This is a genomic window from Paraburkholderia caballeronis, assembly GCF_900104845.1.
In the GTDB taxonomy this organism is placed as follows: domain Bacteria; phylum Pseudomonadota; class Gammaproteobacteria; order Burkholderiales; family Burkholderiaceae; genus Paraburkholderia; species Paraburkholderia caballeronis.
Genome location: NZ_FNSR01000003.1, coordinates 973956 through 1031626 on the forward strand (window position 1 = coordinate 973956; position 57671 = coordinate 1031626).

Sequence of the window (57671 nt, forward strand, 5' to 3'; positions counted from 1 at the left end):
CCGACGCGCCGCTGCTCTACTTCGGCGGACCGTCGTTCCTGATGGTGACGGGCTGCCTCAGCCTCGAATCGATGATCGGGACGAGCCTCCTGTCGCGCGGCGCGATCTTCGTCGGCAACGCGAGCTACGCGACTTACCTGAGTCATCCGTACTGCGTGCAAGCCGCGCACAAGCTGATGCCGTCGGTGATCGACGGCTTCGACGCGGCGTCGGCTTCGGGCATCGCGTCGCTCGCCATCGTGGGCACCGCGCTCGGATGCGGGCTCTACTGGTTCGCGGATAGACCGCTGCATCGGAACGCCCGTCTTCTGCTGAACGGGAAGCTGCCGCTGGTCGTGCCCCTGCCGCGCTTCGTACGCGCGCGTAGAACCGCTGACAGGAATCCTGGCTGACGCGCTTTGTGGTACATGCGTCGTGTAGCGCTCGAAGCGAAGCGGTTCGCCGCTGACGATGACGAACCGCCTTCCTTTTCTCGAATGCTGTGCCGCGCCGCCTCCTCATGCGTGACGCGATGAAGCTCGACACAGGCTGCCCCTCCCGCCTCTCCCCAGCCTGCAAGACCTGCCGACGTCCTACGTCGATAGCAGGCGATACCGACTCTCCTACGCGACAAACCTGAGTTCGTGTCAAGAATCACCACGACATCGCGACTCGACGGCGGCCGCCTCTAGGCCGTTTCGAAGTTATTCGATGTATGGGGCTACCACCGACTTCGACAATGACCATTCCCATCGGAATTGGCCGTCTGCCACCGGTTTTTGTCACATAACGTCAAATCCACGGCCGTCGAAACGTCGATCCTGATGAAGCGCAATGCGTTGGGCCTGGTCCCACGGCGTAATTCGTTTCTTTTTGAAGCGTCCATTCCGTCGCCGTGCATTGGAAATGCAATGCAAACGAACTGTGACAGATGGGCGGCTTCATTGCGATGCGCTGCTCGTCCGGTCCGCTGTCAGGGCGCAGGTTCAGTTTGCCGTCATATTTTCGCGATGCTGATCGACAGCACGCACTCGTATTCGATCTGGAGGAAAGGTGGTCACTATTCACGTCGTCGCAAAAAAGACTGGACAAACCGTTGCACAAAACGGCAACCAGGTCCGTCTGATCGATCCGTCGGTCATCACGGCAGACATTCCGCCGTCGCAGATCCAGTCGATCGCGCGCGACGGCAACAGGCTCGTCGTCAAGCTGAAGACCGGCGAAGTGGTCACCATCGAAAACTTCTTCGGACCGGACGGCGCAGCGACGAGCGACTTCGTGATTCACGACGTTGCAAGCGGATCGTTCTGGGAGGCCGAGTACGCGGCTTCGTCCGGCGAATTGACGCTCGTGCCGATCGATTCGCCCGATCAGTTGCTCGACGCGTCCGCGGGCGCTCTCCCATGGCTGCCGCTTGCCGCGATGGCGGCTGCCGGCGTCGGAATGGGGGTGGCGGCGGGCGTGTCGTCGTCGGGAGGTTCGTCGCGTGGCCCCGTTGCGCACGCCGAGACGCCCGGCACGCCGTCGGCTCCGGGCGCATTCGAACTGCTGTCGAACAACATGTACGGGCTCGTCGGCAAGGCCGATCCGGGCACGACGGTCACGCTGACGCGGCCGGACGGCTCGACGGTAACCACCGTCACGGGCGATAGCGGCATCTGGCATTTCAATCCGAATCCGCTCGCGGACGGCGAGCAGGGCACGGTGAGCGGCACGGACTCGAATGGGAGCCCGGTCGGGCCGCTCGGCACCGGCGTGACGGACGTGACGCCGCCGGCCGATCCGACGATCGAGCATAACGGCGCGGGCGAACTGAGCGGCACCGCGGAGCCGGGCAGCACCATCACGCTGACGCTGCCGGACGGCAGCACGGTCACGACGGTTGCGGACGGCAACGGTCACTGGAGCTTCGGACCCAATCCGCTCGCGGACGGCGAATCGGGCACGCTGATCGCAACCGATCCGTCAGGAAACAATTCGGCCCCCGAAACGACGGGGCCGATGAATTCGACGCCGCCCGACGAATCGCAATTGAACGTTGACCAGAACAACCAGCACGGACTGTCGGGCACTGGTACGCCGGGCGATACGATCGTCGTCGAGTTGCCGGACGGCAGCACCGTCACGACGATCGTCGACGAGAACGGCCATTGGGAATTTGTCCCCAACCCGCTGCCGGACGGCGGCACGGGCACGATTACGGAGATCGATCCGAACGGTAATTCAACCGGTGGGGTCACGACCGGTCCGAGCGACCAGACGCCGCCCGACGAATCGCAACTGACCGTTGACCAGAACAACGGCAACGGCCTCGGCGGCACGGGCACGCCGGGTGACACCATCACCGTCGAACGGCCGGACGGTACGACCGTCACGACCATCGTCGATGAGAACGGTCATTGGGAAATCTCGCCGAACCCGCTGCCCGATGGCAGCGCCGGTACGATTACTGAAACCGATCCGAACGGTAATTCGACCGGCGGCATCACGACCGGTCCGAGCGACCAGACGCCGCCCGACGAATCGCAACTGACCGTCGACCAGAACAATGGCAATGGTCTCGGCGGCACGGGCACGCCCGGCGACACCATCACCGTCGAACGGCCGGACGGTACGACCGTCACGACCATCGTCGATGAGAACGGTCATTGGGAAATCTCGCCGAACCCGCTGCCCGATGGCGGTAGCGGCACCATCACCGAAACCGATCCGAACGGTAATTCGACTGGCGGCATCACCACCGGTCCGAGCGACCAGACGCCGCCTGATGAATCGCAACTGACCGTCGATCAGAACAATGGCAACGGCCTCGGTGGCACGGGCACGCCGGGCGACACCATCACCGTCGAACGGCCAGACGGTACGACCGTCACGACCATCGTCGATGAGAACGGTCATTGGGAAATCTCGCCGAACCCGCTGCCCGATGGCGGTAGCGGCACCATCACCGAAACCGATCCGAACGGTAATTCGACCGGCGGCATCACCACCGGGCCGAGCGACCAGACGCCGCCTGACGAGTCGCAACTGACCGTTGACCAGAACAATGGCAACGGCCTCGGCGGCACGGGCACGCCCGGCGACACCATCACCGTCGAGCGGCCGGACGGTACGACCGTCACGACCATCGTCGATGAGAACGGTCATTGGGAAATCTCGCCGAACCCGCTGCCCGATGGCAGCACCGGTACGATTACTGAAACCGATCCGAACGGTAATTCGACTGGCGGCATCACCACCGGGCCGAGCGACCAGACGCCGCCTGACGAGTCGCAACTGACCGTCGATCAGAACAATGGCAATGGTCTCGGCGGCACGGGCACGCCCGGCGACACCATCACCGTCGAACGGCCGGACGGTACGACCGTCACGACCATCGTCGATGAGAACGGTCATTGGGAAATCTCGCCGAACCCGCTGCCCGATGGCAGCACCGGCACGATTACTGAAACCGATCCGAACGGTAATTCGACCGGCGGCATCACCACCGGGCCGAGCGACCAGACGCCGCCTGACGAGTCGCAACTGACCGTCGATCAGAACAATGGCAATGGTCTAGGCGGCACGGGCACGCCCGGAGACACCATCACCGTCGAACGGCCGGACGGTACGACCGTCACGACCATCGTCGATGAGAACGGTCATTGGGAAATCTCGCCGAACCCGCTGCCCGATGGCAGCACCGGTACGATTACTGAAACCGATCCGAACGGTAATTCGACTGGCGGCATCACCACCGGGCCGAGCGACCAGACGCCGCCTGACGAGTCGCAACTGACCGTCGATCAGAACAATGGCAATGGTCTCGGCGGCACGGGCACGCCCGGCGACACCATCACCGTCGAACGGCCGGACGGTACGACCGTCACGACCATCGTCGATGAGAACGGTCATTGGGAAATCTCGCCGAACCCGCTGCCCGATGGCAGCACCGGCACGATTACTGAAACCGATCCGAACGGTAATTCGACCGGCGGCATCACCACCGGGCCGAGCGACCAGACGCCGCCTGACGAGTCGCAACTGACCGTCGATCAGAACAATGGCAATGGTCTAGGCGGCACGGGCACGCCCGGCGACACCATCACCGTCGAACGGCCGGACGGTACGACCGTCACGACCATCGTCGATGAGAACGGTCATTGGGAAATCTCGCCGAACCCGCTGCCCGATGGCAGCACCGGTACGATTACTGAAACCGATCCGAACGGTAATTCGACTGGCGGCATCACCACCGGGCCGAGCGACCAGACGCCGCCTGACGAGTCGCAACTGACCGTCGATCAGAACAATGGCAATGGTCTCGGCGGCACGGGCACGCCCGGCGACACCATCACCGTCGAACGGCCGGACGGTACGACCGTCACGACCATCGTCGATGAGAACGGTCATTGGGAAATCTCGCCGAACCCGCTGCCCGATGGCAGCACCGGCACGATTACTGAAACCGATCCGAACGGTAATTCGACCGGCGGCATCACCACCGGGCCGAGCGACCAGACGCCGCCTGACGAGTCGCAACTGACCGTCGATCAGAACAATGGCAATGGTCTAGGCGGCACGGGCACGCCCGGCGACACCATCACCGTCGAACGGCCGGACGGTACGACCGTCACGACCATCGTCGATGAGAACGGTCATTGGGAAATCTCGCCGAACCCGCTGCCCGATGGCAGCACCGGTACGATTACTGAAACCGATCCGAACGGTAATTCGACTGGCGGCATCACCACCGGGCCGAGCGACCAGACGCCGCCTGACGAGTCGCAACTGACCGTCGATCAGAACAATGGCAATGGTCTCGGCGGCACGGGCACGCCCGGCGACACCATCACCGTCGAACGGCCGGACGGTACGACCGTCACGACCATCGTCGATGAGAACGGTCATTGGGAAATCTCCCCGAACCCGCTGCCCGATGGCAGCACCGGCACGATTACTGAAACCGATCCGAACGGTAATTCGACCGGCGGCATCACCACCGGGCCGAGCGACCAGACGCCGCCTGACGAGTCGCAACTGACCGTCGATCAGAACAATGGCAATGGTCTCGGCGGCACCGGCACGCCGGGTGACACCATCACCGTCGAACGGCCGGACGGTACGACCGTCACGACCATCGTCGATGAGAACGGTCATTGGGAAATCTCCCCGAACCCGCTGCCCGATGGCGGTAGCGGCACCATCACCGAAACCGATCCGAACGGTAATTCGACTGGCGGAATCACCACCGGGCCGAGCGACCAGACGCCGCCTGATGAATCGCAACTGACCGTCGATCAGAACAATGGCAATGGCCTCGGCGGCACGGGCACGCCCGGCGACACCATCACCGTCGAGCGGCCGGACGGTACGACCGTCACGACCATCGTCGATGAGAATGGTCATTGGGAAATTGCGCCGAACCCGCTGCCCGATGGCAGCACCGGCACCATCACCGAAACCGATCCGAACGGTAATTCGACCGGCGGCATCACCACCGGTCCGAGCGACCAGACCCCGCCCGACGAGTCGCAACTGACCGTTGACCAAAACAATGGCAATGGCCTCGGCGGTACCGGCACGCCCGGCGACACCATCACCGTCGAACGGCCCGACGGCAGCACCATCACGACGACCGTCGACAACAGCGGCCATTGGGAGATCAGCCCGAATCCGCTGCCCGATGGCGCGACGGGCACCGTCGTCGAAACCGATCCGGCCGGCAACGCCACCGGCGGCCTCACCACCGGGCCGAGCGACCAGACCCCGCCGGCCGCGCTCAACGAAAGCGCCATCGACCTGAACGACGACGTCGGCACGATCACCGGCACGATCGCGCATGGCGGCGTGACCGACGACGGCAAGCCGACCTTCAGCGGCCACATCGACGGCGGCGACGTCGCAACGGTCAACGTCTACGACAACGGCGCGCTCATCGGCAGCGCCGCGGTCGATACGGACGGCAACTGGAGCTTCGAACCCGCGCTGCCGATCACGCCCGGCTCGCACGACTTCCAGGCCGCGCCGGTCGACGGGGCGGGCAACGAAGGACCGAAAACCGGCGACTGGAACTTCACGCTGCTCGGCGCCGCCCCGGCCGCCCCGGCGATCACGCTGGTGACGGACGACAACGCGCAGACAGCCGTCGCGCTGCAGAAGGGCGACACCACCGCCGACGCGACGCCGACCATCGGCGGCACGGGCTCCGCTGGCACCACCGTTACGGTGTTCGTCAACGGCACCGCGGTCGGCTCGACGGTCGTCGCCGACGACGGCACCTGGAGCTTGACGACGCCGACGTTGAGCGGCGATGGCGTCAAGACGATCACCGCGCAGGCGAGCGATGCAGCCGGCCAGCTCAGTCCGATGACGGGCGGCTTCGACATCGTGCTCGACACGACCGCGCCGGCCGCGCCCGCCACGGTCGCGGCGCTGGACAGCGTCGGCCCGGTCACCGGCGCAATCGCCCAGGGCAGCGCCACCGACGACGCACGGCCGCAATTCACCGGCAGCGGCGCGGAGGCCAACGCGGTCGTGACGCTGTACGACGGCGCTACGGTGCTGGGCACCGCGACGGTAGACGCGTCAGGCAACTGGAGCTTCACGCCGCTGACGCCGCTGGCGGACGGCGCGCACGCGATCACCGCCACGCTGACCGACCAGGCGGGCAACGTCAGCGCGGCCAGCCCGGCGCTGAACTTCGCCGTGGATACCGGCACGGTGATCGTGAGCATCGCGAAGGCGATCGACGACGTCGGCACGATCCAGGGCGACGTCGCGAACAACGGCCTGACCGACGACGCAACGCCGACGCTCGCCGGCACCGCGACGCCCAATGCGGTCGTGACGGTCAAGGAAGGGACGACGGTGCTCGGCAGCGTCACCGCGGACGCCCAGGGCAACTGGAGCCTCACCCTGCCGCCGCAGAGCGAAGGCGCGCACACCTACACGGCCGTTGCGGCCAACACCGCGGGCACCGAAGGCAGCGCGAACTTCACGCTGACCATCGATCTGACGCCGCCGTCCACGCCCGTAGTCGGCACGGTGAGCGACGACGTCGGCGTCTATCAGGGCACCCTCGCGCAGAACGGCTACACCGACGACACGACGCCGACGCTGGCCGGCTCCGGCGCCACGCCAGGCAACACGATCCTCGTGTATGACAACGGTTCGCTGGCCGGCAGCGTTACGGTTGCATCGGACGGCACCTGGAACTACACGCCGACCACGCCGCTCGCCGAGGGAACGCACAACCTGACGGCCGTTGCGGTGGATGCGGCGGGCAACCAGAGCGCGCCTGGCACGCCGTTCGTGCTGAACGTCGATACCACGCCACCGCAGGCCGCTGTGGCCATCACCGGCATCACGCCGGATACCGGCACGCCCGGCGACTTCGTCACGTCGTCGACGACGCTGACCGTGTACGGCACGCTGTCGCAGGCGCTCGGCGCGAACGAGTCGGTACAGATCAGCATCGACGGCGGCGCGACGTGGATCAACGCGACGTCGGTCGCCGGCACGAGCTGGAGCTACGTCGATCCGCGCGTGCTGGCCGATGGCGAAGTCGACTACGCGGTGCGCGTAATCGACACGGCCGGCAACGTCGGCAGTTCGGCGTCGCAGGCGGTCTTCATCGACACGGGCATCAGCCTCTCGGTGCAGATCACCGACATCACGCCCGACAGCGGCGTCGCCGGCGACTTCATCACGAATGCCGGTCAGATCACCGTGACCGGCACGTTGAGCCAGGCGCTGCCCGGCGGCGCGAAGGTGCAGGTGTCGACCGACGGCGGCAACACCTGGGCCGACGCGGCGACGACCGGCACGAGCTGGATCTACGCGGACCCGACCGCCTATACGGGTAGCACGACGGTGCACTACGACGTGCGCGTGCTGAGCGCGGGCGGCGACGTGGTGGACACGGTCGGCCAGGACGTGGTGATCGACATGACCCCGCCGGCTGCGCTCGCACAGATCGTATCGATCACCGAGGATCTCGGCGCGAGCGGCTCGGACTTCATCACGAGCGACAACCGGCCGGTCATCAACGGCCAGGTCAACCAGGCGGTCGACGACGGCTCGTCGGTGCTCGTCAGCATCGACGGCGGCAATAGCTGGCAGCCGGCGACCACGTTCGACGGCACGAACTGGACGCTCGACCTGGGCGGACAAACGCTCGCGGACGGCAGCTACGTGCTGCAGGCGCGCGTGCAGGATGCGGCCGGCAACCTCGGCACGATCTCCACGCAAGTGCTGCAGATCAATACACAGCCGCTGGACGCAGGCGGCATCAGTTCGACGTTCGCGTTGAACACGGACACGTCGGTCGGCGTGGCGGGCGTGTATTCGACCGCGCAGACGGCGACGAACGGCGACCTGACCACCCGCGATCAGACGCTGACGTTCTCCGGCACGCTGACCAAGGCGTTGACCGCGAACCAGTACCTGCAACTGTCGCTCGACGATGGGCACACGTGGGTCACGGTGCTGTCGCAGAGCGGCACACTGTGGACCTACAGCGCCGACGCGCTGACCGGCAGCCAGACGCTGAACGTGAAGATGCAGGTGGTCAGCGCGTCCGGCGTGGTCGCGACCGGCACCAGCTTCGTCGATCAGACCGTCGTACTCGCGCTCGATGCGCCGCCGTCGCTCGCCCAGGCGCCGAACATCGCGAGCGTCACCGACACGAATGCGGCCTACGCGTTCTCGTCGACCCTGTACGGCAAGGTGGCCGCCGGCTCGCTGGTCGCGCTGGTGGACGACGTGAACCGCGACGGCACCTACGAGGAGGGCATCGACCGGATCACCGGTTACGCGAGCGCGGACCAGAACGGCGACTGGAGCTTCAACGCGTCGCTCGGCAAGGGGCTGCATAGCGTCGGCTTCATGGTGTGGGACGCGGCCGGCAACGCGTCGGGTTTCGGCCCGCTCGTGATGACCAGCACCGGCACGCTGACGAACACGGTCGGCAGCAGCACCAGTTCGACCGGCTGGGGCGGCACCGCCACGGGGGGCGACTGGGGGCTGGGCGCGGGCGCGGCGACGATCGACGAGAACGGCAACTGGGCGTTCTTCCAGAGTTCGATCGGCACGAAGTCGGGCGCGGCCGCCTATTCGGGCTGGGTGTTCGACGTGACGCCGAACGGCTATTCGGCGACCTATCTGCCGGAGTCGTCGGCGGTCGCGAACGCGCCGACGAACGGCGACGACTATGGCCACGTGATCCGTCAGGGCGTGTTCGTCGACGTGAACCGCGACGGCTACATGGACGTGTTAGGCAAGGTCAGCCAGGACTCCGCCGCGGTGGCGCTGTGGACGAAGAATGCGGACGGCAGCTACACCGCCAGCTCGTTCACGTTCCCGACCCCCGCGTGGTGGAACCCGCTCGACCAACAGAACACGTTCGGCGCGGCCGGCTCGGTGATCGCGTGGGACCGGTATGGCGACGGTTACTCGGACTTCGTCGTCACGTACAGCGGCGCGGGGCTCTCGTGGCAATCGGACCAGTCGTACACGTACATCAGCAACAACAACGGCGTGCTGAGCGCGGACGCGGGCCAGAATGGCTTCCGCTGGTTCCAGACTGAGGTCAGCGGCGTGGACGTGAACAACAACGGCACGGTCGATCTCGCGGGCCGTTCCGATCAGGACAGCGGCCGCGCGCTCGACATCCAGTTGTTCAACGCGGACGGCAGCATCGGCGCGGACAAGATGTACAACGGCGTGTTCCGTGGCGATGGCGCGTATTTCAACGCGAACACCGCGTACTCGATGACGTGGGCCGATTTCAACGGCGACGGTTATCTCGACCTGTATCTGAACCGGGGTTACCAGTCGCCGACGACCACCGGCAACAGCGACGAAAGCCGCATCTACCTGAACCAGGGCAACGATGCGAACGGCAACTGGCTCGGGATGAGCGCGAACCCGCTGTATTTCGACGACACGCTGGCCGGAACCGCGAGCAATCACTTCGACGGCGGCGCGTCGCTCGCGGTGGACTGGAACCACGACGGCAAGATGGACGTGATCGAGGTGCCGCGGCAGAACATCGCGAACTACCCGATCAACGCGCCCACAGCACCGATGGTGTACCTGAACAGCGGCACGAACGTGTGGACCGGCACCGGCAAGGCGCTCGGCACGACGCTGTACGACGACATCACCGGCGCGGTCGCGGTCGATTACGACTGGGACGGCGCGGTCGATCTGGTGATGTACCGCGCGGGCAGCACGACCGCCGGCGTCAACTCGAACACCGCGCCGGCCGTGCTGATCCACAACGACAACGCGGTCGCCTACGGCACGAGCCTGACGTTCAAGATCCTCGACCAGAACGGCGTGAACAGCTTCTTCGGCAACACGGTGAAGCTGTACAACTCCGCCGGCGACCTCGTGGCGACGCAGGTGATCAACGCGCAGTCGTCGGTGACGACGGACAGTTCGGGCCTGCTGCACTTCTACGGGCTCGATCCGCACGACACGTACTCGGTGCAGTTGCTGCGCAACGACAACGGCACGATCAACCACGTCAGTGGCAGCACCTACAACCAGAGCTACGTGAACGGCACGGTCAACCTGAACTGGACCGGCATTCAGCCGGGTGATGCGGATCACGCGTACGTGCTGACTGCCGAGGCAACCAATGCCGCCAACGACACGACCGCCGCGGGCGTCGTCGGCACCGGCTACAACGACACGTTCTACGGCACGCTCGGCGACGACGTGATCAACGGCGGCGGCGGCTGGAACACGCTGATGGACGGCAGCCGCACGTGGAGTAACACGGGCGGCATGGACGTGGTCGATTACAGCCGCGCCAGCGGAATGATGAACGTGAACCTGATGACCGGCGTCGCAACCGGCATGGGCAACGACACGTTGACTCACATCGAGGGCTTGATCGGCGGCAACTACGGCAACTCGTTCACCGACAACGCGGCGAACAACACGTTCCAGGGCGGCGCCGGCAACGACGTGTTCTATCTGACCAACGGCGGCAACGACACGCTCGTCTACAAGGCGCTGAACAACGCCGATGCGACCGGCGGCAACGGTCACGACTCGGTGTACGGATTCACGGTCGGCAACACGCTGACGAACGCGAATGCGGACCTGCTCGACCTGAGCGATCTGCTGTCCGGCTACAAGGGCAGCGTGAGCCTGCTCACCGACCAGGGGACGGTGAAACTCGACGCGGCATCGCAGGGGCTGCAGGACTACCTGAAGGTCGATGTGGTCGGCAACGACACGGTCATCAGCGTCGACCGGGACGGCGCCGGCAGTCAGTTGACCTCCAGCGCCGTGGTCACGCTGGTGAACGTGCAGACGGATCTGCTCACGTTGTTGCAGAACCACCAGATCCTGATCTGAGCGTAAGCAGAAAAGTCGATAACAGCAGCAGATAAATGTTTGATTCGGAGAGGTCTCGAAATGCGGTACGGCACCTGGCAATGGAGTTTCATCGTTTTATTGGCGGCCATGCCGGCTGCCGTCACCGCTGAAGAAGCGCCGGACAGTTCGAAGAAGGCCGGGCAGCAGATGGTCTGCAACCCGGACTGCAACTGGGTGACGGCGGAAGCGCCGCCGCCGCCTCCTCCGCCGCCGCCCGACCCGCCGGTTGTCGAAGCCGACGCGCGTCGTCCCCGTCCCACGGCGATCTGCAATCCGGATTGCACGTGGAACGGAGACGGCGCGCCGCCGGCTGCTCAAGCGTCGGCACCGGCGACGCCGGCCGCCGTCGCTCAAACCGGCGTTCAACCTGACGTCGGCGCCCCAACCCCATCCGCGAGTCAAGCCGAACCGGTCCGCAACAGGAGCGCGGCGCCGGTCCTCGCAACCCGTTCCAGCGAAAAGCAGCCGTATGCGCCGAACCAGGCGGCGATGCTGGAAAACGAAGCGGCAGCCGCCGGCGTCCGCCGCGTGCTCGACGTATCGCGCAAGAAGCAGTTGCAGCAGAACCTCGCGCGCGAAGGCCTCCAGACGCCGGAAGCGCGGCAGGCATCAGGCCCGCGCTACGATCTGTGGCAAGTCGTCGACATGGCCGTCGCGAACTACCCGTCGATCCGCAACGCGATGGCGGCCGTCGGCCAGCAACAGGCGTCGGTCGACGTTGCGCGCGCCGGCTACTACCCGACCGTTCAGGTCGGCATCAACACCGGCCATCAGGGCGTGTACGGCAACGGACAGGCCGCGACGGCATCCGTCTCGCAGATGCTGTACGACTTCGGCAAGGTGAAAAACGCCGTTCTCAGCGCGGAATCCAGCGTGCGCACGCGTCAGCTCCAGGTGCGCGCGGAGGTCGACAACATCGCAAGGCAGGCCGCGCTGACCGCGATCGAACTCGAACGGTTCAAGGCGCTCGAAGCGAGCGCGCGGTCCCAGTTGAACGCCGTCAGCAAGCTGCTCGACCTCGCGCGCAAGCGCGCCGAGGAAGGCGCGAGCACGCGCGCGGACCCGGTCCAGGCCGAGGCGCGCGTTTCGGCGGCCGAAGCCACGCTTCAGGCGATGATCACGCAGGTCAACCAGCAGCGGACCAAACTCGCGACGCTGATCGGCCGCAACGTGCCGGAAGGCGGCATCGATATTCCGCCGGGCGCATTGCAGCAGGCCGTGGCCGGCATCCGTCCCGACGTCGAAAACGCCGTGAACGTCCAGTTGGCCGAAGCCGAGAAAGAAACGGCGATCGCGGATCTCGCACAGGCGAAGTCCAACACGAAACCGACGTTGTCCGTGCAGGCCGGCGTCAATCAATACCTCGGCGGCGCGAGCAACTACACGCCGGGCGGCCGCGTGTACACGCTGACCCTCGGCGTATCGCACAACCTGTTCGAAGGCGGCGCGCCGTCCGCGCGGGTGCGCGGCGCATCGGAGGCGCTGCGCGGCGCGGACGAGCGCATCCGCACCGAACAGCTTCAGGCCGACGACGACCGGCGCGTGTTCGGCGAGCAGATGACGAGCCTCGCGTCCCGCATGCAGACGCTCGGAAGCCGCCAGAAAAGCATCGTCGAAACGCAGAAGCTGTACAGGGAGCAATACCTGTCGCTCGGCACGCGCTCGCTGCTGGACCTGCTCAACTCGGAAGCCGAAATCTTCCAGGCGGAGTCGGACGAAATCAACGCGCGGCACGACATGTGGGCCGCCGAAGTGTCGTACATCAATGCCACCGGCTACATGCATGACGTCTTCAAACTGGTGAACGAATCATGATGAACGACCCGCTGGCCGAAGCGCCGACCGCCGAACCCCGCGCGCAAGCCGCGAAACCGGAAAGCCACGCGCCGTGGCTCGAAGCGATGCTGTTTCTCGCGCGCCATTTCCGGCTCGACGTGTCCGAAGAGCGCGTGCAGGTCGCGCTCGCATGGCGGCAGGACCGCTCGCTCGACGAACGCCTGCGGCTGATGGCCCGCGACATGGGCATGTCGCTGCGGGCCGAAACGCTGTCGCCGGGTGTGCTCGATCCGTGGCGGCTGCCCGTCCTCGCCGAATTCTCGGGCGGCCAGGCCGGCGTGATCGAGAGCGTCGATGCGCAAGGCCGCGTCGGGATCCGGCTCAGCGGCGAGCAAGGCATCCTGCAGGCGCTGCCCGCCGACGAGGTGGTCCGGCGCGTGCAGCGGATTTTCGTCGTCCGGCCCGAGGTCGCCGTCCCCGACATGCGGGTCGACGAGTACATCAAGCCGTACCAGGAAGACTGGTTCTGGTCGATCGTGCTGCGCGACTGGCGCCGTTACGCGGACGTGATGCTCGCGTCGCTGGTCGCCAACGTCCTCGCGCTCGCCGCGATGATCTTCTCGATGCAGGTGTACGACCGCGTGATTCCGGCGCAGTCGGAGCCGACGTTGTGGGTGCTGTTCGGCGGCGTCGCGATCGCGATCTGCTTCGAGTTCTGCGTGCGGCTCGCCCGCACCCGCCTGACCGACCAGATCGGCAAGCGCGCGGACCTGCGGATCTCGGATCGCGTGTTCGGCCACGCGCTGCGGCTGCGCAGCGACGCGCAGTCGAAATCCACCGGCTCGTTCATCGCGCAGTTGCGCGAACTCGAACAGGTCCGCGAAATGATCACGTCGACGACGCTCGGCGCGATCGCCGACCTGCCGTTCTTCCTGCTGTTCCTCGTCGTGCTGTGGTACGTCGGCGGCGTGATGGCGCTGGTGCCGCTCGTCGTCGTGCCGCTGCTCATCATCCCCGGCCTGCTCGCGCAGAAACCGCTCGCGAAGCTGTCGAGAGAAGGCATGCGCGAAGCGTCGATCCGCAACGCGATTCTGGTCGAGGCCGTGCAGGGTCTGCAGGACATCAAGCTGCTGCGCGCGGAATCGCGTTTCCAGAACCAGTGGAATCACCTGAACGAAACGGCCGCGACGATCAGCATGCGCCAACGCTTCCTGACCGGCGCGCTGACGACGTGGGCGCAGGAGCTTCAATCGCTCGTCTATGCGCTCGTGATCCTGGCCGGCTGCTTCGCGGTGATCAAGGGCGACATGACGACCGGCGCGCTGATCGGGATGTCGATCCTGTCGTCGCGGATGATCGCGCCGCTCGCGCAGGTGTCCGGCATCATGGCGCGCTGGCAGCAGGCGAAGGTCGCACGATCCGGGCTCGACGAACTGATGAAGCGCCCGGTCGATCATCCCGAGCATTCGAAGGTGCTGCATCGCCCGACTATCGCCGGCAACTTCGATCTCGAAGGCGTGAGCTTCAGCTACGGCGAGGACGACAAGCGCGTGGCGCTGGACATCCGCAAGCTGCAGATCCGCAGCGGCGAGCGCGTCGCGATTCTCGGCCGCAACGGCGCGGGTAAATCGACGCTGCTGCAACTGCTGTCCGGACTGCAACTGCCGCAAAAAGGCACCGTGCTGCTCGACTCGCTGAAGATGTCGCTGATCGACCCGTATGACGTGCGCCGCGACGTGGCGTTTCTGCCGCAGAACGCGAACCTCTTCTACGGCACGCTGCGCGACAACCTGACGATGGGCAAGCCGCACGCGTCCGACGACGAGATTCTCGAAGCGCTGAAACTCAGCGGCGCGATCGGCTTCCTGCACACGCTGCCGAACGGGCTCGAACACATGGTGCTCGAAGGCGGCCGCGGACTGTCCGGCGGACAGCGTCAACTGATCCTGCTCGCGCGGACGCTGCTTCGCTCGCCGCGCGTCGTGCTGTTCGACGAACCGAGCGCCTCGCTCGACGAAGTCAGCGAACAGCATCTCGTCAACGCGCTGGAGCCGTGGCTCGAAGGCCGCACGCTGATCGTCGCGACCCATCGCCCGGCGGTGCTGCGCTGGGTCGACCGGATCATCGTGGTCGACAACGGCCACATCGTGCTCGACGACAACCGGCAGAACGTGCTCGCGAAACTGAGCCGGCCCACGGCAACCGCCGCGCCTGCTGCCGCGCCTCCGGCCGCGTAACGGCGGCGCACGCAGCACAGACGAAACGAACGACATCGGTTCAATGGCGGACGGTCCCCAACGGCCGGCCGCCGATGGAGAGGCAACAACCATGCAAGCCCGAACACCCAACCGCCTCGGGAGCGCGTTATCCGCGCTCCGCGCGACGACCGGCGACACCCGGAACGACTATTTCACCGAACACGAGCGGGCGCCGCGTTCGTCACGGCTGCTGTGGATCATCGGCGTCGGCCTGCTGGTCCTGTTCGCGTGGTCGTGGTTCTTCAAGCTCGACGAAGTGTCCACCGGCACCGGCAAGGTGATTCCGTTCTCGCGCGAGCAGGTCATCCAGTCGCTCGAAGGCGGCATTCTCGATTCGCTGTCCGTCAAGGAAGGCGACCTCGTGCAGCCGGACGAAGTGCTCGCCCAGCTCGCGCGCGCAAAAACGGAATCGGCGGTGGACGAAAGCGCGTCGCGCGCTCGCGCGGCGCTCGCCACCGCCGCGCGCCTGCGTGCCGAAGTCGACGGCGGCGAACTGGTGTTCCCGCCCGAAGTGATGCAGGACCCGCAACTGGTGCGCTCCGAAACCGCGTTGTACAAGTCGCGGCGCGACGGGCTCTCGCGCAGCCTCGGCAGCATCAACGACGCGCTCGCGCTGGTCCGCAAGGAGTTGCAGATCACACAGCGGCTCGCGACGCAGGGCGCGGCGAGCGACGTCGAAGTGCTGCGCCTGAAGCGCCAGGCGAGCGACCTCGAAATGAAGGCCAGCGACACGCGCGACCAGTATTACGTGAAGTCGCGCGAGGAACTCGCGAAGGCGAACAGCGAAGTCGAGGCGCAGCGGTCGGTCACGCGCGGCCGCGCCGATGCGCTGTCGCGACTGACCGTCAAGTCGCCGGTCAAGGGCGTCGTCAAGGACATCGAGGTGAATACCGTCGGCGGCGTGATTCCGCCGAACGGACGCCTGATGACGATCGTGCCGATGGGCGACCAGTTGGTCGTCGAAGCGCGCGTGTCGCCGCGCGACGTCGCGTTCATCCATCCCGGTCAGGACGCCACCGTCAAGATCACCGCGTACGACTATTCGATCTTCGGCGGCATGAAGGGCAAGGTCACGAGCATCTCGCCGGACACGATCCAGGACGACGTGCGCAAGGACGTTTACTACTACCGCGTGTTCGTCCGCACCGACACCGATACGCTGAAGAACAAACAGGGCAAGGCGTTTCCGATTTTCCCGGGCATGGTTGCGACCGTCGATATCCATACCGGCAGCAAGACCGTCTGGGAATACCTGACGAAACCGCTGAACCGCGCGCGCGAAGCGCTGCGCGAGCGTTGATTTCCTGTGACACCGACCTGCCGCTGACCGTCCGCCAACAATGAAGCCGAGAACGTCCACCACAGCCCGCCCCCGGTCGAAGGGCCAATTGCTCGTCGATGCCGCCAGCAAACGCGCGAAGTCGCTGCATGCGCAGGGACGCTACGAACAGGCGCTGGAAGTCTGCCTGCAAACCGTGCGGCGGCAACCTCGACTCGCCGCCGCGTGGAGCGACGCGGCGGTCAATTGCATCAAGCTCGAACGCTGGACCGATGCGATCCGCCATGCGCAAACGGCGCTCGCGTGCGGCGGGGACAGCCTGTCGCTATATGACGCGCTATCCCACGCGCACGGCGCGTTAAAGCAATGGGACGAAGTCCGGCGTTACGGCCTGCATGCGCTGAACCTGCGCGACCGGCGATTCGGCGGCGTGCCGCCGATGCCGCATGAACCGTCGCCGGACATGCCGCCGCTGCCGTCGCCCGAAACGAGGGAACGCAACGTCATCTCGTTTTCGCTGTTCGGCGGCGACTCGAAATACGGCGAAACGGCCGTGCTGAACGTGGTCGAGCAACCGCGCGCCTATCCGCACTGGGTCTGCCGGTTCTATATCGACGACAGCGTGCCGGCCGCGATCGTCGATCGCCTGCGGAACGGCGGCGCACAAATCGTGCGGATCAGCGGGGACCATGCGCAGTGGCCCGGCACGATGTGGCGTTTTCTCGCGCTCGACGATCCTCGCGTGGACCGCGTGCTGTTTCGCGATGCCGACTCCGTGATCTCGAATCGCGAAGCCGAAGCCGTCGATCAATGGCTGCACAGCGGCAAGCGTTTTCACGCGATGCGCGACAGCGGCACCCATACCGAGTTGCTGCTTGCGGGCCTGTGGGGCGCCGTTCGCGGCGCGCTCCCGCCGATCGACACGCTGGTTCGGCACTTCATGCGCACTCCGCTGGAGTCGGCGCATTTCGCCGACCAGTATTTCCTGCGGCAATCGGTGTGGCCGTATGCGCGCGCGAGCCTGATGCAGCACGACTCGATGTTCGGGTTTCTCGATGCGCATGCGTTTCCGGGCGGCCCGATGCCCGACGATTTTCACGTCGGCTACTCGGAAGGCTCGCCCTACTTCACCGCGGCAAGCGCGTTGCCTGACGGATCAGCGGTCGAGTGGAAGCTGTACCGTACCGGCGGCACCGGCGCACACACGGATGCGCAGCTTGTGTGCGCGTATCCGGCGCGTGTGGCTGGCGGCGCGATCAGGGCGCACATCCCCGCCAGGTACGCACGCTGGATCGACGAGGGCTCGGCCTATATCCGCGTCATGGCCGACGCAGAAGTGTCTGCTTAAAACGAGGCTCGGAACTGGAAAACCACGCCAATCACGATTTTTTAATCTCCATAATAAAAATCCCACAAAAACTTACGAACCTAATTCGTAACGTTCAATTTCGCCGGCCGATATTCAAACGCATTTACGGAATAAAAACTGGATTGACGTCCGTCAATAACCATCCCGAACCGCCCCGTCTCAAAAATTATCACCCGGATAATTGAATCAATTTGTATTGCATAAATCAGGCCCAACTTCGCGACGTGAAAAGCTTGTCACGCTACAAATCACGGGTCTTTCTCCTGAGCAGATCAAAAATCTTTTCTCAAAAAGACGATACGCAAAGTTGGATTTCCTCGCTGTGTTTTTTAATCAACTTCCAACAGGATCAGATATGAACCGGAAGATCATCGCTTCCACGCTGGCGCTCGCCGCCATCGGACTTTCCACCAGCGCCTTCGCGACCGGCCCGCAAACCGGCCAGATCCAGATTACCGGCAAGGTCGTCGATACGACCTGCTCCGTCGACGCCGCATCGCAAAACGTCACGGTCACGCTGCCGACCGTCGACAAGTCCTCGCTTTCGTCGGCGGCCAGCAGCGCCGCGCTGACGCCGTTCGCGATCACCGTGGACGGCTGCGCGCAGACCGACGGCGCGGATACCGTTTCGGTGGCGTTCGTTCCCGACAGCAACGTCGATGCAAACGGCAACCTGCTGAACCAGGCTGCCGGCGGCGCGCAGAACGTGGCCGTGCAGATTCTCGACAACAGCCGCAACGTCGTGAACGTCAACACCGACACGGTCACCGCACAGCAGGCGCGCGGCTCCTCGACCGACGTCGCCGGCGCGCCGGTCACGCTCCAGTACTACGCGCAGTACTACTCGGCACTCGGCGGCACGACGGCGGGCGCAGTCAGCGCGCTCGCGAACTTCCAGCTCGTCTACAAGTAATGCCCGACGCCCGGGCGTGCCCCGGGGCAATTTGCCGTTTTTTTTGGTGTACCCGTCCATGAAACGCTTCATCTTCGCGGCCGCACTGCTTTCGCTGTTCGGCGCCGCAGCACCCGCATCCGCCGGCGTCGTCATCGAAGGGACACGAGTCGTCTATCCCGCCCGCGACCGCGAGGTCACCGTGAAGATGACCAACAAGGGAGACGGTCCGGTGCTGATGCAGGTCTGGGCGGATCGCGGCGACGCGCATTCGCAGCCGCAGACCGCGGATGCGCCGTTCCTGATCACGCCGCCTATCTTCCGGCTCGACGCGGGCAAGGGACAGGCGGTCCGCATGGTCTTCACCGGCGACGCCGTGCCGGCCGACCGCGAATCGCTGTTCTGGTTCAACGCGCTGGAAGTGCCGACGATGCCCGCCGACGCCGACCGGAACTACATGCAGATCGCCGTTCGCTCACGGCTGAAGCTGTTCTACCGGCCGGAAGGCCTGCGCGGCGACCTGTCGTCCGCGGTCGAAAGCGTCACCTGGAAAGTCGAACCGACGGCCAACGGCTACAGGCTGCACGGCGAGAATCCGAGTCCGTATCACGTCACGTTCACCAAGCTGCAGGTGACGCAGGACGGCAAGACCTATGAGGCGGAGAACGGCATGATCGATCCGCTAAGCGGCCGTGACTTCCCGTTGCCCGGTTTTCCGGGGAGGCACGCGGACGCGAAGGTCCACTACAACTGGATGAGCGACTACGGTCCGGGGCCGCGCGCAGAAGCGGCTTTGCAGTAGTGCGCCGCCCATCCCACGCACACCGCCGCGCAGCGCCGGAACGATCGGGCGCGCGCGGCCCGAGCCGTCCGGAGGTGCCCGCGCCTTTCCGGCGGTCGATCGCGGCCACGTCGGTCGGCGCGGCGGTCGCCGCCATGTCGATGACCCCGTTCGCCTGGGCCGGCAACACCGCCACTGAACTCGCCTCGTTCAATCCCGCGTTCGTGCACGGCGTCGATGGGCAACCGGTCGACCTGTCCCGCTTCGAACGCGGCGATCAGCTTGGGCCGGGCGGCTACCGCGCCGACATCTACGTGAATCAGACCTGGATCGGGCGCGAGGACATCACGGTCCGCGCGGGCACGGGCGACAACACGTCGTCCGTCGTGTGCTTTTCGCGCCAGCAGATCGCGCGCATCGGCCTCGATGTCAACGCGCTGCCGAACCGCGATGCGGCCACGACCGCGCTCGATACCGACTGCATCGATCCCGCCCAACTCGTGCCGGACGCCCACGTCGATTTCGACCTGTCGAATCTTCGCATCGACGCGAGCATCCCGCAGGCTTACCTCAGGCGCACCGCGCGCGGCTACGTCGATCCGAAGGACTGGGACGGCGGCGTGACCGCGGGGTTCGTCGACTACAACGCGAACGCGTTCCGCACGCAAACGAGCGGCGTGTCGCAGACGCAGTATTACCTCGGCCTGAACGCCGGCGTGAACGTAGGCGGCTGGCGGCTGCGGCACAGCGGCAGCTTCACCGAAAGCGCCGGCGGCTACGCCAGCGCCGGCAGCCAGTACACCGCGATCAGCACCTACGCGCAGCACGACATCACGCGGCTGAAGTCGCAACTGACCGTCGGCCAGTACTACACGCCATCCGATCTGTTCGACAGCGTGCCGTACACCGGCGTGCAGTTGACGTCCGATGACCGGATGCTCCCCGACTCGCAGCGCGGCTTCGCGCCGGTAATCCGCGCGACTGCGCTAACCAATGCGCGCGTGACGGTCCGCCAGGGCAACAACGTCGTGTACGAGACGACGGTCGCACCGGGGCCGTTCGTCATCGAGGACCTCTACAACACGGGTTATGCCGGGGATCTGAACGTCAGCATCACCGAGGCCGACGGCAGCGTTCGCCGCTTCGTCGTGCCGTTCGCTTCGGTGCCGCAACTGCGCCGCCCCGGCGTGTCGCGCTTCAGCGTCAGCGCCGGCAAGTATCGCGACAGCACGCTCGCGCGCACGCCGACGTTCGTCGAGGCGACCTACCAGCGCGGCCTGTCGAACCTGCTGACCGGTTATGCCGGCGTGATCGCCGCGTCGCACTATCAGTCGGCACAGGCGGGCGTCGCGTTGAGCACGCCGGTCGGCGCATTCGCGACCGATGTCACGTTTTCGAAAGCGACCGATCTTCCGTCGGTCGTCGAGCCGGGACACGGCACGACCGGCCGAAGCTACCGGATCAGCTACAGCAAGCTCGTGGACTGGACGCAGACGAACTTCGTCGTGGCCGCCTACCGGTTCTCCAGCCCCGGTTATCTGAGCCTGGGCGACTACGCGCAAGCGATGAACAGCACGGGCGCCGCGGCATTTCGCCAGCGCAACCGCTTCCAGGTCAACGTCAGCCAGCCGCTCGGCGACGGCTGGGGCAGCGTGTACCTGAGCGGCTCCGCGCAGAACTACTGGAACGGCGCGAAGGGCAGCGACATCAGCTACCAGGCCGGCTACTCGAACAACATCGGCCGCGTGAACCTGACGCTGTCGGCGGGACGCACGCTGTCCACCGGCAGCGCCGCGGTCACGCAATACATGCTGACCGCGACGGTCCCGCTCGGACGCGGTCCGCGCACGCCGTATCTGAACACGTCCGTCACCTACTCGGACACCGGCAATTCGTACGTGCAGGCCGGCCTGTCCGGCTCCGCCGGCGACGCGAACCAGTTCAGCTACAGCGTGTTCGGCTCCCATGCCGGCGGCAACGGCGACACGTCGACGAACGGCGGCGCAAGCGCGGCCTACCAGGGCGCGAACGGGGTGCTGACCGGCAGCTTCAGCGCGGGACAGCACTACACGCAGGCGAACCTCGGCGTCAGCGGGAGCATCGTCGGCCACGCGGGCGGCGTGAACTTCACGTCGCAGCAAGGCGAAACCCGCGCGCTCGTCGAGGCGGACGGCGCGGCCGGCGCGACGCTGTCGAACAGCATCGGCGCGGCCGTCGGCCGCAACGGCTACGGGGTCGTCAGCGGGCTCATGCCGTATCGGCAGAACGACGTCGCGCTCGATCCGAAAGGCACGTCGCCGGACGTCGAATTGCAGATCACGTCGCAAAGCGTCGCGCCGCGCTACGGATCGGTCGTGCTGCTCAAGTATCCGACCGTCACCGGCAAGCCGCTGCTGCTGCACCTGACCCGCGACGACGGAGGCAACCTGCCGGTCGGCGCGGAAGTGTTCGACAGCCACGATTCGCTGATCGCCGTCGTCGGACAGGGCAGCCGGATCTTCTTTCGCTCGGCGGACGCGCACGGCACGCTGCGGGTCCGCTGGGGCGACGGCGACGACCGCCAATGCTCGGTCGCGTACAGCATGCCGGCCGCCGCGCAGGACAATGCGAGCGCCTACCTGCGAGCGGACGCGGCGTGCGTCCGGCACGCATCGTCGAAGCCCGAACCCCAGCCACAACCGGCAACCGCCGAACGTCCGGCGGACGCGTCGCACGACACCGTGTCTATGTCCACGAGCAGGAGCGACTCTTGAAAAAATTCCTATTCGCACTGCTGTTGAGCCTGCTGGCCGTATCAGGCGCACATGCGGCCTGCTCGTTCAAATCGGGCTCCGCAGTCAACACGTCGATTTCCTTGCCCTCCACGCTGAACGTCCTGAGCGATACGCCGAACGGCACGATCTTGTGGAGCCGCGACTGGCTGTCGAGCGGCAGCTACAACATCAACTGCTCCGGCTCGGGCGTCGTCGCAGGAACACTGGCTAGCGGAATCGGCACTTCCGTTGACGGCTTCACCAATGCCAAGGGCTATGACTCGGTCTTCGCGACCAACGTCCCCGGCATCGGCATCTCGGTCTACTGGTGCAACACGGCGGTCGCAAGCTGCAATAGGAACTACGCCGACGTCACGCCGATACCGAGCCTCCCGGCGTCGTGGGGCACGATTTCGGGCTCCAGCTATAACTCCCCGACCTCGTGGTCGGTGCAGCTCGTCAAGACAGGGGCCATCAGCCCAGGCCCGCTTTCGGCCGGCGGCGTCTCCACCATCTCGTACATGGGGCTCGTCATCGCCACTCTGATGATCACCGGCAGCACGCCTGTCGCAACGCTCGGCTGTCAGATCAACCCGACCAACATCACGGTCGCATTGCCCACCGTGATGAAACACGACTTCACCGACTCGTCGCCGACGCCGACGGGCACCAGCAAGGCGACGCCGTTCAACATCAGCCTCGCCTGCGACGCCGGCGTGCAGGTGCTGTACAAGATCGACGGCACGCAGACCGGCAGCGACACGAACGTGCTGGCCAACTCGACCGGCAGCGGAATGGCGCAGGGCATCGGCGTGCAACTGCTCCAGGGCGATCCCGGCAGCAACAGTCCGGTTCCGATCGGCCAGTCGGTCACGTACGGCAGCCGGACGGCGGGCAGCGGCCCGATGAACATCCCGCTCGTCGCGACCTACTACAAGACCGTGCCGATTGCGAACGTGGTTCCGGGCATCGTGTCGGTGACGGCAACGTTTACGGTGCTGTATCAATAGCCGCCGACGTTGACATTAACGTCGACCGTCGCGCCGCGCCGACCGGCACGCCGTGCATCGTTCGCTGTCCGCCCCGCGTCGCGTTATGCGGCGAAGCGGACCTCGCGCGACGCTACCGCGAATACCGCAGCAGCGGCCGGCCGTCCAGCGGCTGCGTGTCCCGCGCGTTGTGCGCGTATAGCCGCGTGAACGCGGCAACATCGTCGCGCGAGACGTCGACCGGCTCGCTCAGCACGTACCACTCGACGTTCTCGTTCAACGGCGGAGTCGTCAGCGAGCCGAGGTAGTGGTAATACGCATCGATGTCGCCGGGCATCAGCTTCGCGACGTCGAACTGCGCGATCGGCGTCTGCACGTCGCGCTTCGCCGCCCGCACGATCGTCGCGAACTGCGCGTTCTCTGCACCCTCCCGATACAGCACCGCGACCACGGCCAGCCGGCCGTCCTGTGCGCGAAACACGAAATGCCCTTCGAGCGGGTAACGCTCGCCGTCGATCGTATGCTCGGACGGCGCGTGGAAATGCGCCTGAACGAGATCGAAGTGACGGCCGCGGATCGTGGCCGAGCCGCCGGCCGGCACGACCTGCACCGTATGCCCGTTGTCGGTCACGGTCGCGCCCGTCTGCCCGACGTGAACGGCGATCCGGTCGTTTTCGTCGGACGCGCGCGCGGCGTTCACGACGTCCGCGCTGCGGATCGCGATCGGCGACTGCGAGTGGCCGGACTCGATATGCCACGCCTTCTGATGGTCGTAGTCGAACGATTCGGCGTGCGGCGCCGAAGCCGCCGACGCGGGATTCGCGCAGGCGGGATAGCTGGACCAGGCGGCCGTCGCGGCAACCGCGATGCAGGCGGCGCGCCGCACATTTGCATGGAGAACAAGCGGATTCATGTGAATTCGGAAAAGGAAGTTGAACGAAGCCGGTCGTTTCGTCCGCAACCTGCGGCGGGGAAGCCCGAACCGGCGGCAGGATTATTCAATCGACCGCGCTGGCGGTCCTTGCCGTGCATCCGCTTTCCACGTCGCGCCGCGGCCGGGCCGATGACAGACATCAACGCTGTCGGCGGAATTGACATCCGCATGAAGTTCGTCCGACTCGCGATATCGAATTTCTTCCATATCGGACAGCCGGTCCGACCGCCAAAATTGATGAGGTCCCAACGGGACCCCGCCCGAAAGGAAAAAACATAAGCGTGTCGGCGCATGCCGTTCGACCCGCGACGCAGTCCCGGAGAGCTTCATGGCAGTCCACCATCCCCCAAAGCCTCGCGGCTCGCATGACGTGCGGCTCGTCGGCGACAGTCCTGTTGCACCGCTCGCGATCTCGCTCGCGGCGTTCGTGATCGCGTGCGCGGCGCTCGTCGCGCTGGCGCTGCCGCATACGTCGGGCCGCTGGCAAACCGCTTTCGCGATGCTGGTGATCGCCGCGATGGCGGCCGCGTCGTGGTGCTTCAACCGCGCGCTGCGCACCGAGCGCCGGAAAACCGAAGCCGCGCGGACGCTGCCGTCCGCGCCCCACCGCGCGACGCGCCCCCGCGACGTCCTGCCCGCGGCCGCGCCGGTCCGGCGCTTCACCGATCTGCGCACGACCGAATGCCATCGAGAATCGTCCGACGGCAAGGCGTTCACCGTCCGCTGCTTCCGCGCCGACTGCCCGTCCGCGCCCACCTGCCCCACGCCTTCCAGCACGCCCGCCCCGCAACGGCCGGACCGGCACTGACCGGGCACGCGCCGGCCTGACCTTGCCGCTGCCGTGACACAATAGGCGGCGCGCCGGCGGCATCCCGCGCCGCCGGCGGCACCCGCTTCGCACTGTCACCGTCGGCGGACCGCATCCGGGTCCGCCCCGAGGAGCGTGATGATGGTCATCGATACGGAGCACGTCGTCCGTGGCGCGCGCATCGGGCAGCGCCGGTCTCCGCCCGTCCCCGCCAGCAGTCCGCGGCCTGACGCCCCACCCCGCCGCACTGCGCGCCACCGCCGGCGCATTCGCCGCAGCGGCGCATAACGGCCGGCTGCCCCCGCCCCTCACCCGGACCGCCCCATGATCCCCGGACGCCAATCGCAAGTGCTCGTCGCCGACGACCATCCGATCGTGCGCATCGCCATGAAGCAGTTGCTGGAATCGCTGCCCGGCATCACGGTGAGCGCCGCGCTGTCGTCGGGCCGCGAGTTGTTGCAGGCGCTCGAACGTTCGCAGCCGGACCTGATCGTCACCGACTTCACGATGCAGCAGGCGAATCCCGACGAGGACGGCCTGCGGCTCGTCGCGCGCCTGCGGCGTCTGTATCCGGCGATTCCGGTCGTCGTGTTCACGATGGTGACGAACGGCGCGATCCTGCATCAGCTTTGCCGGCTCGGCGCGGCCGGCGTGGTCGGCAAGGGCGAGGACATCGCGGCGTTAGGCCAGGTGTGCCGGCGCGTGCTGGCCGGCACGCCTGGCCCGCTGCTGTCGCCGGGCGTCGCCGCGCGGCTGTCCGAAGCGTCCGGCGAGCCGTCCGGCGCCGACGCCGCGCCCGACCTGACCGCGAAGGAACTCGAAATCGTACGGCTGTTCGCCGGCGGTTCGTCGCTGACCGACATCGCGCGCCAGTTGAACCGCTCGCTGACGACGGTCGCCACGCAAAAGCGCAGCGCGATGCGCAAGCTGCGCGTCACGTCGAACGCGGACCTCGTTGCGTATGCACGGGACCGGGGACTCGCATGACCCAGCCGGCCGCGCGCGACCCGGACGCGCCGCCGCTGCGCACGTTCCGGTCGCTCGACGACAACCTGCGGCGCGAGCGCCGCGTCTTCACGACGGTGATCGCGCTGCTTGTCTGCGCGACGATCGCGGTCGCGGCCGTCGCGATCGGCGCACGGCTCGCCGCGTCGCTGCGGACCGAGGAGCAGTTGGCGCGGCTCTACGACCAGACGCTCGCGGACAAGATCCTCGATCGCCATAGCGCGCTGACCGTCGCGTCGCTGATCCTCACGCTGCGCGCGAACGGCCAGTTGCCTTCGACGCCGGTCGCGAGCGACCGGCCGTGCCTGTCGCGCGGCGCGCACGGCGGCGAGCCCGCGTTGCAGGCAAGCTGCAACGAGGCGGCGCAACTGCTGTCGAGCACCGGCGACGGCCCGCCGTTGCAGATGATCCTGCTGGGCGACGGCTCCGCCTACCTGCATCAACCGCCCGACGCCGACTCGCCGCTGCCCGCCGACGACGCCGCGCTGGTCAGCACGGTCCTCGCGCGGCTCGCGGGCGCGCACGTCGACCCGCTGGCCGCCGCGCGCGACAAGCGCGTCGTCTGGTTCGCCGCGCCGTCGGCCGGCCGGCCGACGAAGGAGATGATCGGCGCGTCGGTCGTCGCGAAGGGAGAAGCGCCGTATGCGATCGTGCTGACGACGCTCGATCTCGCGGACCTCTACACAGCCACCGGCCCGGACGGCCGCGAGCCGCAGCCGCTGCTGCTCGACAGCGAAGGCCGGCTCGTGATCGGCACGGGCTCGCCGCCGGAAGCCGAGCGCATCAACGCGCGGCTCGCGAACCGCGCGGACGGCGTGTTCCACTGGATTCCGTCATACGGCTGGGCGCTGCGCCGCGCGGCGCCGTTGTCCGGCTTCGGCCACACGCTGTATCTGCTGCCGTACGCGCAACAGTTCTCCGCGATGCGCGGCGAGTTGCTGCTGATCGTCGCGGTCGCCGCCGCGCTGATCGTGCTGCTGCTGTCGATGTACCGCTACTGGAATTACCGGTTCCTCGGGCGGATCTACGCGCAGGCGTATCGCGCGCTCGAAAACGAGATGCTGAACCATCTGCTCGTCCATGCGACGCCGGTCGGGCTGTGCATCGTGCGGCGCGACGCGCTCGACATCGTCGTCGCGAATCCGATCGCGCGCCACGTGCTCGGCCTGTCGCCGGCCGACACGCGGCTGCCCGACGCGCTGCGCGACGAGTTCGCGGCGCGCGGCCAGCCCGCGGAAAACCCGTCCGACGAAACGACGATCGCGCAGTTCTCGTTCTCGATGCAGCGCGCGCCCGACGACGACGTCCATCTGGAAATCACCTACGCGCCCGCGATGCTCGACCGCGAGGACGTGTTCTTCTGCGCGATGACCGACATCACCGAGCGTCATCGCGCCGAGCAGATGCTGCGCGAAGCGAAGCTCACGAGCGAGGCCGCCGCGAAGGCGAAGGTCGCGTTCTTCGCGTCGATGAGCCACGAACTGCGCACGCCGCTCGCGTCGCTGGTCGGCAACATCGAACTGGTCGCGATGGGGCCGCTCGCGCCCGAGCAGCAGGCGCGCGTGCGCGCGATGCAGGTGTCCGCGAAGGGGCTGCTGCAGATCGTCAACGACGTGCTCGACTTCTCGAAGATCGACGTCGGCGAACTGGGATTGTTCGAGGAATGGGGTTCGCTCGCGGACGTGCTGGGCCGCATCGCGGCGTCGCATGCATCGCTCGCCACGCGCAAGGGGCTGCGCTTCTACGTCGTGTTCGACCGCAACCTGCCGGCGCGGCTGCTGTTCGATCCGATCCGCGTGTCGCAGATCGTGAACAACCTGCTCGGCAACGCGTTCAAGTTCACGAACTCCGGCAAGGTCGTGCTGCGCGCGCAGTGGGCCGACGAGCGCGTGCACCTGTCGGTCGTCGATTCGGGCATCGGCATTCCGGACGAACTGCGGCAGCGCCTGTTCCAGCCGTTCACGCAGGGCAGCGGCAGCCGGCTCACGCAGGCGCGCGGCACCGGGCTCGGGCTGTCGATCTGCGCGCGGCTGTGCCGGCTGATGAACGGCACGATCGAACTCGACAGCACGGTCGGCGTCGGCACCCGCGTCGCGGTAACGCTGCCGCTCAAGACGTCGGCCGCGGACCGCCATGCCGCCGAATGGACGCTGCCGTACCGGCGGCCGGCGCTGCTGTGCCGCGCGCCCGAATACGAGGAGTGGCTGACCGGCCTGTTCGACCCGGACGCCTCGACGGTGACGACGGCCGACGACACGCGCGAGCCGCTCGACCCCGCCGCGCACGACTTCGCGATCGTCACCGACGAATTCGCGGAAAACGAGGTGCTGGCGTGGTGGTCCGATCCGCGCACGATCGTCTGGGCGACGCAGACCGGGCCGCTCGTGCCGGCGCGGCGCGGCGACGGCGGCGTCGAGGTGTCGGTGTACAGCCTGCCCGGCCTCCGCCATGCCGCGCGCTCGATCGGCGCGCAAGCGCGGCCTGCCGCGCCCGGCGAAACAGGCGCGGCTGTCCCGGCTGCCGACGTCGCGCAACCCGCGCCGCCGTTGACCGTGCTGATCGCCGAGGACAACCTGCTGAACCGCAACCTGCTGCGCGACCAGTTGACGACGCTCGGCGCGCAGGTCGTCGAGGCCGCGCAGGGCGACGAAGCGATCGCGCTGTTCGACCGCCAGCCGGTCGATGCGGTGTTCACCGACATCGACATGCCCGCGCTGAACGGCTACGAAGTGCTCGAAAAGCTGCGCGCGCGCCGGCCGTCGATCCCGGTGTTCGCGGTCAGCGCGAGCGCGCTGCCGGAGGACATCGCCGAAGGACGCGCGCGCGGCTTCACCGACTATCTGACGAAGCCGGTGCCGCTCGCGGTGCTGACGGTCGCGCTGGAGTCGGTGCGCGACGCGCCCGCCGCGGCGGCCCCGCGCCAGCCGGACGTGCATCCCGCATTGCCCGACGCCGGCCTCCCCGACATTCCCGCGATCTCGCCCGAATTCGCGCAGGCATTCGTCGAGCAGAGCCGCGCGGACCTGGCCGAACTCGCCAGCGTCGTGTCCGCGCGGAGCCTTGCCGGCCTGAGACACTGGCTGCACCGGGTCTGCGGCGGCCTCGCGGTGCTCGGCGCGTCGAAGCTGCTCGACGACAGCCAGCGGTTGCGCGAAGAAGCCGCCCGCGCGGCCGCGTGGACCGACGACATCGAGCAGCGCAGCCTCGCGATCGGCGACGTGCTCGAAGAAATGCAGTCGCAATTGATCAGGCAGGCGTGATCGCGGCGGCCCACCGCGCCAGACATCACCCCGTCTTCCGTCACAGGCCCGCGCCTTGCTACATCGCCGCAACCCGGTCCGCGCCGCCGCGCGTCAGCCGGGTTTTCAGCCGCTGCGGAGACTCGACGATGAAAACCGCTACACGCATTGCAGAAGGTCATCCTTATCCGCTAGGCGCAACGTGGGATGGACGCGGCGTGAATTTCGCGCTGTTCTCCGCGAATGCGACGAAGGTCGAGCTGTGCCTGTTCGATGCGGACGGCCGGCGCGAAACCGAGCGCATCGAACTGCCGGAATACACCGACGAGGTGTGGCACGTGTATCTGCCGGACCTGAAGCCCGGCGCGATCTACGGCTATCGCGTGCACGGGCCGTACGAGCCGGAAGCCGGCCACCGCTTCAACCCGAACAAGCTGCTGCTCGATCCGTACGCAAAGGCGCACGTCGGCGAACTGCAATGGGACCCCGCGGTGTTCGGCTACACGCTCGGCAGCGACGCGCTCGACCTGTCGTTCGACGAACGCGACAGCGCGCCGTTCGTGCCGCGCTGCCGGGTGGTCGACCAGACGTTCGGCTGGACCCATCCGCAGCGCGTGCGCGTGCCGCGCGAGCGGACGATCCTGTACGAGACGCACGTGCGCGGCTACACGATGCGCCATCCGGACGTGCCGCCGCACGAACAGGGGACGTTCGCCGGCCTGTCGCACCCGCGCGTGCTCCGGTACCTCCGCGAACTCGGCGTCACGTCGGTCGAACTGCTGCCGGTGCACACCTTCGTCAACGACGCGACGCTGCTCGACAAGGGGCTGACGAACTACTGGGGCTACAACACGATCGGCTTCTTCGCGCCGGACCCGCGTTATTCGGTCGGCCGCCACGCATTGATCGACGAATTCAAGCAGATGGTGGACCGCTTCCACGAAGCGGGCCTCGAAGTGATCCTCGACGTCGTGTACAACCACACCGCCGAAGGCAGCGAACTCGGCCCGACGCTGTCGTTTCGCGGCATCGACAACGCGTCGTACTACCGGCTGATGCCCGACCAGCCGCGCTACTACATCAACGACACCGGCACCGGCAACACGCTGAACCTGTCGCATCCGCGCGTGTTGCAGATGGTCACCGACAGCCTGCGCTACTGGGTCGCCGAAATGAGCGTCGACGGCTTCCGCTTCGACCTCGCGACGATCCTCGGGCGCGAGCCGTACGGCTTCGACGAGGGCGGCGGTTTCCTCGACAGTTGCCGGCAGGACCCGATCCTGTCAAGCGTGAAGCTGATCGCGGAGCCGTGGGACTGCGGACCGGGCGGTTATCAGGTCGGCGGCTTTCCGCCCGGCTGGGCCGAATGGAACGACCGCTTCCGCGACACCGTGCGCGCATGGTGGAAAGGCGACGAAGGCATCGCGGCCGACCTCGCGACGCGGCTGTGCGCGTCCGGCGACCACTTCAACCGGCGCGGCCGCCGGCCGTGGTCGAGCGTGAACTTCGTGACCGCGCACGACGGCTTCACGCTGAACGACCTGGTGTCGTACAACGACCGGCACAACGACTCGAACGGCGAGGACAACCGCGACGGCCACGGCGACAACCGCTCATGGAACTGCGGCGCGGAAGGCCCGACCGACGACCCCGAGATCCGCGCGCTGCGCGAGCGCCAGAAGCGCAATTTCCTCGCGACGCTGCTGCTGTCGCAAGGCACGCCGATGCTGCTCGCGGGCGACGAGTCCGGCCGCACGCAGCGCGGCAACAACAATGCGTATTGCCAGGACAACGAGATCAGCTGGCTCGACTGGGACGGCATCGACGACGACGGCCGCGCGCTGGCCGCGTTCGTGCGCAAGCTGACGACGCTGCGCCACGCGCTGCCGGTGCTGCGGCGCAACCGCTTCCTGACCGGCGAGCACAACGACGCGCTGAACGTGACCGACGTCGAATGGCTGTCGCCGGCCGGCGCACCGCTCGCGCGCGAGCAGTGGGGCGACCCGTCGATGCGCTGCTTCGGGATGTTGATCGACGGCCGGTCGCAGACGAGCGGGATCATGCGGCTCGCGTCGGACGCGACGCTGCTGATCGTGCTCAATGCATATCACGACGTCGTCGATTTCCAGTTGCCGTCGGTGCCGGGCAACGATCAGTGGAGTTGCCTGATCGACACCAACATGCCGGTGCGCGACGAACTGCCGGAATTCGAGGCCGGCGACGTCTATCAGGTGACCGGCCGCTCGCTGCTGCTGTTCGCGCTGCATGCGCGCGGCGCGACGCAGCGCGTGTTCGAGCGGCTCGAACAGGACCTGACCGGCTGACTCGCCGCGCTAGCGCATCTGGAACAGTTCCTGGTGGAAATCCGCGCGATCGAGGCCGTGCGCGACGAGGTCGTTGCGCACCGCTTCGCCGAACGCGGGCGGCCCGCAAAACCACACGCTCGCACTCGCCCAGTCCAGGATCTCCTCCCGTATCCGCTCACCGTTCAGCCGGCCGTGCTTCGCATCGACGAGCAGATGCAGATGCACGCCGGCCGCGTGCGCGTCGGCGCTCAACTGGTCGATCGCCTTCTGCGAGAAATCGGCCGTCGTGTGGAACAGGTCGATCCGGTGGCGTCGGTCCGGATGCAGCGCCAGTTCCTTCATCCGCGCGACGAACGGCGTGATGCCGATGCCCGCGCCGATCCAGATCTGATGCGCGCGGCGGTCCGCGAAGGTGAAGCAGCCATACGGGCCTTCGACGCGCACCGGCAAGCCGATCCGCAACTGGTCCTTCAACGTGCGGGTGTGGTCGCCGAGTTCCTTCGTGAAGAACACGACCTGCGGCGCATGCGGATTCCACGCGGACGCGATCGTGTACGGATGCGCGCCTTCGTCCCGGTCGGACGTGACGAACGCGAACTGTCCGGAGTCGTGGCCGGGCCAGCCCGGCTTCAGGTCGATCGCCGTCTCCAGCACGCGCAGTTCCGGATACCACGTGAGCGACGCGACGCGCCCGTCCACCTTGCGCCGCGCGCCGACGCGCCCGGTCAGGACCCGCGCCGCCGACACGAGGCCCGCGACCAGCAGCGCCGCCGCGACGAAACCGGCCGGCGCGCTCCAGTAACCGAACCGCAGCAGCACCACGGCATGGAACGCCAGCGGCAGATACAGCACCGCGAGCAGCGTGTGGGTTTTCGCGAACCAGCGATACGGAAAGCGCGGGATCAGCGCCAGCACGATCAGCACGACCGCCGCATAAAACGCATATTCGCCGAGCGTTTCCGCGAGCCCGCGATACTCGCGCAGGGACTGCTGCACGGCCGACGTCGCGGGCGGCCTCGGTCCGCGCGGCGGCCGCACCAGCCAGCCCCAGCCGACCGCGTACTGCACGCCTTTCGCGAGCAGCCAGTGCAGCGCCGCGAACACGAGCCCGGCGATGCCGAGCCACTTGTGCAGCCGGTACATCTTGTCGAGGCCGGCGAGCGGCTTTTCGAGCAGACGCGGCCGGTTCGCGAGCACGAGCGCGAGGCTCATCGCGGCGATCGCCATCAGCCCCGTGTACTGGATCCATACGGGCCGCAGCGAGAACAGCGTGGCCGGCTGCGGGAACGGATCGTCCGACGCGATCCAGGCCAGCGTGATGGCGATCAGCACCGCCCACAGCGTCCATTTGATCTTCCGCATCGATAGCGCCTCCTTGCTGATTCAACATCCGTGCACGCGACGCGCCGCCGTCACGTGAAGCATAAGCAACCGCCCGCCGGACCGCGCCGGACGTGCACGCCCGACCGTAACGCCCGGAAACCTTTCAGAAACCCAACGTTTCGAAAAATCCGCGCCACTTCGATAGACTGCACGGTGCGGCCACCTGGCGGCCGTTGGTGGCGGCCGTCGCGGGTAGCCATGACTGGCGGCGGCATCACCTCATCCTGGGAATGCGTATGGGCTTGAACAGCTATCGGTACGGTCGCCACCCGGCGCGACGCGCGGGCGGACGAAAGGGCCCCGGGCGGCAACGCCCCGGGCCGGAAAACCCCGTGTGGGCAGGTCCCCGCGCGGTCGTCCGGCACGGCGGAGAACGGCGATGACCGACACCGGCACGCAACCCGCACCAGCCGCGCCGCGCAGGCGGCGCCGTTACGTCGTCGTCGCGATCGTCGCCGTGCTGCTGGCCGCGGTCGTGATCGTGCATATCCTGAGGCAAAAGAAGCCCGCCCCGGTTGCGACAGCGCAAGTGGTGACCGTTGCGACCGCGACGCTCGGTCCGATGCCCGAGATGCTGAGCGAACTCGGCACCATCACGCCGGTCGCGACCGTGACCGTGTTGCCGCAGTTGAGCGGTTATCTGGTCGCGGTCGGCTACCGCGAAGGCCAGGACGTCGTCAAAGGCCAGTTCCTCGCGCAGATCGATCCGCGCCAGTACGAGATCAGCAAGCGTCAGGCGGAGGCGCAACTCGCGAAGGACCAGGCCGCGCTCGCGCAGGCGCGCGCGGACCTCGCGCGCTACACCCAACTGAACGAGCGCCATTCGATCGCCGAGCAGACCTACACGGACCAGCGGTTTCTCGTCCAGCAGGACGAGGCGGCGGTGAAGGCCGACGAGGCGAACATCGCGCAGTTCGCGCTCGACCTCGAATACTGCCGCATCACCGCGCCGGTGTCCGGGCGGGTCGGGCTGCGGCTCGTCGATCCGGGCAACTACGTGACCGCGTCGAGCCAGCCGGGCATCGCGGTCATCACGACGATGAAGCCGACGACCGTCGAGTTCAGCGTGCCGCAGAACGCGCTCGGCCGCGTGCTGCAACGCTTCAATGCGGGCGCGCGACTGCCGGTCGACGTGTACAGCAGCGACAACAGCCGCCGGCTCGCGACCGGCACGCTGTACGCGATCAACAACCAGATGGCGACCGCGACCGGCACGGTCACGCTGCGCGCGACGGTGCCGAACGACGACGAGGCGCTGTTTCCGAACGAGTTCGTGAACGTCAAGCTACAGGTGGACACGCTGCAGAACGCGGTGCTCGTGCCGACGCCGGCCGTGCAGACCGGCGCGCCGGGCGACTACGTGTACCTCGTGAACGCGAACGACACCGTGTCGGTCCACAAGGTCACGCCCGGCCCCGGCGACGGCCGCCATACGGTGATCGTCGCGGGGCTCGCGGCCGGCGACCGGGTCGTCACCGACGGAATGGACCGGCTGAGCGACGGCGCGAAGATTCGTGCGGTCGCGGCGTCGGCCGCATCGGCTCCGTCCACCGCCTCCGCCCCGCCAGCGGCCGGGGCCGAACGCGAACCGGCCGCGAGCGGCCCGGGCGCGCCGGCTCCGGCCACTGCGCCGGCCGCCGCGTCGAATGCATCCTGACCGCCCGCCCGAGCTTCGATGAATCTGTCCCGCCTGTTCATCCTGAGACCGGTCGCGACGTCGCTGCTGATGATCGCGGTCGTGCTGGCCGGCGCGATCGCGATGAAGTTCCTGCCGGTGTCGTCGCTGCCCGACGTGGACTATCCGACGATCCAGGTCCAGACGTTCTACCCCGGCGCGAGCCCCGACGTGATGGCGACCACGGTGACCGCGCCGCTGGAGGTTCAGTTAGGCGAGATCCCCGGCCTTCAGCAGATGGTGTCGTACAGCTCCGAAGGCGCGTCGGTCATCACGCTGCAGTTCGACCTGTCGCTGAACCTCGACATCGCGCAGCAGAACGTGCAGCAGGCGATCAACGCGGCGAACAGCTTCCTGCCGTCCGGCCTGCCCGCGCCGCCGACCTACGCGAAGGTCAACCCGGCCGACCGGCCGATCCTCACGCTCGCGATCACGTCGAAGTCGATGTCGCTCACGCAGTTGCAGGACGCGGCGAACAACCGGCTCGCGACGAAAATCTCGCAGGTGCCGGGCGTCGGCCTTGTGACGACCGCCGGCGGCAACGTGCCGGCGATCCGCGTCGAGGCCGATCCGCAGAAGCTCGCCGCGTACGGCCTCAATCTCGACGACCTGCGCACGCTGCTCGCGAACGTGAACGTGAGCCAGCCGAAGGGCAACTTCGACGGGCCGGAACTCGACTACACGATCAACTCGAACGACCAGATCGCCGATCCGCACGACTATCTGGACACCGTGATCGCGTATCAAAACGGCTCGCCGGTGTTCCTGCGCGACGTCGCGCGCGCGAGCGAGGCTGCGCAGGACGTGGGCCGCGGCGCGTGGTACAACCGCACGCCGGCAATCGTGCTGAACGTGCAGCGCCAGCCGGGCGCGAACGTGATCGCGACCGTCGACCAGATCATGCGCCAGTTGCCGCTGCTCGAAGCGACGCTGCCGGCCGGGCTCCAGGTGACGGTCGTGTCGAACAGCACCGGCGCGATCCGCGCGTCGGTCGCGGACGCCGCGTTCGAACTGGTGCTCGCGATCGTGCTGGTCGTCGCGGTGATCTTCGTGTTCCTGCGCAACGTGCCGGCGACGGTGATCCCGAGCATCTCGGTGCCGGTGTCGCTGATCGGCACGCTCGCGGTGATGTACCAGCTCAACTATTCGATCGACAACCTGTCGCTGATGGCGCTCATCATCGCGACCGGCTTCGTCGTCGACGACTCGATCGTGATGATCGAGAACGTGGTCCGCTATCTGGAAGCCGGCAGGAAGCCGCTCGACGCGGCGCTCGAAGGCGCGGGGCAGATCGGCTTCACGATCCTGTCGCTGACCGTGTCGCTGATCGCGGTGCTGATCCCGCTGCTGTTCATGGGCGGCGTGATCGGGCGGCTCTTCAGCGAGTTCGCGGTCACGCTCGCGGTGACGATCGTGATCTCGGCGGTCGTGTCGCTGACCGTCGTGCCGATGCTGTGCGCGCGGCTGCTGCGCGCGCAGTCGCAGCGCAACCCGAGCCGCTTCGAGCGGATCAGCGAGCGCGTGTTCGAGCGCACGCTCGCCGCGTACGAACGCGGGCTGCGCGTCGTGCTCGACCATCAGACGCTGACGCTCTTCGTCGCGATCGGAACCGTCGTGCTGACTGTCCTGCTGTACGTGCTGATCCCGAAGGGCCTGTTCCCGGTGCAGGACGTCGGCGTGATCCAGGGGATCAGCGTCGCGGACAACTCGGTGTCCTACGCCTCGATGGTCCGCCGCCAGAACGCGCTCGCCGACGCGATCCTGCGCGACCCGGACGTCGCGTCGCTGACGTCGTACGTCGGCATCGACGGCACCAACCCGACGCTGAACAACGGCCGCTTCCTGATCAACCTGAAGGCGCACGACGACCGGCCGGAAGGCGCGGAAGCGATCGCGCGGCGCATCCAGCAGGCGGTCGCGAACGTGCCGGGCATCCGCCTGTACCTGCAACCCGAACAGGACCTGACGCTCGACACGACCGTGTCGCGCAACCCGTACAACTTCGTGCTGCGCGGGCCGAACCAGCAGGCGTTCGGACAGTACGTGCCGGCGCTGCTCGACCGCATCAAGAAGATTCCGTCGATCACCGACGTGACGAGCGACCTGAACACCGACGGCCTCAGCGTGAACGTCGACGTGAACCGGCAACTGGCCGCGCGCTACGGGATCACCGCGGCGACCATCGACAACGCGCTGTACGACGCGCTCGGCCAGCGGATCGTGTCGACCATCTTCCAGCAGTCGAACCAGTACCGCGTGATCCTCGTCGCCAAACCGGAGGCGCTGCCGACCGTCGAGTCGCTCGGCAACCTGTATCTGCCGAGCCAGACGAGCAGCACCGGCCAGGTGCCGCTGTCGGGCATCGCGACGATCCGCGTCACGCGCTCGCCGCTGATGGTGAGCCATCTCGCGCAGTTCCCGGCGGTGACGATCTCGTTCAATCTCGCGCCCGGCGCGTCGCTGTCGACCGCCGTGCGGCAGATTCGCGACGCGGAGCGCGAGGCCGGCCTGCCGCCGTCGATCACGTCGTCGTTCCAGGGCGCGGCGCAGGCGTTCGAGGACTCGCTGACGAGCGAGGTCTGGCTGATCGTCGCCGCGCTGGTCGCGGTGTACATCGTGCTCGGCGTGCTGTACGAGAGCTACGTGCATCCGGTCACGATCCTGTCGACGCTGCCGTCCGCCGGCGTCGGCGCGCTGCTCGCGCTGATGCTCGCGGGCCACGACCTCGACGTGATCGGCATCATCGGCATCGTGCTGCTGATCGGCATCGTGAAGAAAAACGCGATCATGATGGTCGACTTCGCGCTCGAAGCGGAGCGCGAGCACGGCAAGTCCGCGCGCGACGCGATCTTCGAGGCGTCGCTGCTGCGCTTCCGGCCGATCCTGATGACGACGCTCGCCGCGATGCTCGGCGCGCTGCCGATGCTGGTCGGCAGCGGCACCGGCTCGGAACTGCGCCGGCCGCTCGGCCTCGCGATCGTCGGCGGGCTCGCGGTCAGCCAGTTGCTGACGCTGTTCACGACGCCGGTGATCTATCTGTTCTTCGACCGCGTCGCGCAACGCTTCGGCCGCCGGCGCGGCGGCGCTGACACCGCGGGCGGCGCGAATGGTGCGGGCGGCGCGGACTCGGAGCCCGCGCCGTGAACATCTCGGCGCTCTTCATCCGGCGGCCGGTCGCGACGAGCCTGCTCGCGGTCGCAATCGCGCTGTCCGGGCTGCTCGCGTATTTCCGGATGCCGGTCGCGCCGCTGCCGAACATCGCGTTCCCGGTGATCGTCGTGCAGGCGAACATGGCCGGCGCGAGCCCGGAGATCATGGCGTCCACCGTCGCCGAGCCGCTGGAGCGCCGGCTCGGCACGATCGCGGACGTGAGCCAGCTCACGTCGATCAGCAACGTCGGCTCGTCGATGATCATCATCATGTTCGGCCTCACGCGCGACATCAACGGCGCGGCGCGCGACGTCGAAGCCGCGATCCAGGCCGCGCGCGCGGACCTGCCGACGACGCTGCGCAACAACCCGACCTATCGCCAGTACAACCCCGCGAGCGCGCCGATCATGGTGCTCGCGCTGACGTCGGACACGCTGACGAAGGCGCAGTTATACGACTCCGCCGATTCGGTGATCCAGCAGCAGTTGTCGCAGGTGGACGGCGTCGGCCAGATCACGCTCGGCGGCGGCGCGCTGCCGAGCGTGCGCGTCGAGCTGGAACCGGGCCGGCTGACGAGCTACGGGATCGGCCTCGAAGACGTGCGCGCGGCGATCGGCGCGGCGAACGCGAACAGCGCGAAAGGCCATATCGACGAAGGCGAGCAACGCTACGAGGTCGTGTCGAACGACCAGATCAGCCACGCCGCGCCGTTCCGCGACGTCGTGATCGCGTACCGCAACGGCGCGCCGGTGATGCTGCGCGACGTCGCGAAGGTGATCGACTCGAACGAGAACATCCGCAACGCGGGGCTCTACAACGGCAAGTCCGCGGTGCTCGTGATCGTCTATCCGACGCCCGGCAGCAACGTCGTGAAGACCGTGTCGCAGATCCGCGCGCGGCTGCCCGCGATCGAGGCCGCGCTGCCCGGCACGATCCGCGTGAACGTCGCGATCGACCGGTCCGAGTCGGTCAGTTCGTCGGTCGCCGACACGAGCCGCACGCTGTTCATCGCGGTGCTGCTGGTGATCGGCGTCGTGTTCGTGTTCCTGCTGTCGCCGCGCGCGACGCTGATTCCGGCCGTCGCGCTGCCGCTGTCGATCGTCGGCACGTTCGGGCCGATGTACCTGCTCGGCTACAGCATCGACAACCTGTCGCTGATGGCGCTGACGATCGGCACCGGCTTCGTCGTCGACGACGCGGTGGTCGTGCTGGAGAACATCGTCCGCCATCTGGAGGCCGGGCTCGAACCGAAGGAAGCGGCGCTGCGCGGCAGCGCGGAGGTCGGCTTCACGGTGATCTCGATGAGCCTGTCGCTGATCGCGGTGTTCCTGCCGATCCTGCTGATGCCGGGCGTCGTCGGGCTGCTGTTCCACGAGTTCGCGGTCACGCTGTCGATCGCGATCCTGCTGTCGCTGCTGGTGTCGCTGACGATCACGCCGACGATGTGCGCGTACGTGCTGAGCCGCGAACGGCTGCGGCGCACCGATTCGCGCGTCGGCAACTGGATCGACGGACTGTTCACGCGTTTTCGCGACGCGTACTCGCGCTCGCTCGACACGGCGCTCGACCACGCGATGCTGGTGATCGGCACGCTGATCGGCCTGCTCGTGCTGAACGTGTTCCTGCTGCGATTTTTGTCCGGCACGTTTTTTCCGGAGCAGGACACCGGCATCCTGATCGGCCAGATCATCGCGGACCAGAGCATCTCGTTTCCGGCGATGGAAAAGAAGCTCGCGCAGTTGCAGTCGATCGTGCAGCAGGACCCGGCGGTCGACTCGGTCGCCGGTTTCACCGGCGGGCGCGCGCTGAACACCGCGACCGTGTTCATCTCGCTAAAGCCGCTTGCGCAACGCCATCTGTCCGCGACCGAGGTCGTGAACCGGCTGCGGCCGAAGCTGAACGCGGTGTCCGGCGCGCGGCTCTTTTTGCAGGCGCAACAGGATCTGCAAATAGGCGGACGGCAGTCGGCGGCCGAGTATCAATACACGCTGACGAGCGACGACGCGAGCGCGCTGTTCACGTGGGTGCCGAAGCTCGTGACCGAACTCGGCAAGTATCGCGGGCAGTTGCAGGACGTGAATTCGGACCTCCAGCAGAACGGCCTTCAGACCACGGTCCACATGAACCGCGCGACCGCGATGCGCTACGGCTTCCAGCCGAACCAGATCGACAACGTCCTGTACGACGCGTTCGGCCAGCGCACCGTCTCGACGATCTACAACCCGATCAACCAGTATTTCGTCGTGATGGAAGTCGCGCCGCAATACTGGCAGTATCCGCAGACGCTCGACCAGGTGTTCTTCAGCACGGCGGCCGGCAATCCGGGCGGCACGCAGCAGACGCGGATGCCGGGCGGCACCGTCAGCGGCGTGCAGCCGCCGGTCGCGATCGCGGCCACGCAGGGCGCGACAGGCGGCACGAACGCGCTGAACGCGGATGCCGAGGCGAACCAGCAGACCAACAGCATCTCGAACAGCAAGGGCGGCAATTCGAGCGGCAGCGCGGACAGCACCGCCGCCGAGACGATGGTGCCGCTGCCCGCGTTCGCGACGTGGAGCAACAGCCACACCGCGACGCAGGTGAACCATCAGAGCGGGCTCGTCGCCGGCACGATCTCGTTCAACCTGCCGACCGGCGGCTCGCTGAGCGCGGTCGGTCCGATCCTCGACAAGGCGGCGCGCGACATCGGGATGCCCGCGTCGATTCACGGCTCGTTCGCGGGCGCCGCGCAGGCCTATGCGCAGTCGATGCAGACCGTGCCGCTCCTGATCATCGCGTCGCTCGCGGTGGTCTACATCGTGCTCGGCGTGCTGTACGAAAACACCATCCATCCGCTGACGATCCTCTCCACGCTGCCGTCGGCCGGCATCGGCGCGACGCTCGCGATGCTGCTGTTCGGCACGCCGTTCTCGGTGATCGCGATGATCGGCGTGATCCTGCTGATCGGCATCGTGAAGAAGAACGGCATCATGATGGTCGACGTCGCGATCCAGTTGCAGCGCGACGAACGGATGGACGCGCGCCGCGCGATCCACGAAGCCGCCGTGATCCGGCTGCGGCCGATCATGATGACGACCGCCGCCGCGGTGCTCGGCGCGGTGCCGCTCGCGCTCGGCCTCGGCCAGGGCGCATCGCTGCGCCAGCCGCTCGGCGTCACCGTGATGGGCGGCCTGATCGTGAGCCAGGTGTTCACGCTGTACACCACGCCGGTGATCTATCTGTACCTCGACCGCTTGCGCGCGCGGCTCGCGCGCTGGTCGGACCGGCTGCCGTGGAATCGCAGGCAGGACGAGAGCGCATGACGATGAACGCACATTTCCCCCCGCTCGCCGCGCTGACGTTGGCACTCGCGCTCGCTGGCTGCACGGTCGGCCCCGACTACCGCCGGCCCGACGTGCCGGTGCCGGCCACCTGGAAGGAACTGCCCGGCTGGACCCGCGCGGAGCCGGCCGCCGGCGGCCCGAAAGGCGCGTGGTGGAGCGGCTTCCACGATCCGCTGCTCGACGAATTCGAGCCGCTCGTGTCGGTGTCGAACCAGACCGTGCGGCAGAGTTATGCGAACTACCAGCAGGCGGTCGCCGAGGTGCGCATCGCGCGCAGCGCGCTGTTTCCGACCATCGGCGTCACCGGCTCGCTGACGCGCGAGCGGTCCGCCACCGGCTCGTTTTCCGGCAGCAGCGCGCTTGCCGCGAGCCGGCTCGGCGGCGGAGGTTTCCAGGCGGTGAACAACGCGGGTTCGCTCGAAGCGAACGTCAGCTGGGCGCCGGACCTGTGGGGCCAGGTGCGGCGCACGATCGAGGAAAACACGGCGACGGCGCAGGCCAGCGAAGCGACGCTCGCGAACGCAACGCTGTCCGAACAGATCGCGCTCGCGAACGCAGTGATCGGACTGCGCGTCGCGGACGCGAACATCGACCTGCTGACAGCGACCGTCGACGAATACCGGCAGTTCCTGCGCGTCGTCGGCGACCAGGACCGCGCGGGCACCGTGCCGCCGTCCGATCTCGTGTCCGCCCGCACGCAACTCGAAAACGCGCAGGCGAGCCTGATCGCGCTCGGCGTCGCGCGCACGCAGAACGAGCATGCGATCGCGGTGCTGGTCGGCCGCAATCCCGAGGAACTCGACGTGCCACACAGCGCCGCGTTGCCCGCGCTGCCCGAGATCCCGGCCGGCGTGCCGTCGACGCTGCTGCAACGCCGGCCCGACGTCGCAACCGCCGAACGGCAGATGGCGGCGGCGAACGCGTCGATCGGCGTCGCGATTTCCGCGTATTACCCGGATATTTCGCTGTCCGGTTTCAACGGCTTCACGCAATCGCCGCTCGCGGGGCTGCTGCGGATCAGCAACTACGTGTGGTCGCTCGGCGCGAGCGCGACGCAGACGCTGTTCGACGGCGGCGAGCGCAGCGGCCAGGTCGCGGCGGCACGCGCGAGTTACGACGCGGCGGTCGCGAACTATCGCGGCACGGTGCTCGGCGCGTTCGAGAGCGTCGAAAACGATCTGGCCGGGCTGCGCATCCTCGCGAACCAGGCCGACGCGCTCGATGCCGCGGTGCGCGACGCGACGCGCGGCGCGCAGATCGCGCTCGACGAATACGAGGCCGGCACCGTCGATTACACGACGGTCGCCACCGCGCAGGCGACGCTGCTCAGCACGCGGCAGACCGCGCTCGGCGTGCAGCAGCAGCGGCTGCTCGACGCGGCGTCGCTGATCGGCGACCTCGGCGGCGGATGGAACGGCGCGCTGCAAGACCCGTTGCATCCGGCAGCGCAGCAGGAGCAGAGCGCGCGTTAGCCGGCTCGCGTTCCGTTGGGACCGGTGCTGCGCCCGCCTCGTCCGCTTTCCCTGCGTAGCCGTGCTACGACTGCGGGGCTGCGCGGCCGGTTTACCCGTGCGCGCGGCGGCCGGCTGCGCGAGTCGATTCGGCATGCCGCTACGCAGAGGTATGTCGGAGGCTACGAGGCGCGGCGCGATAGCGGCAGTCATCGGCGGGAACCCGACGGCGGCGAACGATGCACGAAAGGCTGCGGCACAGGCACAAGGCTGCGACGCAACACCAGTCGCCCGGCGAACGCCGGCCGACCGCGACAAGTTTCGTCCACGATGCCGACGCCCCATCGCCTCCAGCACGCGATCAGCTTGCCGTTACCGCGTCCGCGACGACTCCGCATCGGCAATGGGAAGCGCCGACGCCGGCAGCCCGAACGCCCGATCGAACGCGAGGTTGAACAGATACGTGTAGACGAGAAAAAACGCGATCAGCCCGAGGTCCATCACGAACGCCTCGACGAGCGACACGCCGAGCCACCACGCGAAAAACGGCACCAGCATCACGACGAGGCCGCCCTCGAAGCCGGCCGCATGCGCGACGCGGCGCGCGAGGTCGCGGCCGCGCTTCGTCTGACGCGCCTCCCAGCGCTCGAACAGCGTGTTGTACGTGAGGTTCCAGCCGACCGCGACCAGCGCCGACACCACCGCCGCGACGCCCGCGCGGCCGGTCTCGCCGTGCGCCATCGCGGACAGGCCGGTCGTCGTCATCGCGATCGCCAGGCCTTCGAACAGCAGCACGTACACGATCTTGCGCCTGATTCCCTGCATGCCGACCTCCGGGCCGAATGACAACGGGCTTGATCGTATCCGTTGAATCCTGATAAAACCAGTCGGGTTCTTTCAACAAAATTGAAGGGTCACCGATGGCATTCAACTCCGACAACGTCGCGGTATTCATCGAGGTGCTCGACCGGGGGTCGTTTTCCGCCGCGGCGCGCGCGCTCGGCAAGGTGCCGTCGGCGGTCAGCATGACGATCGCGGGCCTCGAAGCCGAACTGGACCTCGCGCTGTTCGACCGCGCCGGCCGTGAACCGGTGCCGACCGCGGCCGCGCGGGCGCTCGAACCGCGCGCGCGGCAGCTCGCGAGCCAGTTGAAGCAACTCGACGCGCATGCGCTCGCGCTGCACGCGGGGCTGGAGCGGCGGCTGACGATCGCCGTGGCGCCCGAACTGCTGTCCGCGCCGTGGAGCGCGCCGTTGCAGACGCTCGCGCGCGAGTACCCGTCGCTCGAAGTGGACATCGTGACCGCGCCGCAGACCGACGCGGTGCGTCTGCTGCACGAGGGCCGCGTGCAGCTCGCGCTCGTGTTCGAGCGGCCCGGCCTCGACGAGCGCGAAGGGTTTCAGGAGTTCAGCAGCGAAGTGCTGGTCGCGGTCGCCGCGCCGGACCACCCGCTCCTGCAACGCGGCGATGCGTGCATCGGCCACGACGACCTGCTCGCCGCCCGGCAGATCGCGGTCGCGAGCCGCGGCGACAGCAATCCGGACAGCCGCACGCTGGTGTCGCGCTCGACGTGGCGCACGGACAGCCACCTCGCGACGCTCGGTCTCGTGCAGGCGGGCCTCGGCTGGGCGTACCTGCCGCGCACGCTGGTGCAGCCGCACGTCGCGACCGGCACGCTGGCGGAAATCGCGCTCGACAACATGACGAACGAAATCTGCCTGTGGGCGGACGTTGTGTGGTCCACGGAACGGCCGCTGGGACTGGCCGCGCAACGCTACGTCGCGCTGATGCGCGAACGGCGCGGCACGACGGCGAACGACGCCGGCCGCGACTCGCCCTCGCGCTGATATCACCCGGAAAAAAATCGGCTGCGATCATCGTGTGCGGGTCCGCTTCGCATCCGGTGCGCTGCCGCACATACGCGCGCGGCGGCGCACCGGCATCCTGTGCAATCCGGACCGACGGAGCGCCGCGTAGCCGCCCCGCTCCGGCTCGCCGCTGACCGTGAAACGCACGCCCCCGAAGGAGTCCGAGCGTGGAATGGAACGTCGAAGCCAGCCTGTCGCATTTGCGCCGCATCAGGAAGCCGAAACCCGCGCCGCCGTATCAGTGCGCGCGGCACGTGCACGCGGCGCTCGAAGCGGGCGGCCTCCGTCTGCCGCCGATCGAAAGCCGGCATCCGGAAGACGGGCCGTCCGCGTGCGACTACGGCCGGCCTCTCGAACAGGCGGGCTTCGCGGTGTTCTACGACAATCTGAACGAGGATCTCGCGAGCACCTCGTATGCGCCGGCCGGCGGCGACATCACGATCTTCATGCCGATCACGTCGGAAATCGTCAGCGAGATCGCGATCCATCTGCACCGGCACGGCCACATCCAGATGTACGACGACGTGAGCGCCGCGTGGATCTCCGACTTCAGGCAGGGCGACTTCTTCCCGGACCGCGACACGCGGATCGGCTACGACCGCTTCCAGATCTACCGCCATGCGCATGCGTCGGCCCGCGCGCGGTGACGTCCTCCGCCGCGCTCACAGCCCCGTCGCGCTGACCGTCAAGCCGGGGCCGCCCGCGTTGTTCGCCATCGTCAGCGCGACGTGGTGGCGCAACGCGATGTGCTGCGCGATCGCGAGGCCGAGCCCGCTGCCCTGCGCCTGCGAGCCGCTGCCGCGATAGAAGCGGTCGAACACGCGGCCGAGTTCGTCGGCCGGGATGCCGGGGCCGGTGTCGCGCACGTCGAACGCGACGCTATCGCCCGCGCGCCGCAGCACCACGTCCACGGTGCCGCCCGGCGGCGTGTAGCGGATCGCGTTGTCGACGAGGTTCGCGAGCATGATCGACAGCGCGTGCTGCTCGCCGAGCACCACATAGCGGTCGTCGGCCTCGTGCTCGTCGCGGCATTCGAGGCCGAGGTCGATCCCCTTCGCCTCCGCGAGCAGCGACAGGTCGCCGACCACCTGCTCGCCGACGTGCCGCAGGCTGACCGGCTGCATCACCGTCGCGACCTGCGCGTCCTCGCGCGCGAGCGTCAATAGCTGCTGCACCAGATGGATCAGCCGGTTCAGCCGGCCCTCGACGCGCGCGAGCGTGCGCTCGTCGCCGCGCAGCGAGCCGTCGCTGACCGCCGCCTGCAATTGCAGCTTCAGCGCCGCCAGCGGCGAGCGCAGTTCGTGCGCGGCGTCCGCGATGAACGTGCGCTGCGCCTGCAACGCGGTGCCGAGCCGTTCGAGCAGGTCGTTCAGCGCCTCCGCGAGCGGGCGCACCTCGACCGGCAGCCGTTCGAGATCCGGCAGCGGTTCGAGCGATTCGATCGAGCGCGTGCCGAGCGACTTCGACAGCCGGCCGACCGGCGCAAAGCCGCGCGACACGACCCACAGCACGAACGCGATCGCCACCGGCACCATCACGAGCAGCGGCCACAGCGTATGCCACGCAAGGCGCAGCGCGAGATCGTTGCGCACCGACACCGGCTGCGCGACCTGCACGAAGCGCCCCGGCTGCGCGAGGCTGAACACGCGCCAGTGATGATCGCCGCGCCGCGCCGTGCGGATGCCGGGCGGAAAACGCTCCGGCGGCGGCGAGTCCGGCGACTGATAGAGCAGTTGCCCGGCCTGATTCCAGATTTCGATCGACAGACGGTCGTCGGCGATGCTGTCGAGCCCGTCGGACGACGAATGCTCGGCGGCGATCGCGCCCTGCACGTCCGCGGGCATCGACAGCGCGACCGTGCGCAGTTCGTAGTCGAACAGTTCGCTTGCCTCTTCGCGCGCCTTCTGGAAGATGCCGAGGCCGGCGACCGCCGACATCGCCGCGAAGCCGAAAATCAGCCAGCCGAGCAGCCAGCGCCGGATCGACTTCATTCGATGCTCTTCATCCGGTAGCCGACGCCGCGCACGGTGACGATCTGGTCCGCGCCGAGCTTGCGCCGCAGTCCGTGCACATGCACTTCGATCGCGTTGCTGCCGACTTCGTCGCCCCAGCCGTACAGCTTGTCTTCGAGTTGCGCGCGCGTGAACACGCGCGACGGCGCCTCGATCAGCGCCTGCAGCAGCGCGAACTCGCGCGGCAGCAGGCGCAGCGGCTCGCCGTGCTTCGTCACTTCGTGCGCGGCGGGGTCGAGCGTCAGGTCGCCGTGCGCGTAGACCGGCTGCCGGTGGTCGGTGCGACGGCGCAGCAGCGCGCGCACGCGCGCGGCCAGTTCGTCGAGATCGAACGGCTTCACCAGATAGTCGTCCGCGCCCGCGTCGAGACCGCGGATGCGGTCCTCGATCGCGTCGCGCGCGGTCAGGATCAGCACCGACGCCGCGCCGCCGCCCGCGCGGTATTCGCGCAGCACGCCGATGCCGTCGCGCTGCGGCAGCCCGAGGTCGAGCAGCACCAGATCGTAGACGCCGTTGCCGAGCGACAGCGCCGCCGCGCGCCCGTCCTGCGCCCAGTCGATCGCATAACCGGCGCGGCGCATCGAATCCAGCACCGTTTCGGCGATCATTTCGTCGTCTTCGACCAGCAGCAGCCGCATGTTTCCCTCGTTTGGATTTCGTCCGGGGCGCATTGTCGGTGGCGGAACCTTACCGTTTCCTTATCCGGGATTTTTTCCGTTGCCGGTGGCGGACGGCCGGCTGCCTGGGCCGCGTGCCGTCGCTTCCGGTCATGCGTCGGGACAGGCCGCCGCGCGCTGCGTTCGGCGCTCGCGCCGCCGCTGCACGACGACCAGCGCCGCCATCACCGCGACGATTGTAAGCGTTGCCGAAATGCGGTCGAGCGCAAAACCGCCGTCTTCGTACGGCTTCGTCAGCGTGTCGCCGAGCGTCGCACCGAGCGGACGCGTGAGCACATATGCGCTCCAGAACAGCACGCCAGCCCAGGTGCGCGGCGCGATCCATCCGATCGCCGCGACGATCGACAGCAGCGACGCGAACACCAGCGCGCCGACTTCGAAACCGAACCCGGCCGACGACGCAACGAAGTCGCCCAGCGCGGTGCCCAGCGTATTCGCGACGACGATCGCTACCCAGTAGAACACCTCGTCGCGCCGATCGGCGATGCGCTCGTATTCGATGCGGCCGGTCACGAGCCGCCAGACGACGAGCACCGCGATCACGCCGGCCAGCAGCAGCGCGGACGACGTGACGTAACCGAGCCCGAGGGTCCGGTCGATGAAGTCGGACGTCGTCGTGCCGACCGTCGTGGTCGCGACGACCACCGTCCAGTACGTGAGCGGGTGATACCGTGACGCGCGCACCTGCAGCGCGAGCGTCACGACGAAGAACGCGAGAAAGACCAGCGTCGCGACCGCGTAACCGAGGTTCAGCGTCATCGACAACGCGTCGCCGCCGGTTTCGCCGGCGGTGGTCGCGAGAATCTTCACGGCCCAGAACCACGCGGTGACCTGCGGGACCTTGCTCGGCAGCGCATCGTCGTCACGGGCGTCGAAGTATCGTGCGGGTTGTGTCATCGGTCGCTCCTGCGAGAGATCGTCGAACGGCACGGCGCGGCGCCGGATGGGCCGCACGTCGTGGGTTCGATTCGCAGGATGGTGGGGGGCGATGCTTAGGGTTTGCTTAGCCATCCCTCCGGGCAAATCACCAATAGCACGATCGTTCTATTATCTGTATGCTGGCGCGAATCGATGACCCCTCTTCCGGGACCACCCCGCCATGTCGCTGATCCTTTCCCGCCGTGACCTGAACTTCCTGCTGTACGAATGGCTCGACGTCGGGCGCCTGACCGCGATCCCGCGCTACGCGGACCACTCGCGCGAGACCTTCGACGCCGCGCTCGACACCTGCGAAAGAATCGCAACCGACCTGTTCGCGCCGCACAACAAGAAAAACGACCAGCACGAGCCGCAGTTCGACGGCGAGACCGTCACGATCATTCCGGAAGTCAAAACCGCGCTGAAGGCGTTCTGCGACGCCGGCCTGATGGCGGCCGGCCAGGACTATGAACTCGGCGGCATGCAGTTGCCGCTCGTCGTCGAGAAGGCGGGTTTCGCCTGGTTCAAGGGGGCTAACGTCGGCACGAGCGCGTATCCGTTTCTGACGATCGGCAACGCGAACCTGCTGCTCGCGCACGGCAGCGCCGCGCAGATCGACGCATTCGTCAAACCCGAACTGGAGGGCCGCTTCTTCGGGACCATGTGCCTGTCCGAACCGCAGGCCGGGTCGTCGCTGTCCGACGTCGCGACGCGCGCCGACTTCGAATGCGACTCGCCGCTCGGCGGACAGTACCGGCTGCGCGGCAACAAAATGTGGATCTCGGGCGGCGAGCACGAACTGTCGGAGAACATCGTGCATCTGGTCCTCGCGAAGATTCCCGGCCCGGACGGAAAACTGATTCCGGGCGTCAAGGGAATCTCGCTGTTCGTGGTGCCGAAATACCTGGCGAACGCGGACGGCTCGCGCGGCGAGCACAACGACGTCGTGCTCGCCGGACTCAATCACAAGATGGGTTATCGCGGCACGACGAACTGCCTGCTGAACTTCGGCGAAGGCACGAAATACACGCCGGGCGGCCGCGCGGGCGCGATCGGCTATCTGGTCGGCGAGCCGCACCGCGGGCTCGCGGCGATGTTCCACATGATGAACGAGGCGCGCATCGGCGTCGGCCTCGGCGCGACGATGCTCGGCTACACCGGTTATCTGCACGCGCTCGACTACGCGCGCAACCGTCCGCAGGGCCGGCCGGTCGGCGCGGCCGGCAAGGACCCGGCGTCGGTCCAGGTGCGGCTGGTCGAGCACGCGGACGTGCGCCGGATGCTGCTCGCGCAGAAGAGTTATGTCGAAGGCGCGCTGGCGCTGAACCTGTATTGCGCGAAGCTCGTCGACGAGTCGCGCGCGCCCGGCGACGCCGATGCGCAGCACGCGTTGACGCTGCTGCTCGATCTGCTGACGCCGATCGCGAAAAGCTGGCCGTCGCAGTGGTGTCTCGCGGCGAACGATCTCGCGATCCAGGTGCACGGCGGCTACGGCTACACGCGCGAATACAACGTCGAGCAGTTCTATCGCGACAACCGGCTGAACCCGATCCACGAGGGCACGCACGGCATCCAGGGACTCGACCTGCTCGGCCGCAAGGTGCTGGTCGAGGACGGCGCGGCGCTGCGGCTGCTGGCCGGACGCATCCAGGCGACGATCGACCGCGCGCGCGCGCTCGACGACGCCGCGCAGCAAACGCAGGCCCAGGCGCTCGCCCAGGCGGTGCGGCGGCTCGCGGACGTGACGCGCCGGCTGTGGTCCGCCGACGACCCGGCGGTGACGCTCGCGAACGCGTCCGTGTATCTGGAAGCGTTCGGGCACGTCGTGCTCGCATGGATCTGGCTCGAACAGGCGCTTGCCGCCCTCGCGGTGCTGCCGGCCGCGAGCGACACGGACGCCGATTTCTATCGCGGCAAACTCGCCGCCGCGCAGTATTTCTTCGCGTGGGAGTTGCCGAAGACCGCGCAGCAGTTCGATCTGCTTGCATCGCTCGACAGGACCACGCTGGAGATGCGGGATCAGTGGTTCTAGACGCACCATGCTGGCGGCGTTACGGTTACGTGGTCGCCGGCGCAGACCGGATGATCCGTCGGATGCGGAAGCCCCTTAACGCAAACTCACGGCAAAAATCCGGCAGGTCAGTAGTGGGACACGAATTGATCGAGACGCTTGATCAGTTGCCTGACCGAGCCGAACGAGCCGCGACGTATGGCCTTGCCGGCGATCAACGCAAAGAAGCGTTCCACCTGGTTAAGCCACGAACTACAAGCGGGGATGAAATGCATGCGCCACCGAGGCCGCGCGGCCAGCCATGCCTTGACTTTGGGATGCTTGTGGGCACTGTAGTTGTCAACGATGCAGTGCACGTCGAGAGCTTCCGGGACCGCCTTGTCGATCTCACGCAGGAACGACGGAAACTTCTGATGTCGGTGACGCGGCTTGCAGGTGGCCAGCACCGCGCCGTTGACCACGTTCAGGGCCGCAAACAGCGTGGTGGTGCCGTGGGCATGCGTTCATCGATGAGCCGTCGCGGCGATTGTTAGGATAATGCGCCGACCGAAAGCCTGTGGGGTTCGCTGAAGGTCGCACGACTGCACGGTCGGCACTTCGCGACGCGGCGTGCCGCGATGGATGAAATCATCGACTGGCTTGGCTTCTACAATGCCCGCCGACTGCATTCGACATTGAACTACGTCAGCCCCATGACGTTCGAGAAGAATTGGGCCGCCGCTCAGCGAGGGCGAGCGGCCTGATGGCTTCAGCTATGGGATAACTGGCGTCTGGATGCGAGGCCACCCGTCCGGTGTAACGAACAGTCTTGCGATTTTCACTGTGCCGGACGCGTCTTCTGTGCGTCGCCCGCGGCAACAAGATCATTGCCCACCAGTTCAAGCTTCAGCGGATCATCTGGCGACAGGCTCTTCTTCGGAAACACCCGGCGCCATGTGGTGGCACCGGTCGGATCCCGGAAGAACGCCACCACCGCAACATACTGCGTATCGGTCTTCATCGGCTGGGTGACGTTCACCGCGCCCCCCGGCGTCACGATGACACTGGTCATATCCTGAAGATCCTGGCCAAGCACCGTGCGGTCATTGTCCAGAAGATCGTAGTACGACGCAGCATCCAGACCCTTCCAGTCCTTGAGCTGGTAGATCCGCACGGCAACCGAGAACGGCTGGGTGCCCGAGGTACTGTTCAGTGCCGGGCGCGCGCTCAGGTCGATATTGAGCGTCTTGACCGTCTTGTGGAACACCGCGTTGTACGCGTTTGCCGTACCGTCCGACACGGATTGCCACGCGCCACACGCCGACAGGATGAGGCACAGACCCGCTGTGGCCATTACAGGAAATATCCGCACGGTTCCTCCGTGATTCATGGGTTCAGTGAGTTGTAGCGGCCCAGATTGATCGTGACCGTCTGGTTTGCCGCAGGAGTGAGTAGTGCGGTCCAGGCCAGCCGCGGCCGATGCACACCAGCTGGCGCGGCACCGCCTGTCAGGGTAAGGGTAGGCGCAGCGGTTGCAGGAATCTCCATGCGCAATATTGCGTCGGACCTGTTGCCGAGATAGAGGCCGACCAGACGCATCAGATCCTCATGGAATACCTCGCCCGGTAGTAGCGCATGCGCCTGGGTGTTATCGAGCGGCCGGATCGTCACGAGAATCGCCTGCGAGCGATCCAGTACGCGGGAGCCGAGCACATGGCCATCACCCAGGCCGCTCAAAGGAGGACCGTTGGCACGTCGGGCGCGCCGTCCCGCAGTCAGCCCCTGCTGCTGGCCGGCTGGCGTCCACTGCGGGTAGAACTCGCGCACCGTGACCTTCGCGCCATCGAGCAGATGCGTTACAACGCCCTCCAAGCCTTCGGCCGGGCGCGTGCGCTGCATGAAGAGCCCGACCAGAGCCAGAAGTCGCGACGGCGCCAAGCCGGATTTGCCGGCCGGATCCCCGATACCCAGTCCTGCCAGCGACAGGAGATATTTCGAGATCTCGTCGGTACCGCCCGGGCGGAAATTGACCGGGTAGTGATACTTGAGCCAGGCCCGGTAAAGCAGCGTGACGATGCGATGGTTGAAGATGTCGAGAAAGGCCGTCACCTTCTCGTGCCCTTCCTTGCGCAGCACGATGTCGTCGATCAGGTGCGGCGGCATCGCCGCATCCACGCCGTAGAGGCCAAGGAAAGTGGTCTGCACCAACGGCAGCGCATCCTCGTCCTCCTCGTCGAACGCCACACCCGCAACTTCGGATCCCGGAAACCCAACCCTTGCGCGCGGCTGAAAGCGCACCGGCTCATGCTCGGGTGTGTCCTGGGTTCCGAAGCCGGGTTTGTCAGGCGTCTGCAATTCGAGCAAGCGCAGCAGCTGGAACACATTCATCTGCGGCGCCGCGGACAGCAGTGCGCGGACAAACGGCGCGAGCTTTGGCCGACGGATCCGCATGGTATTCATCCCGCTCATAGCGGCGACCTGTCCGACTTGCTCGCCGGCCACTCGATGCGCTCCTGCGAGGGGAGGCTGACGATCACGAGCTGCGTGAAGTGATTCACGTCGGCATAGAGTTCGAAGAAGCGGTGCAACATCTCGCCGAAGAGCATCATGTCACCCTCGCCGGCAAACGCGTGGCTGTCGAGCGTCACCTCGATCAGCGTGCCCCGCTCCACGGCGCCCTGCATCACCTTGCGCAGGCCCTTGCGGATGACCTTCTGGATGCCGTCGAGGCGTCGCCGGTTCATCTCGCCATTGGTCCAGTCGTACAGCGCGAGTGTGCCACGCAGGATTTCCGCGTCGAGCTGCGACAGGTAGTTCGGGGCGAGATGGGAAAGAATGCGCCATTGATAGCGGTCACCCGTCGGCGGATGTAGCGGCAGCGTGGGCGACACGAGATTGCGAACGCGTGCGACGTTCGAGATCCCCTTGCCCATCTCGTTGATGCCGGCTTCACGCAGGCTCTTGCGGGGCAGCATGCCGTTCGTGCCCGTGACGCGCAGCGACAGCGTTTCGCGCGGCAGCGCCTCGGCGTTCTCCCACGCCTGGCCGCCAAGCACCAGCCACGTTTCGTAGAGCCCCTTTACGCCCTGCTGGACACGCGTGTGGTAGTAGCGCTCAGGCGCCTCGTGCCGGAGCATGCCGCCCCGGTGCTTGAAACTTGAGAACGGCACATAATCGACACGGTCACCGGTCAGGTGGTCATGCGCGTCGACCGCATCAACCGAGTACGTTTCGACGTGCTCGCCGTGGCGCAGCCGTGGCCGCACGACATAGGACGTCGCGTGATGGTCAACGCGGATCGGCTCGGCGTCCATGCGGAAAAGGTTGATGATCGGCGTGCAGAACAACCGGATGTTCTTTTCCGAAAAACGCAGCTCGGACGGATAGGTTTGATTCAGCACCACCTCGACTTCGAACTCGGTCACGCTCGGCGCGAGCGCGGCGAGATCGATGCCGTGGAGGTCAAGGAAAAGGAACTTCTCGGTGAAGCTGAAGTATTCGAGGAGGAGCTGATAGCCGCCAAAGGAATTATCGGCCTTGGGCCACAGGCGCTCGTCGGCGCCGAATCCGGCCGTCGCGAAGTAAGCGTCCGGCAACGAACGCGGTTCGCCATCGCGCACGGAAGGAAGGCGCAACAGGATGTCGTCGACATGACGGGTCAGTGCCAGGTGCAGGGCCGTGGCCACCGGCCGGTCGGCGTTCAGATAGAGTCGCAGATGCGAAACGCTAAGCGTGTTCTGTCGCGACTGTGCTTCGATCTGGAACGTCAGTCGAATGGTCGAGCGCCCGTCTTCCCGCATGCCCGCACTGGCCGACTTCAACTGCAGCGGCAGCAGGTCCACTGGCCACGTCGTGCGGTAGGTGCACCGGGTGCCGTCCGGGCCAATCGGATCGGAGCGCACCTCGATATCCGCCGGAATCGTCTCGCGCTTCTGCAGCGTGCCAAAGTCGGGGACGAGCTCGAGGATGGAGAGCGAAGGAAGCGTGCGCAGATAGTGTGGCCAGAGCAGGCTCACCAGTGCCTCGGTGATCTCCGGCAGTTCGTCATCGAGTTTCTGGCGCAGGCGCCCGATCATAAAGGCGAAGCCTTCGAACAGGCGTTCGACGTAGGGGTCGCGCTCGCCCACGCGATCGAGATTGAGCATCCGTGCGCGATCCGGATTCGCTTTCGCAAACTCCCGACCGGCCTCGGTCAGATAGCGCATCTCGGATTCGTAATAGCGCAGCGTGGAATCGTCGTCCATGCAATTTTTCCTGGGTATCTTTTTACAGAACGGCGATGGCCCGGGCGGGATCGAGGACGGTCATTTCGTGGCCGAGCTTTTCGATCTGGCGGGTGATGGCCGGCTTGTCGGCATCCTTGCGGTTCATGGATGCCTTGAGCGTCTTGAGCAGCTGGTGCTTGACCTTGAACGTCAGCGATGGCTCCCATCCGGCGAGCCGGAACTGAGGGCCACCGGCGTCCAGCTCGGCCAGCAGGCGAAGGCAGATATCCGGTCGGCTGGCATTGTCTGCGACGCGCGCCATGACCCAGCGCTGCAGGTAGCGTTGGCGATCCGTGCGGATTCCGGGCAACCCGTCAATCCACGCAAAGGCAGCTTCAATGCCCTCTGACTGCGCAAGCTCGCGCGCCTGTGCTTCCATTATTTCCTGCCAGTTTGCGACAGCACCATCTTCGTCATCGGTGGATACCGGCAACTCGGCGAGCGCCTCGCCCTGGTCAAGATTGCGGACGACCGCATTACCAGCGATCCATTCGAGCGTCGCATCGTCAGCGAATGGCGTACCGTCATTGAAGGCGAGCCGCTGGATGCCTGGCATGCGCTCGAGGAAGAGTGCGAAGTCGGTCTTCAGGATGTCCCGCGATTCCGTGTATGGCGATCCGGCGTGATCGAGCGCGACGTGCTGGTAGTACTGCAGGTCCGGCCACAGATGGTTGACGCCTTCCATGTAGCCGCCTTCGACGCGTTCGAGGAGTTCTGGCCACTGCTTCTGCAGGACGAGCCGTTTGAACTGCTGGCGCAACTCGGCGCGTGGTGGTGCGAGGCGCGTGTGCCCCTTCGGATCGGCCGGCGGCACCTCATGAACGGTATCCGAGCGCATGCAGCGCACGAGACGCGCTGCAGGCAGATAGCCATGCTCCTCATCGCGCAGATATTTCGCCAGCACGCGGGTGTACTCGAGCGCGTCACGCGTCGAGGCGATTGTCGTGACGCCAGTGGGAAGCGAGCCCGATCCGCCCGGCATCGCCGTTGAACTGTCCGTCACCGGCCGCACGACGTCTTCGCCGCCTTCGAAACGGGAAACCAGCGCCTGGAGGTTCGGGTGGGCCGCCTCTGGCCAGTCTGCAGTTTTACCGATCAGCAGGTTCAATGCCGCCGTCGCCCGCTCGAGCTCCGCGGGTGCGAACTCGCCGTGGCGGTCAAGCTGTTCCAGTACGCGTGCCGTCGCCACCCATTCGATCGCCAAACGCTTCGCTTCGTCACGGCCAGGCAACAGAGCATGTCCAAAACGATCGACGAGCGCAACAAGAAGCTCGATACCGTCGGCAAGGCCTGCCGCACCATCCTGACGGGCCCGTGCAAACGCAAAATAGCCCGCGAGACGCAAATCTTTGCCGACCTCGCAGAGCATCTGCTGGCAGGACTGGACAATCAGCACGTCGTCAATATCGGAGAGCTTGCCGATCTCCTCTTTGACTGCAATGAAGGCGTCGTCGTATCCGGGGTCGCAGCCCACGCCCTTCCCGTCAGCAAATGACAGTGGCTTGAGCCAGTCTTCCCACGCACTGAACCGCTCGCGCGCGCGATCATCCGGGTTGCGCGCGCCGAAGAGCTGCTTGATGAAACTTGCAAACATGGTCATTCAGAATCCGGCACCGTGCCATGGGGAAGTGAAATCGCGGCATGGCGAGCCGCCGCAACGGCCGACGCTGGCAGAGGGGGCGGTCCCGCGTTCTTCATCACTCCCACCCCCGATGCGGCCGCCGGCAGGAAGATTTTCGTTGGCATCGAGAAGCCGCGAAGGGCGAGCAGTTCCAGCGGACCCTTGCCCGAGTCGGTACGCATCACGTAGGTGAGCGGATGCGTCACGTTCTTCGGCACCGTCGTCTCAGGGGCCTTCGTCGTCAGCGTTGTGGGGTCGCTGGCCATCGTGGGCGCTGAGGCCGCAACCGGACCTGAGGCATCGGCTGCGGCTGCCACGGTGGTTGGCACCGGACCGGGCATGGCCATCCAGGTCAGCTTGTATCGCGTATCCGAGAGCGGTTCGACGTTGGCCGACGCCAGCATCCGCACGAACGCCCAGCGCCCCTGCTTCTCGAAACCCTTGTTGAGTCCCGACTGCACGGTCTGCCATTCCAGTCGTGTTCCGGTGACGAGCAGGTCATTGCCCGGCCAGACGAACGGCTGCCAGCGATCGGCCGAATTCAGGTATTTCATCGTCTGACCATCGACGGTGATCTGTGTCTCGGTCACGTCGGCACCCGGTTGCGGCATCAGGTCGAAGCGGTACTGCGCGGCACCCGAAGCGAGCATATGCGACGCAATGCCCTGCAGCACATTGATCGCCTTCAGGAAGGCCGGATCGAACCGCAGTCCCGTGGCTGCACTGCCCGGGACCCATTGATCGCCGTGCAGTTCGAGCGCGCCGGCGAGCTGCTGGTTGATGAACGCGGGAACGAGGCCGGTTTGATCGCGCAGGAAACGCACGAGCTCCGGAAACGACGCGTCGTCATCGCTCGACGCAAACGGGTAGCGGCCCTGGAACGCACGCGTCCATGGTTCGACGATGGTTTGTCGCCATGCGTCGTTCAGGCTTGCCTGAGCCGGTTGCATAACCGCCTGCATCGCCTGGTCGACAGGACGCAGGAAGAGTGCATCCCCAAGGCCGGACCACTGTTCGCCAAGGCTTGCTGCAACGAGGCTTGCATAGGTGCGGGTGTCGGACAGTTCGGAACTCTTGCCCTGGAATTGTGCCTGTGCGACCCGCTTCGCCTGGTCATCCATGCTGCCGCTGTTGGTCATGGCCTCGATTTTCAGACGCAGCGTGGTCACCGCGTCGAGGTAGCGCTGCAGGCTGAGATTCGAGTCAGCAGCCTTGCCTTGCGGCTGGGCAGCGCTCACAAGACGCAGGACAGGCCCGAAGGACGCATCCAGCGGAGCTGCCGGAATGACGGCCTGCGCGGCGCCTTCCACTGCTCCAGCGTAGGCACGGCCCCCCATCAGGCTTTGGGCTTTTGCGACGAGCGTATCGGAGAGAGACGTAATGTTCTCCCCCGCGCGCCCCTGATACTCGAATGCCTTCATCAAGGCGATCATGGGCGACTGGCGGGAATCGGCGAAGAGGCGCAACTGCTCGGCAATCGCAGGCAATGTAGGTGCGCTAACCCACTGGATCGAATTGGCGAACGCCTGCCACTGTCTGCCGTATTCGTCGAAGTACATGTCGCGCAGCGCCTTGCGGAGCTCATCGACCGGCT

33 protein-coding genes and 2 pseudogenes (2 of these 35 cut by a window edge) are annotated in these 57671 nt (G+C 66.9%); 22 read left to right on the top strand and 13 right to left on the bottom strand.

Going from position 1 to position 57671, the window contains the following annotated elements; translation table 11 throughout:
* Together BLV92_RS30905 and BLV92_RS30910 are read left to right on the top strand one after the other, a co-directional pair.
* Window positions 1-392, top strand: the 3' end of a protein-coding gene (locus BLV92_RS30905) for an acyltransferase family protein (protein WP_090552989.1). It extends 673 nt beyond the left edge of the window; 392 of the gene's 1065 nt are visible here — the last part of the coding sequence; its start codon lies off the left edge, out of view; it ends in the stop codon at window positions 390-392.
* Window positions 393-1032: 640 nt separating this feature from the next.
* Window positions 1033-11334, top strand: a complete 10302-nt coding sequence (locus tag BLV92_RS30910; protein ID WP_090552991.1) for an Ig-like domain-containing protein — start codon at window positions 1033-1035, stop codon at window positions 11332-11334.
* Here BLV92_RS30910 and BLV92_RS32295 read toward each other — a convergent pair.
* Complete coding sequence (locus tag BLV92_RS32295) at window positions 11247-11627, bottom strand: hypothetical protein (protein WP_167627176.1); 381 nt, start codon at window positions 11625-11627, stop codon at window positions 11247-11249. The genes BLV92_RS30910 and BLV92_RS32295 overlap by 88 nt on opposite strands.
* Window positions 11628-11844: 217 nt before the next feature.
* On the opposite strand from BLV92_RS32295, the gene BLV92_RS30915 reads away from it, so the two are divergent.
* From BLV92_RS30915 to BLV92_RS31915, 8 genes are all read left to right on the top strand, one after another.
* The gene (locus BLV92_RS30915; protein WP_166676655.1) at window positions 11845-13170 is read left to right on the top strand and encodes a TolC family protein; all 1326 of its coding nucleotides are present in this window, start codon (window positions 11845-11847) and stop codon (window positions 13168-13170) included.
* On the top strand, window positions 13170-15368 hold the full coding sequence (locus BLV92_RS30920; protein ID WP_090552994.1) for a type I secretion system permease/ATPase: 2199 nt from the start codon (window positions 13170-13172) through the stop codon (window positions 15366-15368). The genes BLV92_RS30915 and BLV92_RS30920 overlap by 1 nt, the downstream gene beginning before the upstream one ends.
* 91 nt (window positions 15369-15459) lie before the next feature.
* Window positions 15460-16689: an HlyD family type I secretion periplasmic adaptor subunit gene (locus BLV92_RS30925; RefSeq protein WP_090552996.1), complete on the top strand. Its 1230-nt coding sequence runs from the start codon at window positions 15460-15462 to the stop codon at window positions 16687-16689.
* An 88-nt stretch (window positions 16690-16777) separates the two neighbouring features.
* Window positions 16778-18016 (top strand): tetratricopeptide repeat protein, encoded by a 1239-nt coding sequence (locus tag BLV92_RS30930; RefSeq protein ID WP_208862155.1) that lies wholly within the window; start codon window positions 16778-16780, stop codon window positions 18014-18016.
* A 376-nt stretch (window positions 18017-18392) separates the two neighbouring features.
* Window positions 18393-18950, top strand: coding sequence for a fimbrial protein (locus BLV92_RS30935; protein WP_090552998.1), 558 nt, complete (start codon window positions 18393-18395; stop codon window positions 18948-18950).
* A gap of 58 nt (window positions 18951-19008) precedes the next feature.
* Entirely contained in the window at window positions 19009-19731 is a 723-nt protein-coding gene (locus tag BLV92_RS30940; protein WP_090553210.1) for a fimbrial biogenesis chaperone, read from the top strand.
* A 74-nt stretch (window positions 19732-19805) separates the two neighbouring features.
* A complete protein-coding gene (locus BLV92_RS30945; RefSeq protein ID WP_208862156.1) occupies window positions 19806-22463 on the top strand; it encodes a fimbria/pilus outer membrane usher protein in 2658 nt (885 codons plus the stop codon).
* On the top strand, window positions 22460-23473 hold the full coding sequence (locus BLV92_RS31915; RefSeq protein WP_166677019.1) for a fimbrial protein: 1014 nt from the start codon (window positions 22460-22462) through the stop codon (window positions 23471-23473). The genes BLV92_RS30945 and BLV92_RS31915 overlap by 4 nt, the downstream gene beginning before the upstream one ends.
* Before the next feature lie 112 nt (window positions 23474-23585).
* On the opposite strand, the gene BLV92_RS30955 is transcribed toward BLV92_RS31915, so the two are convergent.
* Window positions 23586-24365 carry a carbonic anhydrase gene (locus BLV92_RS30955; RefSeq protein WP_090553001.1) on the bottom strand — a complete coding sequence of 260 codons (780 nt, stop codon included), beginning with the start codon at window positions 24363-24365 and terminating at the stop codon, window positions 23586-23588.
* Between the two features lie 349 nt (window positions 24366-24714).
* Between BLV92_RS30955 and BLV92_RS30960 the strand changes: the two genes are divergently transcribed.
* The 4 genes from BLV92_RS30960 to glgX all read left to right on the top strand — a co-directional run bounded on the left by BLV92_RS30960 (window position 24715) and on the right by glgX (window position 31762).
* On the top strand, window positions 24715-25194 hold the full coding sequence (locus BLV92_RS30960) for a hypothetical protein (protein WP_134045170.1): 480 nt from the start codon (window positions 24715-24717) through the stop codon (window positions 25192-25194).
* Window positions 25195-25518: 324 nt separating this feature from the next.
* On the top strand, window positions 25519-26181 hold the full coding sequence (locus BLV92_RS30965) for a response regulator (RefSeq protein ID WP_090553005.1): 663 nt from the start codon (window positions 25519-25521) through the stop codon (window positions 26179-26181).
* Complete coding sequence (locus BLV92_RS30970; protein WP_090553007.1) at window positions 26178-29459, top strand: ATP-binding protein; 3282 nt, start codon at window positions 26178-26180, stop codon at window positions 29457-29459. Before BLV92_RS30965 ends, BLV92_RS30970 begins: the two co-directional genes overlap by 4 nt.
* A 128-nt stretch (window positions 29460-29587) precedes the next feature.
* Window positions 29588-31762, top strand: coding sequence for a glycogen debranching protein GlgX (gene glgX, locus BLV92_RS30975; RefSeq protein ID WP_090553008.1), 2175 nt, complete (start codon window positions 29588-29590; stop codon window positions 31760-31762).
* A 9-nt stretch (window positions 31763-31771) separates the two neighbouring features.
* On the opposite strand, the gene BLV92_RS30980 is transcribed toward glgX, so the two are convergent.
* Window positions 31772-33106, bottom strand: a complete 1335-nt coding sequence (locus BLV92_RS30980; protein WP_090553009.1) for a ferredoxin reductase family protein — start codon at window positions 33104-33106, stop codon at window positions 31772-31774.
* Between the two features lie 400 nt (window positions 33107-33506).
* Between BLV92_RS30980 and BLV92_RS30985 the strand changes: the two genes are divergently transcribed.
* From BLV92_RS30985 to BLV92_RS31000, 4 genes are read left to right on the top strand one after another with little or no spacing between them, the layout of a single operon-like run.
* Window positions 33507-34784 carry an efflux RND transporter periplasmic adaptor subunit gene (locus tag BLV92_RS30985; RefSeq protein ID WP_090553011.1) on the top strand — a complete coding sequence of 426 codons (1278 nt, stop codon included), beginning with the start codon at window positions 33507-33509 and terminating at the stop codon, window positions 34782-34784.
* An 18-nt stretch (window positions 34785-34802) separates the two neighbouring features.
* Complete coding sequence (locus BLV92_RS30990; protein WP_090553012.1) at window positions 34803-37946, top strand: efflux RND transporter permease subunit; 3144 nt, start codon at window positions 34803-34805, stop codon at window positions 37944-37946.
* A complete protein-coding gene (locus tag BLV92_RS30995; protein ID WP_090553014.1) occupies window positions 37943-41254 on the top strand; it encodes an efflux RND transporter permease subunit in 3312 nt (1103 codons plus the stop codon). The genes BLV92_RS30990 and BLV92_RS30995 overlap by 4 nt, the downstream gene beginning before the upstream one ends.
* A complete protein-coding gene (locus BLV92_RS31000) occupies window positions 41251-42747 on the top strand; it encodes an efflux transporter outer membrane subunit (protein ID WP_373681875.1) in 1497 nt (498 codons plus the stop codon). The genes BLV92_RS30995 and BLV92_RS31000 overlap by 4 nt, the downstream gene beginning before the upstream one ends.
* Before the next feature lie 351 nt (window positions 42748-43098).
* Here BLV92_RS31000 and BLV92_RS31005 read toward each other — a convergent pair whose 3' ends face one another.
* Complete coding sequence (locus tag BLV92_RS31005; RefSeq protein ID WP_090553214.1) at window positions 43099-43551, bottom strand: PACE efflux transporter; 453 nt, start codon at window positions 43549-43551, stop codon at window positions 43099-43101.
* Window positions 43552-43646: 95 nt separating this feature from the next.
* On the opposite strand from BLV92_RS31005, the gene BLV92_RS31010 reads away from it, so the two are divergent.
* Window positions 43647-44573: a LysR family transcriptional regulator gene (locus BLV92_RS31010; RefSeq protein WP_090553016.1), complete on the top strand. Its 927-nt coding sequence runs from the start codon at window positions 43647-43649 to the stop codon at window positions 44571-44573.
* A 188-nt stretch (window positions 44574-44761) separates the two neighbouring features.
* A complete protein-coding gene (locus BLV92_RS31015; protein WP_090553017.1) occupies window positions 44762-45241 on the top strand; it encodes a hypothetical protein in 480 nt (159 codons plus the stop codon).
* Window positions 45242-45256: 15 nt separating this feature from the next.
* Here the strand turns inward: BLV92_RS31015 and BLV92_RS31020 are convergent, their stop codons facing one another.
* From BLV92_RS31020 to BLV92_RS31030, 3 genes are all read right to left on the bottom strand, one after another.
* Window positions 45257-46585, bottom strand: a complete 1329-nt coding sequence (locus BLV92_RS31020) for an ATP-binding protein (RefSeq protein ID WP_090553019.1) — start codon at window positions 46583-46585, stop codon at window positions 45257-45259.
* Complete coding sequence (locus tag BLV92_RS31025; protein ID WP_090553021.1) at window positions 46582-47244, bottom strand: response regulator; 663 nt, start codon at window positions 47242-47244, stop codon at window positions 46582-46584. The genes BLV92_RS31020 and BLV92_RS31025 overlap by 4 nt, the downstream gene beginning before the upstream one ends.
* A gap of 129 nt (window positions 47245-47373) precedes the next feature.
* The gene (locus BLV92_RS31030; RefSeq protein ID WP_090553216.1) at window positions 47374-48180 is read right to left on the bottom strand and encodes a COG4705 family protein; all 807 of its coding nucleotides are present in this window, start codon (window positions 48178-48180) and stop codon (window positions 47374-47376) included.
* Window positions 48181-48382: 202 nt separating this feature from the next.
* On the opposite strand from BLV92_RS31030, the gene BLV92_RS31035 reads away from it, so the two are divergent.
* Window positions 48383-50233 carry an acyl-CoA dehydrogenase gene (locus tag BLV92_RS31035; protein ID WP_090553022.1) on the top strand — a complete coding sequence of 617 codons (1851 nt, stop codon included), beginning with the start codon at window positions 48383-48385 and terminating at the stop codon, window positions 50231-50233.
* Between the two features lie 110 nt (window positions 50234-50343).
* Here the strand turns inward: BLV92_RS31035 and BLV92_RS31040 are convergent.
* Window positions 50344-50706, bottom strand: a pseudogene (locus BLV92_RS31040) (IS630 family transposase); the annotation flags it as partial.
* Between BLV92_RS31040 and BLV92_RS31045 the strand changes: the two are divergent.
* Window positions 50701-50955: pseudogene (locus BLV92_RS31045) on the top strand (integrase core domain-containing protein); the annotation flags it as partial. The pseudogenes BLV92_RS31040 and BLV92_RS31045 sit on opposite strands and share 6 nt — an antisense overlap.
* A gap of 74 nt (window positions 50956-51029) precedes the next feature.
* On the opposite strand, the gene tssJ reads toward BLV92_RS31045, so the two are convergent.
* The 5 genes in view from tssJ to BLV92_RS31070 are tightly spaced (at most 32 nt apart) and all read right to left on the bottom strand, a layout consistent with a single transcriptional unit that may run on beyond the window.
* Entirely contained in the window at window positions 51030-51545 is a 516-nt protein-coding gene (tssJ, locus tag BLV92_RS31050) for a type VI secretion system lipoprotein TssJ (protein ID WP_090553024.1), read from the bottom strand.
* A gap of 32 nt (window positions 51546-51577) precedes the next feature.
* Complete coding sequence (gene tssG, locus BLV92_RS31055) at window positions 51578-52693, bottom strand: type VI secretion system baseplate subunit TssG (RefSeq protein WP_090553026.1); 1116 nt, start codon at window positions 52691-52693, stop codon at window positions 51578-51580.
* A complete protein-coding gene (gene tssF, locus BLV92_RS31060) occupies window positions 52657-54435 on the bottom strand; it encodes a type VI secretion system baseplate subunit TssF (protein WP_090553027.1) in 1779 nt (592 codons plus the stop codon). The genes tssG and tssF overlap by 37 nt, the downstream gene beginning before the upstream one ends.
* Window positions 54436-54457: 22 nt before the next feature.
* Entirely contained in the window at window positions 54458-56050 is a 1593-nt protein-coding gene (tssA, locus tag BLV92_RS31065) for a type VI secretion system protein TssA (protein ID WP_090553217.1), read from the bottom strand.
* 2 nt (window positions 56051-56052) lie between these two features.
* On the bottom strand, window positions 56053-57671 hold the 3' end of the coding sequence (locus BLV92_RS31070) for an ImcF-related family protein (protein WP_110332666.1). It continues 2089 nt past the right edge of the window; 1619 of the gene's 3708 nt are visible here — the last part of the coding sequence; its start codon lies off the right edge, out of view — the gene reads right to left on this strand; it ends in the stop codon at window positions 56053-56055.

Excerpts from the sequence above, each read along its gene's own strand:
- BLV92_RS30915 (WP_166676655.1), top strand. The coding sequence starts at position 11,845 with ATGCTGGAAAACGAAGCGGCAGCCGCCGGCGTCCGCCGCGTGCTCGAC.
- BLV92_RS30920 (WP_090552994.1), top strand. The coding sequence starts at position 13,170 with ATGAACGACCCGCTGGCCGAAGCGCCGACCGCCGAACCCCGCGCGCAA.
- BLV92_RS30925 (WP_090552996.1), top strand. The coding sequence starts at position 15,460 with ATGCAAGCCCGAACACCCAACCGCCTCGGGAGCGCGTTATCCGCGCTC.
- BLV92_RS30935 (WP_090552998.1), top strand. The coding sequence starts at position 18,393 with ATGAACCGGAAGATCATCGCTTCCACGCTGGCGCTCGCCGCCATCGGA.
- BLV92_RS30940 (WP_090553210.1), top strand. The coding sequence starts at position 19,009 with ATGAAACGCTTCATCTTCGCGGCCGCACTGCTTTCGCTGTTCGGCGCC.
- BLV92_RS30955 (WP_090553001.1), bottom strand. The coding sequence starts at position 24,365 with ATGAATCCGCTTGTTCTCCATGCAAATGTGCGGCGCGCCGCCTGCATC.
- BLV92_RS30960 (WP_134045170.1), top strand. The coding sequence starts at position 24,715 with ATGGCAGTCCACCATCCCCCAAAGCCTCGCGGCTCGCATGACGTGCGG.
- BLV92_RS30965 (WP_090553005.1), top strand. The coding sequence starts at position 25,519 with ATGATCCCCGGACGCCAATCGCAAGTGCTCGTCGCCGACGACCATCCG.
- BLV92_RS30970 (WP_090553007.1), top strand. The coding sequence starts at position 26,178 with ATGACCCAGCCGGCCGCGCGCGACCCGGACGCGCCGCCGCTGCGCACG.
- glgX (WP_090553008.1), top strand. The coding sequence starts at position 29,588 with ATGAAAACCGCTACACGCATTGCAGAAGGTCATCCTTATCCGCTAGGC.
- BLV92_RS30980 (WP_090553009.1), bottom strand. The coding sequence starts at position 33,106 with ATGCGGAAGATCAAATGGACGCTGTGGGCGGTGCTGATCGCCATCACG.
- BLV92_RS30985 (WP_090553011.1), top strand. The coding sequence starts at position 33,507 with ATGACCGACACCGGCACGCAACCCGCACCAGCCGCGCCGCGCAGGCGG.
- BLV92_RS30990 (WP_090553012.1), top strand. The coding sequence starts at position 34,803 with ATGAATCTGTCCCGCCTGTTCATCCTGAGACCGGTCGCGACGTCGCTG.
- BLV92_RS31000 (WP_373681875.1), top strand. The coding sequence starts at position 41,251 with ATGACGATGAACGCACATTTCCCCCCGCTCGCCGCGCTGACGTTGGCA.
- BLV92_RS31005 (WP_090553214.1), bottom strand. The coding sequence starts at position 43,551 with ATGCAGGGAATCAGGCGCAAGATCGTGTACGTGCTGCTGTTCGAAGGC.
- BLV92_RS31010 (WP_090553016.1), top strand. The coding sequence starts at position 43,647 with ATGGCATTCAACTCCGACAACGTCGCGGTATTCATCGAGGTGCTCGAC.
- BLV92_RS31020 (WP_090553019.1), bottom strand. The coding sequence starts at position 46,585 with ATGAAGTCGATCCGGCGCTGGCTGCTCGGCTGGCTGATTTTCGGCTTC.
- BLV92_RS31025 (WP_090553021.1), bottom strand. The coding sequence starts at position 47,244 with ATGCGGCTGCTGCTGGTCGAAGACGACGAAATGATCGCCGAAACGGTG.
- BLV92_RS31030 (WP_090553216.1), bottom strand. The coding sequence starts at position 48,180 with ATGACACAACCCGCACGATACTTCGACGCCCGTGACGACGATGCGCTG.
- BLV92_RS31035 (WP_090553022.1), top strand. The coding sequence starts at position 48,383 with ATGTCGCTGATCCTTTCCCGCCGTGACCTGAACTTCCTGCTGTACGAA.
- tssJ (WP_090553024.1), bottom strand. The coding sequence starts at position 51,545 with ATGGCCACAGCGGGTCTGTGCCTCATCCTGTCGGCGTGTGGCGCGTGG.
- tssF (WP_090553027.1), bottom strand. The coding sequence starts at position 54,435 with ATGGACGACGATTCCACGCTGCGCTATTACGAATCCGAGATGCGCTAT.
- tssA (WP_090553217.1), bottom strand. The coding sequence starts at position 56,050 with ATGTTTGCAAGTTTCATCAAGCAGCTCTTCGGCGCGCGCAACCCGGAT.